This window comes from Rhizobium sp. X9, from assembly GCF_018873185.1.
GTDB classification, from domain to species: Bacteria; Pseudomonadota; Alphaproteobacteria; order Rhizobiales; family Rhizobiaceae; genus Agrobacterium; species Agrobacterium oryzihabitans.
This window is the reverse complement of sequence record NZ_CP071311.1, coordinates 905,800-962,732: the sequence shown is the minus strand read 5'-3', so window position 1 is coordinate 962,732 and position 56,933 is coordinate 905,800. Positions and strand designations below refer to the sequence as shown.

Below are 56,933 nucleotides of genomic sequence, written 5' to 3'. Positions count from 1 at the left end.
CACCAAAAACGGTGCCGACAAGAGCGTGATCGTCCATGTGCCGCTCGAAGGCCAGCCTTCACCCGATATCGGCGAAAAACTCACCCTGCATGTGGACTGGCCGCGTCGCTACAAGCTGATGCGGATGCACACGGCCTGCCATCTGCTCTCCGTCGTCTGCCAGTGGCCGATCACCGGAGCCGCCGTCGGCGAGGACGAATCGCGTGTCGATTTCGACATGTCGGAAACCATCGACAAGGACGAGGTGACGGCAAAGCTGATGGAGCTGGTGAAAGCCAACCATCCCGTCTTCCTGCAATGGATCACCGACGAGGAGCTGCAGGCCAATCCGGGCATCGTCAAATCCAAGAATGTGCGCCCACCGATGGGCCTTGGTCGGGTCAGCCTCGTCTGCATCGGCGAAAATTCCAGCATCGACAGCCAGCCCTGCGGCGGCACCCATGTTTCCGAAACGCAGGAAGTGGGCGATATTCACATTGCCAAGATAGAAAAGAAGGGCAAGGAGAACAGGCGGTTCCGCATTCGTTTCGGCGCGCCTGAAGCTGTTGCCTGAGATTGGGAGAAACATCGTGAGCACGGATAAGAGCCGTTTCGTCGTTTCGGCGGACTGGGTGGAAAAGCAGCTCGGCACGGCCGGGTTTCGTGTCGTTGATGCCTCCTGGTATCTGCCGGCGCATAAACGCAACGGCGCGGAAGAATTCGCAGCCGGCCATCTGCCCGGTGCGGTATTCTTCGATCAGGACAAGATCGCCGATCATACCACCGGCCTGCCGCATTCCCTGCCCTCGCCGGAATTCTTCGCGGAACAGGCCGGTGCGCTTGGCCTCAGCGATACGGATACGATCGTGGTTTACGATGGTCCCGGTTTCTTTTCCGCGCCGCGCGTGTGGTGGATGCTGCGGGTGATGGGCGTGCGCAAAGCCTATGTGCTGGATGGTGGTCTCGACGGCTGGAAGCGCGAAGGCCGGCCGCTTGAGACCGGCACGCCGGAGATTGCACCCGCCACCTTCACGCCTGACTTCAACGAGAAGCGCGTGACTTCCCTGTCGACCATGCGCGGCATCGTCGACAGCGGTGAAAAGCAGATCGCCGATGCCCGTGGCGCCGGCCGCTTCACCGGCGACGAGGCCGAGCCGCGTGCCGGCATGCGTTCCGGCCACATGCCCGGCGCACGCAGCCTGCCGGCCACTGCCTTTTCCGAGAACGGCCATTTCAAGGACCTCACCGCCATCCGCAAGATGGTCACCGATGCGAGCATCGACCTCAGCAAGCCGGTCGTCACCAGCTGCGGCTCGGGCGTCACCGCCGCCGTCATTACCTTGGCGCTGGAATCACTCGGCCATCGGGACAATTCGCTCTATGACGGCTCCTGGTCAGAATGGGGCGGACTGGAAGATACGCCTGTCGTCACCGGCCCCGCCGAGCCTGTCCCCCTGGTATCGCATGGCCCTTTGAAGGCGCATGTCACACAGCTTGAAATGACCGCTCCACCGAAGGTCAGCCTGCCGATTCCCGTCAATATCCAGACGGCGCTGATGCGGGTTACCGATATTCCCCTGCACTTCTACCGTTATATTTACTGGCGGGTGGGAAAACGCTGGCACTGGCAAAAACGCATGCGCATGAGCGATGCGGAACTCTCCGCCGTCCTCAAGGACCCGAAGAACAGCGTCACGGTTCTTTACATGAACGGCGCGCCTGCCGGTTTCTTCGAGCTGAACAAGGCGAACGACGAGGTGACCGAGCTTTCCTATTTCGGGCTTCTCGAAGAGGCGATCGGCGCGGGTGTCGGCAAGTGGTTCCTGTTGCAGGCGCTTTACGCCGCCTGGCAGGACAATCCCAAACGCGTGACGGTGACAACCAACACGCTTGACCATCCGCGGGCGCTGCAGCTTTACCAGATGATGGGTTTTTCGCCTGTCGGCACCTATGAGGCCTGGGTGGAACCGCTGTCCGATACCGAGCTTCTGGAAATCTCGCTGCGCAATTGAGGTTTCGGCCTATACAAACGCCTCCTCATTCCTGTGCCTGTCACAGGAATGAGAGTGGAGAGACGCTACAATCACGCCTTATCAATGATCAGGTGGGTGGCCCCCTCGCCCGATACCGTCTCCGTGCAGCGATAACCGAGCGCAGGTAGATCCAGCCCTTCGAACAGATGTTCGCCCTTTCCAAGGAAAACCGGCGCAAGCGCCAGATGCAATTCGTCGATCATGCCCCCGGCCATATATTGCCGGATGGTGGAAACGCCGCCGCCGATGCGGACATCCTTGCCGTCAGCGGCGGTGAGCGCCATGTCCAGAGCGGCCTCTATGCCCTTGGTGACGAAATGAAAAACAGTGCCGCCTTTCATGGTGAAGGATGGGCGCTCATGGTGCGTCAACACGAAAACCGGAACGTGATAGGGTGGCTCATCACCCCACCAGCCCTTCCAGTTTTCATCCGGCCAGGCGCCGCGGATAGGGCCGAACATGTTGCGCCCCAAAATCCAGGCGCCGATATTTTCGAAACTTTTCTCGGAGAATTTCTCATCCGTGCCGGTCGAACCGCCTTCCTTGCCGAACATGCGGTGAAAGGTGCGGGTCTTGAACGCCCATTGATGCAGCTCCTCGCCGTTCACGCCCAGCGGGTTCTGCAGGCTCTGGTCCGGCCCGGCACCATATCCGTCAAGTGAGATAGCGAAATTGCGAACGACGACCTTCGGCATGGCACTTTCCTCCATCATTCAGGAGGCCGGATCGCCAGCGCCGGCAATCTGCCTCAGATTTCTCTTTCCAGATTGACCGCCGTCGGAATTTGTCCGCCAGCAGCGCCCTTGTCTTCCGTGACAGTATTCAGGAGATGATCGGCGATCAGCTCCGCCTGGAATTTACCAAGCTCGTAGCAATAGGTGATCTCGCGCTTTTCTGCCGACCAGTAGACATCGGGGCGGCCGCAGGACTTTGCCGTCAGCTTGACGTCGCCCTTGAGGCCATAACCGCCGAAACTGCGGCTGATGAGATCGAGAACCTTCGATTCCTTGACCATGATGGCATAGGGTTCAAGTTCAGGGTCACGCGGCGGCACATAGCTAACGGAAAATCTGGACGGTGTCTGGCTGCGGTGGGGCGCCAGAAAATTCTCCCAGGCCGAAGCGACGCCCGGATAGGCGGCGGCGCATTTGCCGAATTCGGCATTGTCCAGCCCCATCATGGCGGCAAGATCGCCATAACCGTCCTTGTCACGGCCGACCATCAGGCAGGCCATGTTGCGGTCGCGGCTTCTGTCAGGCACCAGCGCGGAAAAGACCGGCGCTTCGTGATCGGGCAAGGTCTCCGCTTCACGCGCCAGATACCAGCTGTCGGTGGCGTTGACGAGCGCGGTATCGAGCCATTCCTCATTGGCCTGGAGGATGAGGGTTCCTGCCAGCTGATCGGCCGGGGCCTGGACACTTCCCGTTTCCGGCGCTCCGAAATCCGAAATCAGCATGCGCGAGCCCTCGTGGTAGAGCGAGAAGATCGCGTTGCCGATAACGAAATTGACCGCCTGCTGCAGCTGCTCGTCGGACAGGCCATCGAGGCCGGAGGCGACCTGCGCCTGCGCCCCGATCGGAGCCGTCAACGAAACAAAAGCCAGCGGAACGGCGGCCAGAAAACGACGGAACATAAAATCAGACCTTCCGGGAACGAGGAGCGTCACTGATTCCCGATGCTAACGAAACACGCAATGGGCTGGTTGCATCGCCTGTCAAGAATCGGGTGGATAGAGCTCTGTTTCGAGATCATAGCTGCAAAGAAGCAACGCCGAGCCGAACCTATAGGACCAAGCCATGACCGATCTCGTTTTTACAGCAATGCCGGCTAAGGAAGCTGAAGCCTTTCGTGCAGGAGCTGGCGACGCCTATGGCAACCCGCCGGAAAAAGCCGTTTCCCCCGGCGGCATGCCCTGCCGCCATTGCCTTGCCCAGATTGACGAAGGCGAAGGAATGCTGATCCTCGCCTACCGGCCCTTCCCCTCGCTCCAGCCCTATGCCGAAACGGGCCCGGTCTTTCTTCACGCGGAGGCCTGTGAGCGCTATCCGCAAACGGATGCCGTTCCCCCGATGCTTAACAGCCCGGACTATATCGTTCGCGGATATGGCGCTGACGACCGCATCGTCTACGGCACTGGCGCGGTGACCGCGACCAGTGAGATCGTGGCACGCGCCGAACATCTCCTGGAGCGCGGCGACGTCGCCTATGTACATGTGCGTTCGGCCCGCAATAATTGCTACCAGTGCCGTATTGATACAGCATAATCGCACGATTACTTACAATTTTAACAGAAGAGCTAAACGGCTTTCAAACTTTCTGCGCCATGATGCAGGTATCGAAAACAATTGATTTGAGTAGCAAAATGGCAAACAACCTTAATATGGCGACCCGCAGCGCACCGCGCAGCAAGACCAGGATTTTCGCGACCGTGCATTATTTCAGCCAGTCGACCCGGGGCCGCGTACTGGACCTGTCGGCCACCGGAATGGCGCTCGAACTGGACGGACCTTTCGCTGCCGCCAAGGGCAGCCGGGTCAAGGTGCAGAGCGAGGACCTTGGTTTCATCGAGGGTGAAGTGCAATGGCAGCACCAGAACCGCCTCGGCCTGCAACTAAGGCTTTCCAGCAACACGCTGGCGCAGCTTTCCTCCTATTTCCGCTTTTTCCATGAAGAAGTGAAGCCGACGCTCGCCCGCTGAAGACATCGGTTTCCGAAATCGGAATGCGCTGACCAAGCAAAGCGCATTCCCATGCGATGACGCGCGTGGCGCTCCCGTGACAAAAAATTTATCAAACGGTTGAAAAAGGCTCCGTCCGTCACCGCCCTGTCATTTTGATGATGGACTCCTCGGCGATTGCTTCTACCTTGTCGTTTTCCATGACAGAGCAAGCTTCATCCGAAGGAGTTCCCATGTCGTCGCTTCTCGCTCTCCACCCCATCAGCCGCCGTTCGCTTCTCAGCGGCATTGCCGCCTCGTCGGCACTGGTGATGCTGCACCCTTTTGCCGCGCGTGCTGCGGCCAATCAGGCGCATCTGCGCATCATGGAAACGACGGACATTCACGTTCACGTCTTTCCCTATGATTATTACGCCGACAAGCCGAACGACACGATGGGGCTTTCCCGCACGGCCTCGATCATAGGCACGATCCGCGCCGAAGCCGGAAACTCGATGCTGGTGGATAATGGCGACTTCCTGCAGGGCAATCCGCTCGGCGACTACATCGCCTATGAGCGGGGCATGAAGGCCGGCGACAAGCACCCCGTGATCAATGCCATGAATGTTCTCGGCTATGATTGCGGCACGCTTGGCAATCACGAATTCAATTATGGCCTCGACTATATGGCCAATACGCTGGCGGGTGCCGGTTTTCCCTATGTCTGCGCCAACCTCACCAAGGGTCAGCTGGCATCTGATCCCAAGCAGGACGAGCTGTTCTTCAAGCCTTACGTCATCCTCGAAAAACAGATCCGCGACGGCGCGGGCGTCACCAGCCCGGTCAAGGTCGGCATCATCGGCTTCGTGCCGCCGCAGATCATGATGTGGGATTCCAAGAACCTCGAGGGCAAGGCCCAGACGCGCGATATCGTCGAGGCGGCGAAAGCCTGGGTGCCGGTCATGAAGGAAGAAGGCGCCGACATCGTCATCGCCCTGTCCCATTCCGGCATCGACGGCAAGGGCCAGAGCGATCGCATGGAGAACGCCTCGCTTTATCTGGCGGGTGTCGAGGGCATCGACGCCATTTTCACCGGCCACCAGCATCTCGTCTTCCCCGGTCCGAAGACCTGGGACGGCATCGAGGGTGTGGATGCGGTGAAGGGTACGCTTCTGGGCAAGCCTGCCGTGATGGCCGGTTTCTGGGGGTCGCATATGGGCCTCATCGACCTGCTGCTCGAAAAGGACGGCAAGAGCTGGAAGATTGTCGACTTCACCTCTGAAGCCCGTCCGATTTATCACCGCGACGAAAACCGCAAGATCGTTGCAGACTTCACGGACAAGCCGGAAGTCATCGCCGCCGCCAAGGCCGATCACGAAGCGGCGCTCGCCTATGTGCGCCGGCCGGTCGGCAAGACCTCTGCCCCGCTCTATTCCTATTTCGCACTGGTGGCCGACGATCCTTCCGTCCAGATCGTCTCCAACGCCCAGACCTGGTATATCAAGGACATGCTGAAGGAAGGGCAATATAAGGACCTGCCGGTGCTTTCGGCAGCCGCACCCTTCAAGTCGGGCGGTCGCGGTGGCGCGGATTATTATACCGATGTCCCTGCTGGTGACATCGCCATCAAGAACGTCGCCGATCTTTACCTTTACCCCAACACGGTGCAGGCGGTGCTGATCAACGGCGCGCAGGTGAAAAACTGGCTGGAAATGTCTGCCGGCATGTTCAACACGGTCGAGGCTGGCGCGAAAGACGCACCGCTCTTGAACGCGGATTTTCCGTCCTATAATTTCGACGTCATCGACGGTGTCACCTACCAGATCGATATTTCCAAGCCGGCGAAGTTCGACAAGGACGGCAAGGCGGTCAATCCCGACAGCAACCGCATCGTCAACCTGCAATTTGAAGGCAAGCCGATCGATCCCGAGCAGAAATTCGTGGTGGCGACCAATAATTACCGGGCGAGCGGCGGCGGCAAATTCCCGGATATTGCCGCCGACAAGGTGATCTTCGTCGCCCCCGACACCAACCGCGACGTGATCGTGCGCTATATCATTGATCAGGGCACCATCAACCCGTCTGCGGATGCCAACTGGTCCTTCGCGCCGGTCGCCAATACCTCGGCAATCTTCGAAACCGGCCCCAAGGGCCGCCACTATGCGGCCGATATCAAGGGCGCAAAGATCGAGGATGCCGGTGAAGGCGCGGAAGGTTTCGCGAAATTCCGTCTGGTTCTCTAGGGATTGCAGCCCTCCCGGCGGGAATGCGCCGGGAGGGCAGACTTGCTTTCGACGCCTCCATCAACTCGACGTAATCCTCGGGCTTGATCCGAGTATCCATTGACTGCGGCGGTGTGTGGGGCCTCGGGTCAAGCCCGAGGATGATGTTGAGCTTGATGAAAGCCTGTCAGCTGCATCGCTGACTATTTCTCAATCACGCCCACCCACAGCGCGTAGCAGCAGCGGCAGTTCCGCCGGTGGCTTTTGCTCGATGCGTTGATAGTCGCTTCCGTCGCGGTTGCGGCGGATGAGCCGCAGGCCGACCATGTCGCGGCGTAGCATCGCGGCATCCCGAAAAAGATGCAGACCATCCAGAAAGCTGCTGAATTCGCGCTCGGAGAAACTGCGGCCGGTGGGGATTTTTGCCCAGAGATACCAGAGGCACAGTTCCTGCTGGGATCGGCGGGCGGGCCATTGCATCAACCGGCCGTCGCCATCGAAAATCCGCGCGGTCTTCAGCACCCTGCCCTCGTTGGCGGCGGGTATTGTCTCCGCTCGTGTCTGTGGTAACGGAGGACCGCTTTCTGCGGATGGCGTGCGTGACGCACGCAGATGCTGAAAATTGCGGAACCCGGCAGCGCGGCTCAGAAGATTGAGCATCTCCACATGGCTCGGCTGGCGGTCCAGCCGGCCGATCTGTTCACGAAGCGATTTGGCAAAGGTCGAGAGGTCGGCAATATCAATGGAAAGGATCGAACGTGGCATGACTTACCCTCAAGTGCCATTCCGAAAAGGTGTCGCTGACCGCCGGCTTCCGACAAGGCACGGGATAAGTGCTGTCAATCTTTCAAAATGCAGGTTTAGCTTCCCTTACGGGACGGCGATGCCTCGGTGAACTGCTGACCGTGGGTTAGGTATAGGCAGGTAGGTCGCTTGCGTCAATTGGTGTTGCCTGGGGCTTGGTGCCGAGGTTGCTGCCTTTTTCTTCTCCCCACCGGGGACAAGGTGGCCCGAAGGGTCGGATGAGGGGGCAAGCTCTCCGGATACGGCTGACGTTGCCCCCTCATCCCGCTGCCGCGGACTTCTCCCCCTCGGGGAGAAGAAACAAGCGGCACCCTCTCGATCCATGTCCAATTGTCGCGGATTCAGCTGATGTCACTCCGCGGCGACAGAAATATTCCTCTGTTTGCTTCCGGCAACTATCCTGTTGAAATCCTTCTGGTTCGGGCAGGCCGACAGACGCTGCTGGAATGCTGTGGCCAGCCACTGGCCGGCGGGGCCGGCGGGTGAATCGACCCGGCGGAGCGCAAAGAGCGGGTACTTGCCCTGCTCATAGGCCCCGAGGTCCAGCGCCTTCAGACTGCCATTGGTCAGATCGTTACGAACGATCGATGCGGGCAGACCGCCCCAGCCGAGACCACCCTTGATGAGTTGATACTTCGTGGCGATATCGCTGACCCGCCAAGTCTTGTAGGATAGCACGTTGAAATCGCGGCCCTTGGTCAGCCCCGACGCATCGGTAACGACGAGCTGGACTTCCTCGCGAACATCGCCGAGGACCAGCGGTCGTTCGATCTGCGCCAGGGGATGATCCGAAGCGACGACCGGCAGCATGAAGGAATGGCCGACCTTTTCGACGACCAGCTCGTCATCCTGGCGCAGCAGCGCCCCGCCGATGCCGATGCCGGCCTTGCGGGAGAGCACCATGTCCATCACCATGCCCAGCTCGCCGACATTGAGGCTGAGGGCGACGGTGGGGAATTCCTTGCGAAAATCCCGCAGCACTGCAACGACCGCTTCTGCCGGCACCATGGTGCTGATGGCGACGGAAAGCTCCGCCTCAAGCCCCTGCTTCAGACCCTTGGCGCGGGCGCGCATCTCCTGCAGGCCGGCGACGATGCGCCTTGCATCCTCGAGCATCGCGCGGCCCTCATCCGTCAGCCGCGGCTGGCGTACGCCGTTGCGCTCGAACAGGGTGACTTCAAGCTGTGCCTCGAGATTGGCGATGGTGTAGCTAACCACCGATTGGGCGCGGTTGAGCGCCCGCGACGCGGCGGAAAAACTGCCGGTCTCGGCGACCGTCAAAAATACCTGCAATTGGTCGAGCGTCGGGTTCGCGTCCATGTTCCATCCATTTCCTCGATAGATGGCTTCCATATTATCACAGTTTTCTTGATGGCAGCAATTCCTCATATAGGGGTCAAAGGAAGGGCATCGTGCTCTCCCGCCCTCCCAAGGCGTCCGTCAATTCATCGCATATGCAAGGAAAGACCATGTCCAACATTCTGCTCATCACCTCCAGCCCGCGTGGCGACGAATCGGTTTCCAACAAGTTTTCCAGTGAACTCGCAAACAAGCTGAAGGCCAAGTCGGCGGCGAATACCCTTGTCCACCGCGATCTCGCTGCCGACCCCATTCCGCATCTCGACACCGTCAAGACCGCAGCGATCCGCAAGCCGGCCGACCAGCGCACGGCTGAAGAAGCGGTTGCCGCCGATTATTCCGACAAGCTGGTTGCCGAGCTTCTGGCCGCCGACACGGTTGTCATCGGCACCGGCCTCATCAACTTCAACATCTATTCCGGCCTGAAGTCGTGGATCGACAACGTCGCCCGCGCCGGCCAGACCTTCCGCTACACCGAAACCGGTCCGGAAGGCCTTGCCACCGGCAAGAAGGTTTACATCGTGCTGGCTGCCGCCGGCGTTTATTCGGAAGGCCCGGCCGCTCCGCTGAACCATGCCGTGCCTTACCTCAAGACCGTTCTCGGCTTCATGGGCATGACCGATGTGGAAGTGATCTATGTCGAAGGCCTGGCATTCGGTCCGGAAGCCGTCGAGAAGGCCGTTGCAGCCGCCGGCGCCAAGGTTGCCGAACTGGCGCAGGCCGCCTGAGCCCATCTGATGCGGGCGATGCCGGCGTGTTTGCCGGTATCAGCCGACCCACATTCCATAACGGCCGTGGACCTGGTCCCGGCCGTTATTTTTTGCCGCGTAAAGCCGCGCATCCGCCTCCGATAGAAGTGCGCGGAAAAGCTGCCCGTCCTCGAAGGACGTGGCAACGCCAATGCTGACGGTCAGCGGCGAACCGTCCGGCCGCTGCATGTCCGCGAGGATCGCCATCCTCAGACTGGCGGAAAAGGCAAGTGCGGCCTCATGCGGAACCGCAGGCAAAAGCGCCACGAACTCCTCGCCTCCGAAACGGTACAAATGGCCATGCGGCTGCACCATGCGTTTCAGAACGGCGGCAAACTCCCGTAATATCTCATCGCCCGGCAAGTGCCCGAACGTATCGTTGACGGTTTTGAAGTGATCGATATCAACGATCAGCACGCTGACCGGGCGCTTTTTCTCCAGGCATTCCACGACAACGGATGGCGCATCGAGTTCCATGCGGGCACGGTCCGAGACGCCGGTCAGCATGTCACGGCCGGAGCGCGATAGAAGCTCCTCATAGCGTTCCCTGAAGGTGAGATCGTTGAACACATCGGCAACGCTGCGGCGCGTCAGGAAGCGCCCCTTCGCCGCCGTCAGCTTGAGATAAATGGCGAAAATCAGGGAATAAATGGCGACCGCCGCCATCTTCGCCTTCCAGCCATCGTAAAAGACATCGATCGGCGCGTTCAGCATATATCGCAGCGCCCCGTAAAAGCCTGCCTGATCGAGGCTTAGAATCACGACGCCGCAGATGGCGAAACGCAGGACGATATGGCGCTGTAGATAGCGCCCCAGCTTTTCATAAAACAGAATGATGGCGATGGCGTCGATATAGAGGAGACTGGTTCCCCAGACCATCAACACACCCATCTCATCCAGAAAACCGGCGCTGACCGACTGTCCGGGCACAATTGCGACCGTCTGATGAAAATGGATGATCTGCGCCATGATGACGGTCAATATGTTGCCGAGAAGCAGGCCGTAGATAGGCTGGCGCACGACCGCCGCATCCTCACGCATATAGAGCATCAGGATCATCATCAGCTTGCCGGCAAAAAGGATGGAGGAGCCGGGTGATGCCACGCCGAAGGGCAGCTCGACGTAAAAGACGGCCGCCAGGTAGGTTTCCATGAAATGCATTACGCCCAGCGCGGTGAGAAAAACACCGATGCCGAGAATATGCCGGTAATGAAGGAACGCCGTCATTACCGAGAAATAGACGATGGCCTCCGTCGCGAAGAGTGCCAGATTTGCCCATTGCATCGGCACATGCCCTATCTATTCACATCGCGCGGTTTCAGTGGCGCGCGACTCCATGCTCCCCAAGGACGATAGGGCGAAGCAACCAACGGAATCTTAATGTAAGACGCAAGAAACCGTCATCATTTTCCTGGGAAAAGCGATGCGCCGTTCTGGTCGATGATCAGTTTTGCCTTGCGGACCGTGAACTCCACCGCATCATCCAGGCTGGAGAAGACATCGGCGCGCACGAATTCGTGCACCAGCACCTCATCACCGACCTTTTTCTCGATACGGCCGGCCAGCCGGAACTGGCCGCCTTCCTTGAGCGGCGTCGCGTAGATCAGATATTCGCCGTGCGCATGCGGCTCCACCTGCGCCGTCTTCTGCGGCGCGTCGGACGGCTGGCCGGAGCCGAAGGCCGAGAGGATTTTGGAAAAAAACGATGCCATGGCTTTCACTCCCTAAAATCGATGTCGCCTTTTGAAGGGCGGATCTCATCCGCCCCTCCCTGTCGCTCTCAAACCAATCAGATGATCAGGTTCGACAGGATGTCGTTTTCGGTAATATCCTCATAACCGAGACCCGCGGCCTCGAAGCGCTCCAGAAGCCCCGCGAAGTTTTCCTGCGCGCTGGTTTCGATACCGATCAGGATCGAGCCGAAATTGCGGGCGGATTTCTTCAGATATTCAAAACGGGCGATATCGTCGTCCGGGCCGAGCAGATTGAGGAAATCGCGCAGCGCGCCGGGGCGCTGCGGCAGGCGCAGAATGAAGTATTTCTTCACGCCGGTGTAACGCATGGCGCGTTCCTTGACGTCAGGCAGGCGCTCGAAATCGAAATTGCCGCCGGAGACGACGACGATGACCGTCTTGCCTTCCAGCTTCTCGCGGCCGAGCTTTTCCAGGGCTGCAATCGCCAGCGCGCCCGCCGGCTCCAGCACCACACCTTCAAGGTTCAGCATCTCGATGATCGTCACGCAGATGGCGTTTTCGGGGATAAGCAAGACCTGCTCGGCCGGGAAATCCTTCAGCGCCTTGAAATTCAGGTCACCGATGCGGGCCACGGCGGCGCCGTCGACGAAATTGTCGACCTTGGTGAGCGTGACCGGCTCGCCGCGTTCCAGGCTCTTCTTCAGGCTCGGTGCACCCTCGGGCTCGCAGAACACGAAGTTCTCCTTGCGGACCGTGCCGGCCAGAAAGCCAGAAAGCCCTGCCGACAGACCGCCGCCGCCGACAGGCATGACGACGATGTCCGGCTTCGTGCCTTCCGGAAGCTGGTCCATGATTTCGGCTGCGACCGTTGCCTGGCCCTCGATGATGTCCTCATGATCGAAGGGCGGCACCATGTAGCCGTCATTATCTTCCACGTATTTGCGCGCAGCGGCGTAACACTGGTCGAATATGTCGCCCACCAGACGGATGCTGATGAATTCGCCGCCGAAGATGCGGGTCTTGTCGATCTTCTGCTGCGGTGTCGTTACCGGCATGAACACAACGCCGTGAACGCCGAAATGACGGCACGCGAAAGCAAAACCCTGTGCGTGGTTGCCGGCGGAAGCACAGACGAACACCTTGCCCTTGCCGGCCTTCGCCACAGCCTTGCGGAGAAAATTGAATGCGCCTCTAATCTTGTAGGAACGAACCGGGGACAGATCTTCACGCTTCAGCCAAATCGACGCGCCATACCGACGGCTGAGATGTTCATTCAACTGCAACGGCGTTTCCGGGAATATCTCCCGCACTTCCCGCCGCGCTGCCTCCACAAGCTGCTTGTCCACGATTGTCAATCCATTGAAATTCATAATGGCACCCGCTATGCCATAGGAAGGCGTCCGAGACAAAGACTCATTTCAGCGCGGCCACGAACTCCGGGTTACATTTCTTGAACAGCAACCTTCTGCGCTCGGTCATATACGTGGCGTCCATCTTCGGGCTCTATCTCGCGACGGCCATGTTCCTGCCGGCGTTGACGGATCTCTATTACGGCAATGACGACTGGATGGTGTTTGCGCTTTCGGGCTTCATGTGCGGGGGCTTTGCGCTTGCCTGTGCGCTGGCGACCCGCGGGCCGATCGCGTCCTTCAACAAACGTTTCGGCTTCCTGCTCGTCAACGTGCTCTGGCTGGTGTTTTCGCTGGTGGGGGCCGTGCCGCTCTATCTCTCCAATCTCGACCTGACGCTCGGCCAGGCAATCTTCGAGTCCATTTCAGCCATCACCACCACGGGATCGACCGCCATATCCGGCCTCGACAACGCGCCGCAGGGCATTCTTCTGTGGCGTTCGCTGCTCTGCTGGCTCGGCGGCATCGGTATCGTCGCGCTCGGCCTGTTCATTCTGCCGCTGCTGCGCGTCGGCGGCATGACCTTCTTCCGAATGGAATCCTCCGATACCGGCAACGACCGGCCCTTCGCACGGCTGGCAAGCTTCACCCGGGCTTTCGTGGCCATATACATCATCATGACTCTGGCCTGCACCGTCGCTTACGATTTTGCCGGCATGTCGCATTTCGATGCCCTGAACCACGCCATGTCGACGGTCGCGACCGGTGGTTTTTCCACCCATGACGCGTCTTTCGCCTATTTCAACAATACGGCGCTGCTGTGGATCGCCACCATCTTCCTGATCTTCGGCAGCCTGCCCTTTTCGGTGATGATCCTGCTTGCGGTGCGCCGCAGGCTGGAGACGCTGCGCGACCCGCAGATTGCCGTCTTCCTCGGTTATCTCTGCGCGATCTCGATTGCGGTCGGCGTCTACCATCATCTCAGGAACGGCGTGCCGCTGGATGACGCGCTCAGCCATTCCTTCTTCAACATGACCTCCATCCTTTCGACCGGCGGTTTTGCGAGCGACGACTACACACTCTGGGGCCCGTTCGTTGTCGTCGTCGCCTTTTTCGCGACCTTCATGGGCGGTTGCTCCGGCTCGACGGCGGGCGGTATCAAGGCCTATCGTTTCCTGATCATGTTCAATGTCGTTCGGGCCGGTTTGAAGAAGCTGATCTATCCGAACGCTGTTTATTCGGTCCGTTATGGCCAGCAGGTGGTTGACCCTGACACGATCAGGACCATCTTCCTTTTCGTCAGCTGCTTCATCGCCCTTTGGATCGTCGGCAGCCTCGCCATGAGCGCGATGGGCTACGATTTGCTGACCGCCACCTCGGCTGTCGCGACCTCGCTTGCCAATGTTGGCCCCGGCATAGGACCGATCATCGGACCGGCCGGCAATTTTTCCACGATCAGCGACCCGGCTCTCTATCTCCTGTCGGTGATGATGCTGCTCGGGCGTCTGGAAATCCTCACCGTTCTCGTGCTGCTGATGCCGATTTTCTGGCGCAGCTAAAATGCCGGCGCGCTCTTTCTGCCCGTGTGAATAAAGCGCTTGACCTTCCCACGTTGGAATAGTTCAGGCTCCTCCTGTTACGAATTCCAAACCAAGGAGAACCGCCCATGTGCACCGCCCACCAGCATCACCCCGAAACCGCTGCCGCACCCGTTGATGCCGACCTTTCTTTCCACGTTGAAGACATGACCTGCGGTCACTGCGCCGGTGTGATCAAGGGCGCGATCGAAAAGACCGTTCCCGGTGCTGCCGTGCATGCCGATCCGGCAAGCCGCACGGTTGTGGTTGGCGGCGTCTCCGACGCGGCGCGCATTGCCGAAATCATCACCGCTGCAGGCTACACGCCGGAAGCACGCGCCTGATCTGAAGAAACACCGGCGGCGTCTTATCCCAACCGCCGCCGGATCGCTTTGCCTGCCCCGCTTCACGCTGAATGTGCGTGACAGCCCTTGGACGACATAGGGCTTCGTCCCTCCTCCCTCCCCAGACGGCAAATGCCCTCTCCCTTTTCGATGAGGATGATGGCGGAGGTTTTCCGAATTTTTGAAACTTATAGTTTGACTGCCGGCACTCGTCGCTGTCACTTGCGTGGAAAACCGGCTTTGCAGAACGGTTTTGGGTAATGACAAACCTCGCTCCCACCGCGACGTCATCCTCGGGCCCGACCCGACGATCCGTGCTCTCGGCGGGGGATAGATCCTCGCCTCAGGGGCGAGGATGACACGCAAGAGGGGTTGCCTCCCCTAAACAATGAGACCCGGCTCTTGCGAGCCGGGTTCAGCCTTACAGGCAACGTTGCGTCAGCCTACTTCGTCGTCAGATCCTTCGTCATGACGAAGTAGTTGAGCGGATGCGGCTTGTAGTTTTCGAGCTTGGCAGAATAGGCATCGAAAACCGTTTCATGGATGAGGAAGACCGAAACGGCCTCGTCATAGATTTTCTTCGCCGCTTCACCATAGATGGCATAACGCTTGGCCGGTTCGGCCGCCGAATAGGCGGATTTGATCAGCTTGTCCGTATCCGCATTGCAATAATGCGAGATGTTGTAGCTGCCGCCGCAGGTATAATCGGCATTGAGGAAACCGGCTGGTTCGGCGACGTCGGTTGCGTAACCACGCGACAGCAGCGCCATGTCGAAGTTTCCGGCCAGCATATCCGGCTCGATTGCGCTGTAGTCGGCAACGCGCACATCGACCTTGATGCCGAGTTCCTGCAGCTGGGCCTGGATAATAGCCGCGACATCCTTGAGCTCCGTCTTTGCCGTATAGGCAAGAAGCGTAACCTTCAGACTGCCGGGCGCCACGCCCGCTTCCTTCAGCAGAGCCTTTGCTTTCTCCACGTCATAAGCGGGCTTGGATTCCTTTTCAGCCCAGGGCTCTCCAGCCGCGAAGGGCATCGTCGCGCCCTTGACCACGCCTTCATAGATGCTGTCGGCAATGCCGGTCGTGTCGATTGCGGACTGGATCGCCTGGCGCACTTTCAGATTGTTGAAAGGCGGCTTTGAGTTGTTCAGCAACAGTTCCGTGATACGCGGCGACGGGATCGGCGCAACCTTGACGCCATCCGTGGATTCGATGGTCTTCACCGTCCAGGGCGGAACGAGGCGTGAAATCTGTGCTTCTCCGGTTCGGGCCTGGGTGGCGCGGGTGTCGGCATCGGGCACGAAATTCACGCGGCCGCCGGCAAGCTTCGGCATGCCACCCCAATAATCGTGGTTGGCCGTTAGAACCATATGCTGGCTGGGGTCAACCTCCGTCATCGTAAACGGCCCGGTGCAGGTTCCAATCGGATTGACCTTGCCGTCCTTATAGGCGGATGGAGCGAGAATCGAGGTGGCGGGGCTCGCCATCTGCGCCGGCAGCAGAACCGAAGGCTCGATGGTGGTTATCTTCACGATATCGTCGCCGCCGGCCTCGACAGAGGCAATCAGCTTCGGCGAAAAGGCACGGGCGGGAACGGGCGCCTGCAGAAGATTGCTCAGCGCATTGACCGCAGCCTTTGCATCGAGCGGTTCGCCGTTCTGGAATTTGACGCCCTTGCGCAGCTTGAATTCCCAAACCTTGGGGCCGGTCTGCGTCCAGCTTTCGGCGAGACTTGGCTCCAGTTTCATATCGTAGCCGACGCGTATCAGGCTTTCAAAACAACCCGCCCGTGAGCCGAGATAGGCGTCGTCGGAAGCCATCTGCCAGCCCGTCTTGACACCGAAATTATCATCATAGGTAATCGTGCCGGCCTTTGCGGCCTCAGCTCCGAACGAAACCACAATGGCGCATGTCGCCAAAAGTGCGTGCTTCACCATAGAATATTCCCCTTTTATTTTTGATGACAACGCTCACAATTCATTCACACTTACGAAATTTTCATTTTTCATTTATTAGTTTTCGTATGACAAAAGCATACCCAATGGATGATTTACTAACATCCATTTGAATATTATTCATTTTATGTTTTTATACTCGGAATATAATTCCGATATTAATTCTCAAACGCACAATTCATCTGTTTTTATCAAACCAGAAGACTATAACTGCGTTGGTCCTCAGCCCCACTCGCGCCAGTGATGGCAGCGTGCGAAATGCTCCCCATCGACGGCTTCCAGAACCGGTTCCTTCTCGCCGCATATCTGCGTCGCATGCTTGCAGCGGGTGTGAAATTTGCAGCCGGCAGGAGGATTGAGAGGGCTTGGCAAATCTCCGTCCAGAAGCATTTCCGGCGCATAGAGTCCGGTCTCGTCGAGCATCGATGAAGCGATCAAGGCCTTGGTATAGGGATGTTTCGGCGCCCGGAAGAGCTCCTCGCGGTCGGCAATTTCAACGATGCGTCCGAGATACATCACCGCGATGCGATCGCAGAGATAACGCACCACGCGCAGGTCATGGGAAATCATCAGAACCGTCAAACCGTGACGGCGCTTCATGTCCATCAGCAGGTTGAGGATCTGCGTGCGCATCGAGGCATCGAGCGCCGATGTGGGTTCGTCGCACACGAGGAAGCTGGGGTTGAGAAGAAGCGCGCGCCCTATGACGACGCGTTGCAATTGCCCGCCGGAACACTGGCTTGGATAACGATCATAAAAGGAAGCATCGAGGCCGACTTCCTCCAGCATCTTGAAAACCCGCGCCACACGTTCATCCCGTGTGCCAATGCCGTGCTGGGCAAGCGGCGCTTCCATGCTCTGGCCGATGCGCATGCGCGGATCGAGAGCGGAATAAGGGTCCTGGAACACCAGCTGCACGACGCGGCGCATGCGCCGGAGCGCCTCGCCCTGCATGTGCAGAATATCGTGTTCGCCAATGCTGACCTCGCCCTTGGTCGCGTGGGTCAACCGCGTTATCAGACCGGCGACGGTGCTTTTACCGCATCCGGATTCGCCGACGAGACCCAGCACTTCGCCCTCGCCGATGGTCAGGGAAACGTCATCGACCGATTTCACCACGCGGTGACCAAGGCCGGATATCGGGTAATATTTGCAGAGGTTCTTCGCCACCACATAGGGGCGGTTCTTGCTGTCCGCTGCTGGCATGGTCTGTTTTATCGCTGTCAATTGCATCGCCCTCTCCCTCAGCAGACCGCGTGGTGGCTGGCATGGTCGTCATCGACTGCCCAGCACCGCGCCTTGCGCCCTTCGGGCAAGGTATTCAGATCCGGTTCCGATGCCATGCACCGGCTGCCCATGCCGGCCGACTTGGCAAGCGCGCAGCGAGGATGGAACCGGCAGCCGCAGGACATGTCGTGGGCCTGAGAGCTGGAACCCGGGATCGTCAGCAGCTGGCCGTCGCTGTCCGTGGTCAGAAGCGAACAGCTGATGAGCGCCTTGGTGTAGGGATGTTGCGGCGCCTTGAGGATCGCCTGGGTCGGCCCCTCCTCAACGATGCGGCCCGCATACATTACCGCGATCCGGTCTGCGAAAGCGGCAACGACAGACAGGTCGTGGGTGATGAGCAACGTCGCGAGCCGTCGCTTGCGGCGCTCGTCATCCAGCAGGCGCAATATCTGTGCCTGCACGGTGACATCGAGCGCCGTCGTCGGTTCGTCGGCGATCAGCAGTTGCGGATTGCCGGAGAGTGCCGCCGCGATCATGACGCGTTGCGCCATGCCGCCCGAAAGCTCATGGGCGAAACATTGCGCCCGCGCCGAAGGGTCGGGAATTCCGACGTCGGACAACAAGCCGACAACCCGGCTGAGCGCCGCATGCCGGCTCATCTTGCGGTGGATCCAGAGCGGCTCGGCAACCTGCGTTCTGACCCTGCTGGTCGGGTCCAGCATGGCTTGGGGTTGCTGGAACAGCATGCCGATATCGGCGCCGCGCAGCGCATCGAGCTCGGAGGATGACAAGGCCAAAATATCACGCCCGGCAAAGGAAATACGGCCGGAATTGATTTCCGCGCCCTGCGGCAAAAGCCGCATCAGCGACAGAGCCGTCATGCTCTTGCCCGACCCGGATTCGCCGACGAGAGCGACGACTTCCCCGGCATTGACAGAAAGCGTCAGGCCCGAAATAACAAACTTGCGGCCATTTGGAGCCGGCACAGAAACGTGCAGGTCCTCGATCTCCAGAAGCGGTGCGCATTCAGGGGACACGGCCGTATTGGCATGCGTCTGTCCTTCGATATTCATAAGAGTTCCCCTTATTATTATTGAATCGGAGGCATTTGCGTATTTTCATGCGGCTTCAGACGATATTACTCTCCTTCCGGTTCCTTTGCCTCAGCTATGTTTGACGATCGTCAAACCGGTCGTGGCCTGTTGGCAGGCGTCAATGACCGTTGCCCTTCTTCGTATCCATGTTCAGGCCATGGCCGATCCACGTCACGCTCAAGGCCGACAGGAAAATCGCCAGACCCGGTGCGATCACGAGAATGGGCATCCGTTCCGCATAGGCCTGCGCATCGGCCAGCATCAGCGCCCAGTCGGCAGCCGGCGGCTGCACGCCAAGGCCGAGAAACGACAAGCCACCCACCGTGATCAGCTTGTGGCCGAAGCGCAGGAAAGCGACGGCGGCGATGGGCCAGATCGTGTTGGGAATGACATGCCGGAAGATGATGAAGCGACGCGTGCAGCCCAGTACTTCGGCGGCGCGGATATATTCGCGGGAGTTGATCGAAAGCGTCAGCCCGCGTGCCAGCCGCGCAAAAGGCGTCCAGCCGACGATCGTCAGCGATGCGATCAGCGTTCCATATCCCGGGCCGAATATGGCGACGAGGAAAATGGCGATCACCACATCCGGTATGGCGATGAGCAGATCCACCACGCGCATCAGGATCTCGTCAAGCACACCACGGCTTCGTCCGCTGATAATGCCGATGAAGGTTCCGATCGCGACCGACAGAATGACGGTGATGGCGGCGATCGTGACCGTGAAACGGCCGCCTATCAGCAGACGGCTCAGGACGTCACGCCCGAGATGGTCCGTTCCCAGCCAGTAAGCGGCGCTGGGTGCATTCAGCCGCAGGCGCAGGTTCTGCTGGGCGGGATTATAGGGCGAGATCCATGGTGCTATCACGAGCAACAGGATGATGACGAGAAAAATTGCCGATCCCGCATAGAAGGTCCAGTGCCGACGGCTGATGAAATCCGTGAACCGGGAGAGTGTCGAGGGGCGCTTGGGCGTCTCGGTCATGGGCAAGGCGGCTACCGGCGCGCTCGGGAAGTGGCTAATGGTCATGGTGGCCTCGCATTGCTGGATTGATCAGGACATAAAAGCCGTCGGCCAGCGTATTGATCAGGATGGACAGGGCCACGATGCAGATGAAACCGCCCTGCAGCATCGGGATATCCCGATTGACCACGGCGTCGTAAAGAAGCCGGCCCATTCCGGGGATGGCGAATATCACCTCCACGACCACCGACCCGCCAAGCAGGCCCGCGAGCCACAATGCGAAGAAGGTGACAACCGGAAGCGAGCCGTTGCGGACGCCGTGGCGCAGAACCGTGCTATGCATGCCGAGACCGCGGCTGCGGGCCGCTGTGATGTAAGGCGCACGCAGAACCTCTGCCATGGCCGCGCGCGTCACCTGCGTGAAATAGGCCAGCGGGCGCAGGGTCAGCGTCAGGGCGGGAAGCACCAGCGAGCGCCAGCTATCCCATCCCGCCGATGGCAACCAGCCGAGATAAAGCGCAAAGACCAGGGCCGACATCGGCGCGAACCAATATTCCGGCGTCGCAACGAAGGTCTGGATCATCAGCGTTGCGAAATTGTCCAGCCGTCCGCCGGGGCGCATCGCCGCCAGCGTGCCGAGCGGCAGGGCAACGGCCACGGCAATCGCCAGCGCCGTCAGCGCCAATGTCACCGACACGCCGAGAGAGCGCAGAAGTTCGCCAGCCACGGGCTGGCTGCTGGTGAAGGAAAATCCGAGGTCGCCGCGCAGCGCATTCGACAGCCATGCGAAATATTGCACATAAAGCGGCCGGTCGAGCCCGAGGCTTACCCTGAGCGCCTCGACCGCATGCGGATCGAGCGCCGTATCACGCATGCGCGAAAACAGAATGGTGCGGGCTGGATCGCCGCCCGCCATATAGGGCAAAAGAAACGCGATGACGGAAACGATCGTCAGCATCAGGCACAGAATAAGGAAGCGCTGTAGTATCTGTATCCACATGGCCTGGTCTCCTTCACCGCAATTGGTGTTTTCACTGCAATCGGCTGTCGCCCCCTCCTGCGAGGGAACGGCGGTTTATTTCGCTAGGCGATGCTCCGTCAGTGAACCGGACGTGCCCTTCAGCATGCCGGAACGCTTGGGCACCACCGCTACCGGCGTGAAATCGGGATCTTCCGATTGCGCCAGATCCTGGATGATCGGGCAATCCGGTTCACCATTATCAGGGCAGTAGGTTGCGAGATTTCGAAGCGTGTCGGCCATGTCCCGGAGCGAATGCATCTTGGCTTCGAGGTCGACGACATGCTCCATGACGATGCGCTTGACATCGCAGGACGCGCCGCCCGGATCGCGCCACAGGGTCATGAGCTGCCGGATCTTTTCGATTGAAAATCCGAGGTCGCGGCCACGCCGGATGAAGCGCAGCGTTTCCAGATCGTTGGCCGTATAGACTCGGTAACCGGATTCCGTGCGGTTTGCCGATTTGATCAGGCCGATCGTCTCGTAATGGCGGATCATCTTTGCAGAAACACCGGATGCGGTGGCGGCTGTACCAATATTCATCGATCCTGCTCCTATCTTTCCGGGGTGAAAAACACGTCTGCATGAATGTCGGCGGTGCGGATGCCCCTTGCCAGAAGCTGCGGCACCGTCGCCTCGATCATCGCCGGCGGCCCTGCGAGATAGGCCTTCCAGCCATCGAGATCGTCGAAGTCGTCCGCTACCGCAGAACCGACATAACCGCACCGCATCTGCGCATGCTCTTCATTCGAGAGAACCGGAACGAAGCTCAGATTACGGTGCTTTGCGGCAAGTTCTTCAAAACGGTCGATCATATAGAGATCACGCTGCGCACGGGCGCCGAAATAGACATGGATCGGGCGTTCGCGACCCGTTGCCCGGCCGGTGGCAAGCGCTGCCTCGACCACAGCCTTGACCGGCGCCAACCCCGAACCGCCGGCAATGCCGAGGATCGGTCCGCAATGTTTTTCCCGCAGGTATGAAGACCCGAAGGGGCCGACGAGCGTGACAGGATCACCCGGCTTGGCGTTCGCGAAAATATGGCCGCTCGTGATGCCGCCGGGCACATGCCGGATATGGAATTCGATCAGGTCCTCATCGATGCGGCTGGCGATGGAATAGTCACGCGGCGAACAGTCCGGATAAAGCAGGCGTACATATTGGCCGGCCTTGAAGGTGAACAGTTCGCGATCGTCGAGCCTGATGCGGATGAGCTTGATATCATGTGTCGCATCCACCGCTTCCGCGACCACACCTTCGAAACGGCCGGTCGGAATATCAGCGAACTCATCCTCGCCATCGAGCCAGCCGATCGTCACGTCGCTCAGCGGCACGGCGCGGCAGGCGAGTGTCAGACCTTCCGCCTTTTCCTCTTCGGTCAATGAAAAGGGCGTGTGCTTGAGAAGGTCGATCTCACCTGCGACGAGGTGCGATTTGCAGGCGCCGCACCGGCCCATGCGACAGCCATGCGGATAGGATATTCCAGCTGCGAGGGCAGCCTGAAGGACTGTCTCGCCCTGAGCTGCCAGGATGCTGCGTCCGATACGTGGCAGATAGACTGTGTTTTGAGGCGTCATGACATCAGCCTCCTATTCGTCCGCTGCGAGTTGCGTGCCGGATGATCTGTCGACAAGCGGCGGGCGGAAGCTTTTGAGGCGCAGCGCGTTCGTCAAAACAAACACGCTGGAAAGCGCCATGGCTCCGGCAGCAAGAACAGGCGACAGCAGAACGCCGTTGACAGGATACAATATTCCGGCCGCCACGGGAACGAGCGCGGCATTGTAGGCGAAGGCCCAGAACAGATTCTGGCCGATATTGCGGATCGTGGCCTTGGAGAGCGCGATGGCATTGGCAACGCCGCGCAAATCACCCGACATCAGCACCACATCGGCGCTTTCAATGGCGACATCCGTACCCGTGCCGATGGCAAGCCCGACATCGGCTGCCGCAAGGGCCGGCGCATCGTTGATGCCATCGCCGACAAAGGCAACCTTCCGCCCGCCAGCGGCCAGCCTCTTCACAGCATCCACCTTGCCGTCGGGCAAGACTTCCGCCACCACCTCATCGATACCGAGACGGCGGGCGATGGCTTCGGCGGTGCGGCGGTTGTCGCCGGTGATCATCGTGACCTTGAGACCAAGCGCATGCAGCGCCGCTATCGCTTCCGGCGTCGTCGGCTTGACCGGATCGGCAACGGCAATGATCACTGCCAGTCTGCCATCCACGGCGGCATAGAGCGGCGACTGCCCTTCCCGGCCAAGCCGGTCGGCTTCGTCCGCGAACATCGTGACATCGTAACCGAGCTTCACCATGAACCGGTCCGCTCCGGCCTCGACCCTGCGACCGTCAACCGTTGCCGCTACGCCGAAACCAGGGGTCGCCTCAAAGCCCTCCGCATCGGCAAGCGTCAGGCCGCCATGTTTCGCCGCCTCGACAATCGCTTCGGCAATCGGATGTTCGGAACGGCTCTCAAGCGAGGCGACAAGGCGCAGCACTTCATCCGGATCGAAGCCTTCCGTCGTGGTGAAATGAACCAGCGTCGGCTTGCCGAGCGTCAGCGTGCCGGTCTTGTCGACGGCGATGACGTCGGCGTCACGCAGGGTCTGGAGCGCATCGCCGCGGCGGAACAGGACACCCATCTCGGCGGCACGGCCAGTTCCGACCATGATAGATGTCGGCGTGGCAAGGCCCATGGCGCAGGGGCAGGCAATGATGAGGACTGCGACGGCGTTGACGAGCGCAAAGGTCAAGGCGGGATCCGGCCCAAGCACGAACCAGACGATGAAGGTGGCGAGTGCTGCCAGCATCACCGCCGGCACGAACCAGTTGGTCACCTTGTCCACCAAAGCCTGAATGGGCAGCTTGTCGGCCTGTGCCTCCTCGACCATGCGGATGATCTGGGCGATCAGCGTATCGGCACCCACCTTGGTGGCGCGGAAGGTGAAGGAACCATTCCTGTTGACCGTGCCGCCGACAACTTCGGAGCCTGCCACCTTGGTCACCGGTACAGGTTCGCCGGTAATCATCGATTCATCGACATAGGAGGAGCCATCAAGCACCAGACCGTCAACGGGCACCTTCTCGCCGGGGCGGACCACGATCACATCGCCGGTCACAACATCCTGCAGCGGCACGTCAATGGTTTCACCATTGCGCAACACGCGGGCCGACTTGGCCTGCAGGCCGACGAGCCGCTTTATCGCCTCGCTGGTGCGACCCTTGGCGCGCGCTTCCAGAAAACGGCCGAGCAGGATCAGCGTGACGATGACCGCCGCGGCCTCATAGTAGACATTGGCCGTGCCTCTCGGCAGGATCTCGGGCACGAAAGTGGCAACCACCGAAAATCCCCAGGCGGCGGCGGTGCCCAGCACGACAAGCGAATTCATGTCCGGCGCCAGCCGCAGAAGCGCCGGTATGCCCTTTTTGAAGAAGCGTAAGCCCGGCCCGAACAGAACGAGCGTGGTCAGCGCAAATTGCAGATACCAGCTTTCCCGCATGCCGACGGTTTCCATCACGAAGTCATGGATGGCGGGCACCATATGCGAGCCCATTTCCAGAACGAAGACCGGCAGCGTCAGGGCGGCGGCGATAGCAAGGCTGATTTTCAGACCGCGTAGTTCAGCTTCGCGCCGGTCGGGCTCATCACCCTTGGCTTTATCAGCGGCAGTTTCGCTCGCCTTATAACCCGCCTGCTTGATCGCTTCCGCCAGGGTGGCGGCCGAGACGGCATTGCCGGCGACGCGGACAGTGGCGCGCTCCGTCGCCAGATTGACGCTCGCACCGGAAACACCGGAGACGGCCTTCAGCGCTTTTTCGACACGCCCGACACAGGAGGCGCAGGTCATGCCCTCAATATCGAGCTCGACGGTTTTCTCTTCGACGCCATATCCCGCATTCCGGACGGCATCGATAACGGCCAGTACATCAGGCGGACCGGAAAAAGAAATATCGGCGCGTTCCGTTGCCAGATTGACCGAAGCCTTGAGGACACCCGGCACCTTGGCAATCGCCTTTTCCACACGGCCAACACAAGAGGCGCATGTCATCCCATCGATGGCTATCGTATGGCTCGCCCGGAGCTGGATTTGTGACATGCTTATGACCCCTCTTTTCTTGTATTAAAAAAAGATAGGGCTTCCCATCGTGGCAAGGTCAATAGGCTCTTTTGGGTGATTTTTACGGAAAAATGCCGTCTGCTTAACCACGTTCATTTTTTAGGCTAACCCGCCTGATTCAGTGCGGTCTATGCCAAAAAATGAGCGAATCCGGCGTAAAACCCATGCGGAAAGCCCGCAGGTCGCAGAAAAACGAGAGAGAAATCTTGTAATCTGGAATGAAAATGGTGCGGACGGCGGGACTTGAACCCGCAAGACCAATGGTCGGCAGATTTTAAGTCTGCTGCGTCTACCGATTTCGCCACGTCCGCAATGCCGCGCCGCTTGCCGATCCGGCTCTGGCGCTGCAAAACTGTTTCGTCATTGTTCGGGCCTTGGACAAACAGCGTCCAGCCCCAAGCCTCCACAGTGCCTCATCTACACAGGAGGGACCGTTTCGGTCAACGGGGCCTTAGCCACACCAGGACTGATTTTTTGCCGAGGCCGGATGTGCCAGACCTTCCCGCACGAGTTGATCGGCAAAGGACACGCCCGAACGCGAAAGCCGTTTACGTTCCATGGTTTGCTCGCCCGCGGCCCCGGAAGAGGCCACATCGAAGGCGCCGGCATTCAGCATATCCCGAAGCCTGACCTTCGCAACGAAACCGCGCTGGCGCTCTTCCATGCATCGCGCCCGGTCGATCTGCGGAACCTCGATACCGGCAAGCTGCATTTTCACGCCCTTCATCCAGAAGGTGTTGCCATCAGCCACGCAGTTGTTAAGCCCCGAGCGGCCGCAAAAGGCAAAGGCGCCGGTTTTTTCTCCAAGCGAGATTTTTTCGACCGATGGACGTGTTTCCGGCAGGATAGCAGCGACCTGCGCCGGCGGCATGGCGATTGAGCGTGGCGGCACCGGCCCGCTGCCCGGCAAGACCGGCGATGCTGGCCGAATGGCCGCCACCCTCTCCGGCGCGGCGGCCTCGCGTTTCGCGGCAACGGCAACCTTGGGTGAATTTGTCGTCGTCTGCGTGGACCTCGCGGCATGCCGCTGTGGCAGAAGGCTGTCGCGATGTTCATAAGCCTGAATGCCGCCGGCAACCACGCCCAGCATCAGCACCCAGGGCCACACGCTGCCGCCGCCCGATTTCTTCGCCGTGCGGCGCCGTGCTGTCGATTTTCGGTTGCTCACGATCGGACTCCTTTTTACGGAGCCGCATTATCGGCCAAAGGAGTTTCCGAAAGGTTGGCATTTTAGAGAGTTTGCGTTTTCCGCAAATCGCGAAAACGATCTAACGCCTTGTTTTTGCGCATTCCCGGCGAAAATCCGCGGTCCACCTTTTTGGTGGAAGCGCCTCAAGACAGCTGTGGAAAACCGTCAGCGAACCTGATCGAGCAGCCGCTTGCATTCGAGGAGATCGAACAGGGCTTCCTGCAAAAGCGCCTGATCATCCTTGCCGATACCTGACTTGCCGACCGATATTTCGGCATCGCTGTTGCCGCCGCCGAAGCCGAAAAAACGGCCGCTCGGCTTTGCCTTCGGACGGCCGACGACCTCGTCCCCATCGGCATCGATGACGCGCGGTTCGGCGACTTCCTTTTCACCGCTCGCCGCCATGATGGCTTCCATGGTGGCGAGATCGCCGGAGGCGATGGCCGCCACGAAGCGGTTGCCATTGGCTTTCAGCAGCTTCTGGACACCCTTGATGGTGTAGCCATGGTCATAAAGAAGATGACGAATGCCCTTCAGGAGATCGATATCATCGGGGCGGTAATAACGGCGGCCCCCACCCCGTTTCATCGGCTTGATCTGCGGAAAGCGCGTTTCCCAGAAACGCAGCACGTGCTGCGGCAGGTTCAGCTCATCCGCCACTTCACTGATCGTCCGAAACGCGTCGGGGCTTTTGTCCAAATTTCCACTCCCATCCGGACCCGGAGCGCCTTGCATAAAGCCGGGCACTGAACAAGAACGCTTCTCAACCGCCGATCCGTGCATCACAAATCGCGAAGACCTCAAGCGATCCCCGCATCGATGCCCGAAGCGGCAAGATGCCATTTATTAAAATTGATTATGATGCGAGTCGACCGGATTTCAACGGCTTGCACGTTGAAATTCAAGTATGTTCACAGGAAGAATGGAGAAAAGGCCTGCCGGGGGGCAAAAAAGGCTTTGGGACGGCCGGCTCAGGAGCCAGCCTTCTGGCCCTTTTGTTTAGTTTTGCGGGCCGTATGCGCCTTGAGAATACGCTGTTTCAGCACGTTCGAGGCCTTGAAGGTCATGACGCGGCGCGGCGAAATCGGAACTTCCTCACCCGTTTTCGGGTTGCGGCCGATGCGCTCGTTCTTTTCCCTGATCTGGAATGTCGCGAAGGACGACAGCTTGACGACCTCACCACGGGTGATCGCGTTGCAAATTTCGTCGATGATCGTTTCGACCAGTTCGGCGGATTCGGTGCGGGACAGCCCGACTTTACGAAACACAGATTCTGCAAGATCTGCGCGTGTCACTGTCTTCCCGGCCATTTTTCCCCACAAACCGTGTCTGAATTTTTCTCTAGGAGCCGCCGAGATTATTTCCCTTGTGGCGACCGGTCAAGCGATTGTTCCAGATTCATTTGAGGCTTTCGGCAATCAGTGCAAGGGCTTAGAGCGACTGATACGGTTTTGACACAGGCTCGGGCCGCTCCAGCGCATCTGATCGGGGCATCAGCGCGAAAATTACAACCGATTTCGCGCCATCACCCCGGCAAACGCACAAATTGCGCCTTACCAACGCAGCAGCACCGCGCCCCAGGTAAAGCCGCCACCCATGGCTTCCAGCATGACCAGATCGCCCTTCTTGATACGTCCGTCACCGGCCGCAACGGCGAGCGCCAGCGGAATGGAGGCCGCCGAGGTATTGCCGTGCTGATCGACGGTGATGACGACCTTTTCCGGGTCAATGTTAAGCTTCTTCGCGGAACCGTCGATGATGCGCTTGTTCGCCTGATGCGGAACGAGCCAGTCGAGATCGTCGGACGTCGTGCCCGTCGCCTCGAAGGCCTGCTCGATGACGTCGGTGATCATGCCGACGGCATGCTTGAATACTTCCCGGCCTTCCATGCGCAGATGACCGACCGTACCTGTCGTGGAAGGTCCGCCATCGACATAGAGCTTTTCCTTGTGCGAACCATCGGATCGCAGCTGCGCAGTCAGGATGCCGCGATCGTCAGAGGTGCCCTCGCCTTCACCAGCCTCAAGCACAAGCGCGCCGGCACCATCGCCGAACAGAACGCAGGTGGTGCGGTCCTTCCAGTCGAGAATGCGCGAGAATGTTTCCGAACCGATCACCAGAACACGCTTGGCCATGCCGCCGCGAATATAAAGATCGGCGGTCGATACGGCATAAACGAAGCCGGAGCAGACGGCCTGCATGTCGAAGGCGAAACCGTGGGTCATGCCGAGGCGGTTCTGGATGTTCACCGCCGTTGCCGGAAAGGTATTGTCCGGGGTCGATGTGGCCAGAATGATGAGATCGATATCGTCAGGCGTCAGGCCGGCATTGTCGAGGGCGGCGCGGGCCGCCGCCTCGCCAAGCGACGCGGTCGTTTCACCTTCGCCGGCGATATAGCGCTGCCGGATGCCCGTGCGCTGCACGATCCACTCGTCGGAGGTCTCGACGACACCTTCGATTTCGCTGTTGGTCATGACACGCTTCGGAAGCGCTGCCCCGAAACCACGGACTATAGAACGGATCATTCCCTTATTCCTCGTCAGCCACGAGAGCTTCGGGCGCCGGGGGCGGAAGCCGTCTTGCGTGGTAAATCTTCAGATCGTTTTCAATTTTCGCCGTCAGTCCGTTATGGACCATGTCGTAGCCGACATCGACGGCGGAAGCAAAACCGATGGCATCCGTGCCGCCATGGCTTTTGATGACAATGCCGTTCAGGCCGAGAAACACGCCGCCATTGACTTTGCGCGGGTCCATTTTTTCCCTGAGCACATCAAAGGCGCTTTTCGCCAGGATATAACCGATCTTGGCAAAGAAGCTGCGGGAGATCGCCTCACGCAGAAGCGTGGTGATCTGGCGCGCGGTGCCTTCGGCGGCTTTCAGCGCGATGTTGCCGGTGAAACCTTCGGTCACCACCACATCCACCGTACCCTTGCCGATATCGTCGCCCTCGACAAAACCGCGATAGTCGATGGTGCCGAGATCGGCCTCGCGAATGAGACGCCCGGCTTCACGCACCTCTTCCTGACCCTTGACCTCCTCGACGCCGACATTGAGCAGGCCGACAGTGGGACGGTCGATATCGAACAGCGCACGCGCCATGGCGCCACCCATCAGGGCGAAATCGAGCAATTGCTGGGAATCGGCACCGATCGTCGCGCCGACATCGAGAACGATGCTTTCGCCTTTCAGCGTCGGCCAGATGCCGGCGATTGCCGGACGTTCCACCCGCGCCATGGTGCGCAAACAGAATTTGGCCATGGCCATCAGCGCGCCGGTATTGCCGGCGGAAACGACAACGTCGGCTTCACCCAGCTTCACGGCCTCGATGGCGCGCCACATGCTGGAGACGTAACGGCCTCGACGAAGCGCTTGGCTCGGCTTTTCATCCATGCCGACCGAGACTTCACAATCGTGAAAGACCGACTTTTCCCGAAGGGCGGGATATTGTGCCAGAATGGGGTCGCATTTGCTCTTCTGCCCGTAGAGCAGAAAAGTTACATCATTATGCCGTTCAAGCGCCTTGGCAGCACCGGGTATGGCAACATCAGGGCCGAAATCGCCACCCATGACGTCAATCGCTATTCTGATCACTCGTCCCTTATCCTTCTTGCCGCCACTCAAGCGGATTTCGCGCGAAAATACCTTTTCCGGCTCCTGATACAATATATTTATTTCAGCCTGTCGGGGCCATTCAGTCTTTTTTCCAGTCTTTCAGCACGGCAAAGGGCGACGGACGCTTCTCTGCTTCGGGCTCCTTGTCAGCCGTATCAGCGAATTCGGCATCCGATTTGCGCGGATAGGGATCGATCGCAAGCGCCGCGAATTCCGCCACCACGGCGCCCACATCGATGCTGTCGCCGGTGAACTGGTCGGGAATATCGGGACCATCGGGGTCGAGCACGATCTCACCCTCCTCGTTGGTGACCATGCGCGCGAGCTTCGACCCTTCGGGAACGAAGATGTGCTCCACCGCCTCGTCGATCTTGCTCGTGACTGGCTCCAGCGTCACCACGCAGGACTGGGTCACGGCCGCATGCACCTCGCCCTTGATCTTGATGCCATCCTTCTTCCAGCGGGTAACCTGCAGCTCCGCCTTCAGATAGTCGACGGACACCACATCCCAGAATTTCGCCAGCGCCTTCAGCTCCTCGGCATTGGCTTCGAGACCAATCCTGACGGGATTGGCGGAAATATGGCCTACCTTTACGGGATAGGAAAAAGGCAGGTCGTCATTTGCGGCGTGTCGCGCGTTCATCGTAAACCTCATTGTCCAGGCAGGGGCAGCGTCAGGCTTCCGGTCGCTATCGTTTCCTCGGAGCATGCGGAAAGGGCGGAAGACGTTTCCATCATCCAACCCGCCAGCCCGTCCAGCTGCGGCGCCTTATCGTCTGTCTGCGGATATATATTGCGCGCAAGCGCTGCGGCAAGGGCAACGGGGTCGGATGCATCCAGCGCCGCCGCGTAGGATTCCAGCCGCCCGTAAAACATGCCGGCAAATTTCTTCATCCGTTTCGGCACGCCCTGGTCGCCGATACCAAGCTCACGGATGGAATGATCAATATCCTGAAAAAAGGCGTCGACGATCTCCTGAGCGATCTCCTGCCCGCTGACACCTGATGATTTGGTGCGGCGGAAATAGAGAATCATGATGATCGACAACATTTCGAAACGGCCCATCACCGTGTCGGGAACACCAAGATCGAGATAAAATTCAGGCGTGCGGGCAGCAGCCGTCAAGGTCGCATATTGGCGGTCGACTATGGCGCGATTGTTGTTTTTCTTCCTGAACAGCCCGAATATCATTGTTTTTTTCCGAACGTGACCGGTGAATTCGCTTACCGCCCATCGCACTTGTTGCATGATTGTCAAAGCTGGTTTACCGAAGCATCCACGAATTGCAATGCTGTCGCGGTCACGTTCGTCTTTGCGCTGAAACAGTCGAAGAGAACCGGAGGAGTTCCAGAAGGCCGGGAAAGCATTGAATTTGGGGGGTGATCGGGATTTTCCGTCCCCGGATTGACACAATCATGTGCACAGACACTGTGCACCACGCAATGCCGGAAGGTGCCATTCATGATCGCAGTCGGGAAAACGCAGTTGAGCAAGCAGAAATCCGCAAGTCAGGGCAAAATTCTGAGCAAAACGGCCATCGCAATCGTCCTCGCGTCCGGCCTGCTTTCCGCCTGCACCAGCACGACCGATGTGTTCCACAATGGTTATGTCATGGACGACCAGGCGCTCCAGCTGATCCCCGAAGGCTCCAGCCGCGAGCAGGTTCTGCTGACCATGGGCACGCCCTCGACCACGGCGACCTTCGGCAACGAAGTTTTCTACTACATCTCGCAGAAGCGTGTGCGCCGCGCCGCCTTCATGAAGCCGACGCTGGTCGAGCAGAATATTCTCGCGATCTATTTCAACAAGGACGGCGTGATCGAGCGCAAGGCCAATTACGCGCTGCAGGACGGCAAGGTCTTTGACACGATTTCCCGCACCACCCCGACAGGCGGCAAGGATCTGACGTTCCTGCAGCAGCTGCTCTCCGGCGGCACCTCGGGCGCCAATATCGCCAAGAGCATTCTCGGTCAGGGCAACAACACCCCCTGATCGGAAGACGGAACGAAAAATTCAAAGGCCCGGGGATCGCTCCCCGGGCCTTTTTCATTTGTCGGACCTAAGCCCTCAGTGGGCAAGAACCGCAAGCAGCAGCAGCGCCACGATATTGGTGATCTTGATGGCCGGGTTGACGGCCGGACCGGCGGTGTCCTTGTAGGGATCGCCGACCGTATCGCCCGTCACCGAGGCCTTGTGGGCATCGGAACCCTTGACGTGGCGCACGCCGTCCTTGTCGATGAAACCGTCCTCGAAGCTCTTCTTGGCATTATCCCACGCGCCGCCACCGGAGGTCATGGAAATCGCCACGAACAGGCCGTTGATGATGACGCCGAGCAGCGATGCGCCAAGTGCTGCGAAGGCAGACGCCTTGGAACCGGAAATCAGCAGCACGCCGAAATAAACGACGAGCGGCGCCAGAACCGGCAGAAGCGACGGAATGACCATTTCCTTGATCGCGGCCTTGGTCAGAAGATCAACCGCCTTGCCATAGTCCGGCTTTTCCGTTCCGGCCATGATGCCCGGCTTTTCCCGGAACTGGCGGCGGACTTCTTCGACGATCGAGCTTGCCGCCTTGCCTACCGCCGTCATCGCAATGCCGCCGAAGAGGTACGGGATGAGGCCACCGAACAGCAGGCCCGCCACGACGTAAGGATTGGCAAGGCTGAAGGAAATCTCGCCAATATCCTTGAAGTAGGGATAGGTATCGCCATTGGCGGCGAAATAGGACAGGTCGTTGGAATAGGCCGCAAACAGCACCAGCGCGCCGAGACCGGCAGAACCGATGGCGTAACCCTTGGTGACGGCCTTGGTGGTGTTGCCGACGGCATCCAGCGCGTCGGTCGCCTTGCGCACGTCAGGATCGAGACCGGCCATTTCAGCGATACCACCGGCATTGTCCGTCACCGGGCCGAAGGCGTCGAGCGCCACGATCATGCCTGCCAGACCCAGCATGGCGGTGACCGCGATGCCGGTGCCGAACAGGCCGCCGAGCTGGTAGGTGCCGATGATGCCACCGACGATGACAATGGCCGGCAGCGCCGTCGATTCCAGCGAGACCGCAAGGCCCTGGATGACATTGGTGCCGTGACCGGTGACAGACGCCTGGGCGATGGAGTTGACCGGGCGCTTGTTGGTGCCGGTATAATATTCGGTGATGACGACGATCAGCGCCGTCACGACAAGGCCGACAATGCCGCACAGGAAGAGGTTGCTGCCGGTGATCTCCATTCCGGCCACCGTGCCGACCGTGCCCCAGCCGACCGTCGCATGGGTAGCGACCGCCAGACCGGCAACGGAGAAGATACCGGTGGCGATCAGGCCCTTATAGAGTGCGCCCATGATGGAATTGTTGGTGCCAAGCTTGACGAAGAAGGTGCCGGCAATCGACGTCAGGATGCAGGCGCCGCAAATCGCCAGCGGATAGACCATGGCGCTTTCCAGTATCGGCGTTCCGGCAAAAAAGATTGCCGCAAGAACCATCGTCGCGACGACAGAGACGGCATAGGTCTCGAAGAGGTCAGCGGCCATGCCGGCGCAATCGCCGACATTGTCGCCGACATTGTCGGCAATGGTTGCCGGGTTGCGCGGATCGTCTTCGGGAATTCCAGCTTCGACCTTCCCGACGAGATCGCCGCCGACATCGGCGCCCTTGGTGAAGATGCCGCCGCCGAGGCGGGCGAAGATGGAAATCAGCGATGCGCCGAAGCCAAGCGACACCAGCGCATCGATCACCTCACGCGAACCGGCCGCATGGCCCATCACCGAGGTCAGAATGAAATAATAGATTGAGACGCCGAGCAGCGCGAGACCGGCCACCAGCATGCCGGTGATCGCGCCCGACTTGAAGGCGATGTCGAGACCGGCGGAAAGGCTGTGCGAGGCGGCCTGCGCGGTGCGCAGATTGGCGCGCACGGACACATGCATGCCGACGAAACCGGCGGCGCCCGAAAGCACCGCGCCGATGAGGAAACCAATGGCCGCCATTGCCGACAGCAGATACCAGGCGAGAACGGCGACGATCAGTCCGACGATGGCGATGGTGAGATATTGACGGGTGAGATAAGCCTGTGCGCCTTCACGGATATAACCTGCTATTTCACGCATACGCTCGTTGCCCTGATCGGCATCGAGAACACTCTTGGTCGCCCATACCGCGTAAACCACGGACAGGATACCGCATAAAATCACTATGGGTATTACGGTCATGCGCACTTACCTCCCAAAAAGCCGGGTCTCACTCCCTCCCCGGCGTGGCGAAACCTTGTGCAAGGACCGGATGATCGCAAGCGCTCCGGGTCCTGTCGTGGCCATTTGTTCCCCTCCCAAGGAAGAATGACCTGCGCGGCAAGATTGCGTTGGCGAAAGGCGTGGCGTCAAGCCCACAATTTTGCCTGAAACATGAAAGGGGTAGAGTGCTGACGCAATCTCAGGCGGCGTTTTTGCGCGGGGTCAGCAGCAGCGACAGGACAAGCAGCAGGCAAAGGCCAGCCACCGGCCAGATGACGAGGTTCATTACCGACCAGCCCCAGGCCGTGAACACCTTGCCGGAAGAGAAGGATGAAAGCGCCACCGTGCCGAAAAGCACGATATCGTGGAAACCCTGCACCTTGTCCGCCTCATGCGGGCGGTAGCTGGAGGTGATGATGGCGGTCGCGCCGATAAAACCGAAATTCCAGCCGAGCCCAAGGAGAATGAGCGCCGTCCAGAAATTCCACAATTCGATACCCATATGGGCGACGACGGCGCAGGCCATCAGCACAACGAGGCCGGTCGCAACGATTTTCTCGGCTCCGAATCGGGAGATCAGCATGCCGGTGAAGAAGCTCGGGCCGAACATGGCGAGAACATGCCACTGAATGCCGAGGGTCGCGAGTTCGGAGGGGAAACCGCAACCGACGACCATGGCGAGCGGTGCGCCGGTCATCATGAAGGTCATCAATGCGTAGGAACCGATGCCGCAGACCATGCCGGTGACGAAACGGTGCGTGCGGACGATCTCCGACAGGGGCCGCACCGCGTGCGCGTGGGTAGAGGCGGCCTTTGGATCCGGTAATTTCAGGAATGCCAGAATGGCAATCGAGATGATACCAAGCGGCACCAGCGCGATAAAGACGCCGGCAAAGGTGACCGGCGCGAACACGTCCTTACCGAAAATGGCAAGCTGCGGACCAACGATGGCCGAGATGATTCCACCCGCCAGGATCCAGGAAATGGCTTTCGGCTTATAAAAGGATGGCGAGGCATCGGCGGCGGCGAAGCGGATTTTCTGCGTGAAGCCGCCGGAAATGCCGATCAGCAGCAGGCCGACGGCAAACAGCCAGAAATCCGAACGGAAAAGCGCTACGGCAGCGATACCGCCGCCAATCGAGCACATCAGCGCGCCGACCATGAAGCCTGCCTTGCGGCCGAGAAAGCGGGATGCGGCTGCCACGCAGATGGCGCCGAGCGCCACGCCGATATTGAAGCCGGTGAGAGGTGCGGTCGCCAGCGACTTGTCCGCGCCGAGCAGCTGATAGCCGGCAAGTGCGCCAACCGAAAAGCTCAGGGGCGCAGCCGATCCCATGATCGCCTGCGCGATGGTGAGGAGGAAGACGTTGCGCTTCGCCTCGTCCAGTTGAACTTCAAGTCCGGGGACGGAAACCGCGCTCATCTCTTCCTCACCTGTTTTACTTCAGCGTTTTGCCTCGCCGCGCACCTGCTTGGCAATGCGGTCAAGCACCGCATTCACGAGCTTCGGCTCATCATGCTCGAAGAAAGCACGGGCGATCTCGACATATTCCGTGACGATGACGGCGACCGGCACGTCCTTGCGCTCCAGAATCTCGAAAGTGCCGGCACGCAGAATGGCGCGCACGGTGGCATCGAGACGCGACAGCGGCCAGTCTTCCAGAAGGGCCGAGCGGACCAGCGGATCGATCTTGGTCTGATCGCGGACGACGCCGGAAACGATGGAACGGAACCAGGACGGGTCGGCTTTCAGATAGGTATCGCCGTCAACTTCCTGGCCAAGACGGTGCGCCTCATATTCGGCCACGACTTCCATAACGCCGGTTCCGCCGACATCCATCTGGTAAAGCGCCTGCACGGCCGCAAGGCGGGCCGCGCCGCGCTGGTTGGCTGGCTTTACCGAAGGCTGGCGCGGTTCACCGCCATTTTCAACATTCGACATGCGTTCAGCCACCCAGTTTTTTCTTCAGCTCGATCATCGTCAGCGCCGCACGCGCCGCGAAACCGCCCTTGTCCTTGTCGGAACGACGCACGCGTGCCCATGCCTGCTCGTCATTCTCAACGGTGAGAATGCCGTTGCCGATCGGCAGCGATTCGCTGACGGCAAGATCCATCAGCGCGCGGGAGGATTCGTTGGAAACGATGTCGAAGTGGTAGGTCTCACCGCGAATGACCATGCCAAGCGCGACGAAACCGTCATATTCCGTGCCGTCATTGTCAGCACCGTCAAGCGCCATGGCGATGGCGGCAGGGATTTCCAGCGCGCCCGGAACGGTAATGACGTCATAGGTGGCGCCTGCCTCATCGAGCGCGAATTTCGCGCCTTCGAGAAGGGCATCCGCCATATCGTCGTAAAAACGTGCTTCCACGATAAGAAGATGGGGTTTGGACATGATATTTTCCTGAAAAGCTTGATGCCGGATCATACCGGCTTTTGCGGCGGTCAAACCACGGCTGGCCATTTTTGGCAAGTAATTTCATGTGTCAGCGGCGCAAGAGGCCGCGTTTGCGGGGCATTTGGCCGGGTTTCACGCCTTCCGGCGAGGCTCCGCGACAATCAGGTTTTCTGGAAGGCGAGATGGACGCCAAGCCCCATCAGCACCGTCCCGGCCGCGCGCCGGGCAAGCACCTGAACCGCCCCGGAACGCTTCAGACGCCCGACCATGGCGCCCGCCAGAAGCACGCCGACAAGATCGGCCGAGGAAAAAATGAAATTGACGGCGATGCCGAGGATCAGCAATTGCAGCCAGACCGGAAAGGCCGCCGCAGGGTCCACGAATTGCGGCAGGAAGGCCAGAAAGAACAGCGCGGTCTTCGGATTGAGCACATCGACGATGATACTGTCGATGAAGGCGCGGCGGGCCGATTTCGGCTCGATGGTCAGATTGACGGCCTCCCCTTCGAGCTTGCTGCGCAGCATCGAGAAGCCGAGCCAGATGAGATACAGTGCACCGCACAGCTTTACCGCAAGATAAAGCCAGGGCACTGCCTGAAACAGCACCGAAAGCCCTGCCGCAGAGGCAAAAATGTGGAAATAGCAGCCGACATGGATACCAAGCACCGCCATCAGGCCCGCAAACCGTCCACGCGCCATGGTCTGCGCCGCCGCATAAAGCATGGCCGGACCGGGGATATAGGCGAACAAGGCGGTGGTTATGAAAAAGGCTGTCAGCAGTTCGAAAGACGGCATGATGTATTTCCCCTACCCCGTTTGGGCCTAAAGACGTCTTTATAACGTTTGCGCGTCAATCGGAAGCAGAGTGTCGGACAAGAATTGATCTGTCGCAATGTCGGACGACGATAAAGCCCTTCCGTCATTCCGGCCTTGAGCCGGAATCCAGTCGACGTGCGTCTGCGCGGCGGAAAAACTCTTTTCAGCCCAAGGACTTGGGCTGGTTGGATTCCGGCTCAAGGCCGGAATGACGATAGGGAGAGGTATCAGCGACAATAAACCATCGAGCCAGCACTCCAGCTCATGCCGAGGGAAACTCCGCAAGCCTTGCGGCATAACGCGCCATGGTGTCGACTTCGAAATTGACGAAATCGCCCGGCTGGCGTTCGCCCCATGTGGTGACGGAAAGCGTATGGCGGATCAAAAGAACGTCGAAATCCGTGCCCTCGACGGCGTTGACGGTCAGCGATGTGCCGTCCAGCGCGACGGAGCCCTTGGGCGCGACGAATTTCGCCAGATGGTCCGGTGCACGCAGGCGGATGCGGACCGCTTCGCCTTCCGGCTCTACCGCGAGGATTTCCGCCCGTCCGTCGACATGGCCGGAAACGATGTGGCCGCCAAGCTCATCGCCGATCTTGAGCGCCCGCTCCAGATTGACGTGGGTACCCTTTTGCCAGCCGGCAATCGTCGTCAGACGCAAAGCCTCTTCCCAGGCCTCGACCTCGAACCAGCGCTCATTGCTGCCGTCTTCCGGCAGTCTGGTCACCGTCAGGCAGATGCCGCCATGGGAGATCGATGCGCCCATATCGATGGTCTTGGGATCGAAATTGGTCGCCACCCGCAGACGGATGCCTTCTGCCAGGGCTTCCAGCTCGGACACGGTTCCAACGTCGGTGACAATTCCGGTAAACATCAAAGCGGCCTTTCATAATCGAAGCAGCGATCCGGCCCGTAGGTGGTTTCGCTGACCAAAACATAATCGCCCGGAATATCGGCACGGCGGAGCGGCGTTTCAATGCCGCCGTCACCGACCACGACCGGGCTTTCAAATAGCATGATACGGTCCACCAGCCCCGCTTCAAGGAATGATTTTGCGGCAAAAGCGCCACCTTCGACCAGAAGTTCCGACATGCCGCTTTCGGCGAGAATGTGGAGGAGGTTTTCGAGGGTTGGGGCTTCGAGGATCTGGACGCCGGCGTCGGTCAGGAGTTGGCGCTTTGACTCGGCGTTACCCCCCTCTGCCCTGCCGGGCATCTCCCCCTCAAGTGGGGAGATCGGCAAGGGGCTGTCCGATCGTTCAAATTTCGGTGCCGGTTCACCCTCTCTGGCCATCGATGCATGACCGAGCAGCGCTCCATCGATCTCCCCCCTTGAGGGGGAGATGCCCGGCAGGGCAGAGGGGGGTAACGCCGCGACCGCAACGATTACCGGCACCTCGCGCGCCGTCTTCACCAGCTTCGATGTCAGCGGCAACTCAAAATGTCGATCAAGCACGATGCGGACCGGCGAGCGATCCTCTAGACCTTCAACGCGGACCGTCAATTCCGGATCATCGGCAATCGCCGTGCCAATCCCCACAAGGATGCAATCACAACGCGCCCGGAGCTCATGCACGGCGTGGCGAGCCTGCTGCCCGGTAATCGCCACCTGCCCCTCGCCTCTCCTGCCGATCATGCCATCAGCGGAAATAGCAAGCTTCAGAATCACATGCGGGCGTTTTCTAACCTGACGTGTGAGGTAACCGGCAAGCGCTCGCTCACCTTCACGGCGCAGCAGGCCGGTTTCCACCGCAATGCCCGCATCGCGCAGGATCGTGTAACCACGCCCCGAAACACGCTCATCCGGATCGTCGACAGCAACCACGACGCGGGCAACGCCGAATTCCACCAGCGCATTGGCGCAGGGTGGCGTCTTGCCCCAGTGCGAACAGGGTTCGAGGGTTACATAGGCGGTAGCGCCGCGTGCGGCTTCGCCGGCCATCTCCAGCGCCTGCCGCTCGGCATGGGGGCGGCCGCCAATCGCTGTTACCGCCTCGGCGATGATTTTTCCGTCTTTTACGAGAACACAGCCAACCGATGGGTTGGTGAGCGTCTGGCCCTGATGGCGAAGCGAAACCTCGATTGCCCGGGCCATGAATCTTTCGTCATCGGCGCGGGTCGTCACGTCTACACTCCGGCGTCCGTATCGCGGGCGATCTTGGCGTTGATTTCGGCAATCACGTTTTCGAAATCCTCGGCATGGCTGAAATCGCGATAGACCGAGGCGTAACGCACGAAGGCCACGTCATCGAGGCTCTTCAGCGCTTCGAGAACCTGCAGGCCGATTTCTTCCGAGGGGATTTCCGTCTCGCCGGAACTTTCCAAGCGGCGGACGATGCCGGAGACGGCGCGCTCGATCCGGTCACGGTCGACCGGGCGCTTGCGCAGCGCGATCTCGAAGGATCGCACCAGCTTTTCCCGGTCGAAGGGCAGCTTGCGGCCGCTTTTCTTGATGACCATCAGCTCACGCAGTTGCACGCGCTCATAGGTCGTGAAGCGGCCGCCGCAATCGGGGCAGATGCGCCGCCGGCGGATGGAGGTGTTGTCCTCCGCCGGACGCGAGTCCTTGACCTGTGTGTCTTCGGAACCGCAAAATGGGCAGCGCATCGTTTTTCTTCCTTACATGTACGGATACATCGGGAAACGGTCGGTCAGGCCGACGACCTTTTTACGCACCGCAGCTTCAACGGCAGCGTTGCCTTCATCCGAATTGGCGACCTTCAGGCCGTCGAGAACCTCGACGATCAGCTTGCCGATTTCGCGGAATTCCGCTTCCTTGAAACCGCGCGTCGTGCCGGCCGGCGTGCCGAGACGCACACCCGAAGTGACGAAGGGCTTTTCCGGATCGAAAGGAATGCCGTTCTTGTTGCAGGTGATGTATGCGCGGCCGAGGGCTGCTTCCGCCCGCTTGCCGGTGGCGTTCTTCTTGCGAAGGTCGACCAGCATCAGGTGGTTGTCGGTGCCGCCGGAGACGACATCCAGACCGCCTTCGACCAGCGTTTCGGCAAGCGCCTTGGCGTTCTTGACGACCTGCGCGGCGTAGTCCTGGAATTCCGGCTGCAGCGCCTCACCGAAGGCAACCGCCTTGGCGGCGATGACGTGCATCAGCGGGCCGCCCTGGAGGCCGGGGAAAACGGCCGAGTTGAACTTCTTGGCCAGATCCTCGTCATTGGTGAGGATCATGCCGCCACGCGGGCCGCGCAGCGACTTGTGCGTCGTTGTCGTGGCGACATGGCAATGCGGGAACGGCGACGGATGCTGGCCACCGGCAACGAGACCGGCAATGTGGGCCATGTCGACCATCAGATAGGCGCCGACTTCATCGGCGATCTCGCGGAAGCGCTTCCAGTCCCAGATACGGGAATAGGCTGTGCCGCCGGCGAGGATCAGCTTCGGCCGGGTTTCCTTGGCCTTGCGCTCCACTTCGTCCATGTCGAGCAGGTTGTCGCCTTCACGCACGCCGTAGGAGACGACGTTGAACCACTTGCCGGACATGTTGACCGGCGAACCATGCGTCAGATGGCCTCCCGAGTTCAGGTCGAGACCCATGAAGGTATCACCCGGCTGCAGGAGCGCGAGGAACACGGCCTGGTTCATCTGCGAACCGGAATTGGGCTGAACGTTGGCGAAGTTGACGCCGAACAGCTTCTTGGCGCGCTCGATGGCGAGTTCTTCAGCAATATCGACGAACTGGCAGCCGCCGTAATAACGCTTGCCCGGATAACCTTCCGCATATTTGTTGGTCATGATCGAACCCTGCGCTTCGAGCACGGCGCGGGAAACGATGTTTTCCGAGGCGATCAGTTCGATCTCGTGGCGCTGGCGACCCAGTTCCTTCTCGATCGCGCCGAAAATATCCGGATCGACTTCGGCAAGCGGACGGGAGAAGAAAGCATCTGTGTTCGACATGGTGAAGGCTCCTGAAACAGTAATGCGATGGCGTCTTAGCGCCCTGCCCGGACAAGAGCAATACGGGCTGCGAGATTTGCCCGTCAAACTGCGACGTTGCGACAAAAAACGACAGTTGTTTTTATGAAAGCAGCGGTGAGAGGAGAAAAAGCCGCACGCGGCGGGCAGGATCAGACTTGTGAGGAAAGGCGACAAGCTTTCCTCCCGTCATGCCGGACTAGATCCGGCATCCAGCCACGGCGCGTCTGCGCCGTGAAAGGACTCTCTCGCGATCAAGGACTTGATCGCACTGGAACCTGGATCAGGTCCGGGGTGACGGCGTATGAGGGCTACGCCGCACCCGGCGAAGCGCGGCCTTCAATGAAAGCAAAGCCGGATCAGTTGCGCGGCAACAGGTCGTCGTCAACCGGGCCGGCCGGCTGCTCGATGCCGGTCGTCGTGTTGAGTGCCAGTTCGGCGTTGCCGTCCTTCTCATAGATGTCGTCGCGGAACTGCACCACGCCGTCCTTCGCCGACCATGCGGTGATGTAGACGAAATAAACGGGCACTTCCTGCGCCAGCTTGATCGGCGTGTTGACGCGGGTTGCGATGACGCGCTCCATTTCCTGACGTGACCAGCCGGGCGTGTCGCGCAGCAGCCAGCTTGTCAGGTCGCGCACGTTCTGCACGCGCACGCAGCCGGAGGATTCGAAACGCATCAGCTTGTTGAACAGGCCCTGCTGCGGCGTGTCGTGCATATATTCGTTGTTCGGATTGTGGAAGTTGATCTTCGTGGACGACATGGCGTTGATCTTGCCGGGGTCCTGACGGAACATCAGGTTCGGGGCCTTCGGCGCGAACCAGTCAACGGATGTCGGCGACACTTCCTGTCCCTTGCCATCGATGAGGCGGATGTTGTTCCGCTCCAGATAGGTCGGGTCCTTCTGCATCAGCGGCACGATGTCCTTTTCGACGATCGAGCGCGGCGCTGTCCAGTAGGGGTTGAGGATGACCTCATAAATCTTCGAGTTGATGACGTGCGTCGGGCGGCTGGCGCGGCCGACGACGGCCGTATTGCGCAGGACGACGCGCTCATTCTCAACCGCCTCGATGGCGGCGGCCGGAATGTTCACCATCAGGTGACGCTGGCCGAGATCGCCAGACATGGACTGGATGCGGACAAGGTTGGTCTGCAGCTGCGCCAGACGAATCTGGGCCGAAACATTGAGCGCTTTGGTCGTATATTCACCGCTGACACCATCGGCCGGAAGGCCGTGGCGTGCCTGGAAGCGCTTCAGGGCACCGTCGACGTAGGAATCGAAGGCGCTGGAAATGCCGGCTTCGCGCGGCAGGTCGCCGGAGACCATCAGGCGCTGGCGAAGCGCCTGCACCGAGGGATCCGAGACGCCGATCTGAAGACGCTGCTGGGTGACGGGCACGTCCGGCCAGCCGCCGTTCTGCACGATCTGCTGATATTGCATGATCGCCTGCTGCATATAGACAGGTGCTTCCCGCCCCAGAACCGGGTTGTTGGAGACGACACCCACGGCGGAACGCGACGAGTTGGCGTCGAACTGGTCATCCCAGTTGCCGCGGCGCGAAGAGCCCATGAGATCGTTAAGCGCGTTCTGCGCAAAGGCAGGCGCGGCAAGCGCTGCGGCACCAACGGAAACGGCAGAGCGCAGAAGCGCACGGCGCGATACGGAATCGGATACGGATTTCTTTGTCATTCTACCTACCAGCCACTCTCTTCGGCATTCTGAACAATGCCTAAATCAATATGATTAACAAACACGTACAACGTGTCTGCCGGCCGGTAATGCTCAACACCCATGATCCGGGCGCTATTGTCTGGCAGAACAGTCGGGACTTGCCACGACAGCAGGAGAAACCGCCGGCTCCTTCACCTTTGCGGGTCCCATATCAATATGGCCAATTCGTGTCACGAGCCTTTTCTCACGAAGCTTTGTATCCCCTGCAAAAAGGGGCGAAGGCCTGGTTTGTGAGCCGGGGTTGACACGCTGAAACGGGGAACGTTCCGAGGCGAATCCGCAAGCCGGAGGCAAAGTCATGCCCCCGGCTTAAACAGTGAAACCGTCGCGGTATTAAAGACGATAGGCGATCGAGTCGTTCCAGAAACGGTCCAGACGCTGCAGCAGCTTGTTCATTTCGGAGAACTCACCGGTGCCGATGCCGCCGACCTTTTCGATCGAGCCGACGTGGCGTTCGTAGAGACGCGCAACGGTTTCGGCGATTTCCTGGCCCTTTTCGGTCAGGCTGATGCGGACCGAGCGCCGGTCGACACGCGAACGCTGGTGGTTGATGAGACCGAGGTCGACCAGCTTCTTGACGTTGTAGGAAACGTTGGAGCCGAGGTAATAACCGCGTGAACGAAGCTCGCCGGCCGTCAGTTCGGAATTGCCGATATTGAACAGCAGGAGTGCCTGAACGGCGTTGACGTCATCGCGACCCTGACGGTCGAACTCGTCCTTGATGACATCGAGAAGGCGGCGGTGGAGACGTTCCACCAGATGCAGCGACTCCATGTAGAGCGAACGGATGGTATCTTCATGTGCATCGGCAACAACGGCCTGGGGCTTAACTTTGCTATTGATCATGACTGCCTCACTGTTTTGTTTGGCGGTGTGTTTGTTTGTCTCCCGCCTTGAGTGAGAACCTAATCAATGCGCATAAAATTCTACTTAAAAGCTACGATTAACAAATGGTTACCTGCATTTTTCCAAAGGGGCCGAACTTGTGGCGAAGCGGGAATGGTTCCCAGCAAATCATTATAAATCAATGGCTTAGCGATAAAATCAGGCCCGAAATCGGGCCGAATTGCTTTATTCTTATGGTAAATCAATTCTTGCGCGCTCTTCATTTTGGCGCTGATCCAGCCAGAAAGCGACCAGAAATAGTATATAAATGGTTGCCACCAGGCCGTGCATGACGGGTACGAGCGTGTTGGCGCCGAAGATGTGCGGCCACACCTTGTACATGGCGATCTGAGCGCCCGCCCCCATGACCCACATGACAGCCCCCCAGGAAGCGCCGAGCCAGAGACCGAGCGCCGCGACCGGGAAAATCACCGCAAGCGCGCTGCCCGCCACCCGCCAGGGCAGGTTCAGCATATCGAACCGTCCATGCCCTCCCAGCGAATATCCCGTCAGCATCGCCCAATATTGCAAGCCGAACCAGAAACAGGAAACCGCGACCAGCCTCATGAAGACCAGAAAGAGGATTTCCGTAAGCGGACGCTTCGGCAGAGGTTGAGAATCAGGTTCCATGGCCGGAAGATACGGTCTCGACGGGCGGGCGACCAGCCCATATTGAATTCGGTGGTTCGTCTTGTCAAAGCAGCAAGGCCCATTTGCGACAGGTGTGGAACCGCTGGACCTTTAACGGGCCGCGCCTTCTTTCTCTAGAAGGTCAGGGCAATGCGCACCAGCAGGCGATAGGCAAGACTGCGCGGCACCATTTGGTTGACAGTCCCGGCGATGTAGAGATCGCGGTCCGGCACATAAAACAGCATAGTCCCGAAGACGCCGGAATGCCCGATCATGGCGGGTACCCGAAAGAAAGGCGACTGCCAGCGCGGAATGCTGAACCGCATGACACCGATGCCATAGGAAAGAGGCACGAACGGCGAGAAGATCGAGCGCCATTGTGCCGTCATCCCCATGAGGCTGGTTTGGGGAAACAGCTCACCCCCGATGAAAGCGCGCAGAAACCGGATCTGGTCCCGCATGGTCGAGACGATGGCGCCTTCGGCGGCAAACGAAGCCAGGGCTTTGGGAGTATGCAGAGGCGTGTTTCGATACATAACAGCTGTGACATCGCTATAGCGATCAAGCGTCGCAGGCGTGAAGAGCCAGGTATCCTTCAGCGCCAACGGCTGAAAGATACGGTTGCGGAGCGCATTTTCATAAGAACAACCGTCCAGAATTTCGACGATTCGACCGAGCAGCATGTAGTTGGTGTCGCTGTAGAACGCCTTTCCCGGCGTGGAGGGCGCAAAGCGAGCCTTCATGGAGCGGGAAATGGACAGGAGTTCCTCGAAGTTCCAACCCCTGTCTGCCTTGAGCAGATCGGCGAGGACCGTTTCTCCATCCGGCCGCCTCTGCTCGAAATAGTCCGGAATGCCGGAGGTATGGGCCAGAAGTTCACCGATCGTGACCTGCGATCCGAAATCATGTCCACCCTGAATATTGAGACCAGCCATCATCTCGCATCCGAGCAGATCCGAGGCGCGGGCACCTAGTATGAGCTTGTGCTCCTCGCACAGCTGGACGATCAAAGCTGCCGTGAACAACTTGGTAATGCTGGCGATGAAATAAGGCCGCTGCTCGTCGCCGAGCCGCCAGGAAAATCCGGTGGACCGTTGCTCGATTGCCAGGGAAAGTCCCGCGACACCGGGCGGAAGGGCATATCCAGCCGCGATCCGCTCAAGCTTCGTCGTTTGCATCTATCACTCCTACTGGCCTGTTCCGCCAGGTTTGCACAATCGACCGTGTCAACTCCCGGTAACGCCGCATTATTCCCCAACACCATTGCAGAAAAATTGTCGCATTCGCATCGTGCGCCCTCCGTGTTATGGAGCTTTCCAGAATGGGCGGGATACGAAGGATATTTTTATATGCAGGACAAAACGCATCTGGTCGACGAGATCACCGGCCATCGTCGCATGCGCCGCAACCGCAAGGCGGACTGGACGCGGCGTCTGGTTCAGGAAAGCCGCCTGACCGTCGATGATCTCATCTGGCCGGTCTTCATCGTGCCTGGAAGCAATATCCTCGACCCCATTCCGGCGATGCCCGGCGTCAGCCGGATGAGCGTCGACAGGCTGGTCGAAGCGGCGAAGGAAGCCGCCGATCTCGGCATTCCGGCAATCGCGACCTTCCCGAATATCGAGATGGACCTGCGTGACGAAACCGGTTCGAACGCGCTAGAGGCCAACAACCTCATCAATCAAGCGACCATCGCGGTCAAAAAAGCCGTTCCGAATATCGGCATGATCACCGACGTCGCGCTTGATCCCTTCACCAGCCATGGGCATGACGGCATTCTGCGCGGCGACGAGATCGTCAATGACGAGACCGTGGAACAGGTCGTGCGGGCGGCAATCCTTCAGGCCGAAGCCGGTTCGGACATTATTTCTCCCTCGGAGATGATGGATGGCCGCATCGGCGCCATCCGTCGCGGTCTCGATGCGGCCGGGCATCAGAATGTCGGCATCATGGCCTACGCCACGAAATTCGCCTCCGGTTATTACGGCCCCTATCGCGAGGCCATTTCCACGGCCGGCCTGCTGAAGGGCGACAAGAACAGCTACTATATCAGCCCGGCAAACGGCATGGAGGCGATCCGCGACGCCGCGCTCGACGTTGAGGAAGGCGCTGACATGCTGATGGTCAAACCCGGCCTGCCCTATCTCGACATCTGCTGGCGGCTGAAGGAGAATTTCGGCCTGCCGACCTTCGCCTATCAGGTGTCCGGCGAATATACCCAGATCAAGGCCGCGGCCATGCATGGCTGGATCGACGGGGAGCGCGTGATGATGGAAACGCTTCTCTGTTTCAAGCGTGCGGGCTGCGATGGCATCCTGACCTATTTCGCCATCGAGGCCGCACGCAAACTCGCAAAGGGCTGACAGGCTACACGAAAGCTGGCGCTTATTGTATTCGGTCGTTTGCTTCCCATATTGTCTGCTGACACGGCATATGTGCCGAGCTGTCAGAACCTCTCAGGAGAAAACGACCGATGAACCTCGACCAGAACCCCACCTATATCGCACCGGATGACTGGCGCGCCTATAGCGGCGTCCTGAGCCGGCGCGTCTTCGCGTTCCTGATCGATTATGCGATCGTTCTCCTGCTGTGCATTCCGGCGGCCGTGATTGTCTTCTTTCTCGGCGTGATCACGCTGGGTCTCGGCTTCTTCCTCTATCCGGCGCTGTTCGTCATCGTTGCGGTGCTTTATTTCGGCATGACGCTCGGCGGCCCGTCGCAGGCGACCCCCGGCATGCGGGCGATGGGCATCGCTATGGCGCGCATGGACGGACGGCGAATCGATTTTCTTCTTTCGACCGTTCACATCGTGCTTTTCTGGGTCATCAACTCGGTTCTGACCCCGTTGATTCTGCTTGCGGGCCTGTTTACCGAGCGCTCGCGCCTCGTTCATGACTTCCTGCTTGGCACCGTTATCGTCAGAACGCGCTGATATTGCCGAAAGCCACGTAAACGTGGCTTTCATATCAGGCAAATGCCGTATCTCGCAGTTGACGTTTTCCGGCATTTTGCCATTCTGTGACATTATGCTTGTCGCTTGAAGCGCCGCCGCCAGCCCCGTGAAATCGCGGCGCGCTTTCATAACAGACGCAGGAGGCGATCACGGTTCGATGAACACGCAGGCGACGCCCTCTCCCCAATTCTATCTTACGGCACCAGCCACCTGCCCCTACCTGCCGAACCAAATGGAGCGGAAGGTCTTTACGCATCTGGTCGGCCCGCGTGCGTCGGAAATGAACGACCTTCTGACCCAGGGCGGTTTCAGGCGTTCACAGAACATCGCCTATCGCCCGGCTTGCGAAAACTGCCGCGCCTGCGTTTCCGTGCGCATCCTGACCGAACAGTTTCAGCCGACAAAATCGATGCGGCGCGTTCTCTCCATCAACAGGGATGTCGTCGCCACCGTCCACGCGGCCGAACCCTCCACCGAGCAGTTCTCGCTGTTTCGCCGCTATCTCGACCACCGGCACCAGTCAGGCGGCATGTCCGACATGTCAGCGCTGGATTATGCGATCATGGTCGAGGATACGCATGTGAACACCCGCATCATCGAATACCGCGTGCGCGAACCGGGCTCCGGCATCGATTCCAGCAAGCGCGGCGAACTTCTGGCCGTGGCGCTAAGCGACGTGATGAGCGACGGGCTGTCGATGGTCTATTCCTTCTTCAACCCCGATCTCGAAAAACGCTCGCTGGGCACCTTCATGATCATGGACCACATCACCCGCACCCGCGCGCTCGGCCTGCCGCACGTCTATCTCGGCTACTGGGTCGATGGTTCGGAAAAGATGGGATACAAGACGCGCTATCATCCGCAGGAGCATCTGACACCGCGCGGGTGGGAGGTTTACACGCCATCCGGCGAGGCAGGCGATAAAGTCTGACGATGCGTCCAAACCTGCCCGTTGAATGACAAAACCTCATGTGTTATAACATCGTTATAACAGGAGTTAGCGTCATGAATGTCACAATCCGCAAGATCGGTAATTCCGAAGGTATTATCATTCCTAAGGAAGTCTTGGATCGCATGGGCCTCAAGACGGGCGACACACTTGCCATCGAAGAAAAAAACGGCGGCTTTGAGCTGCGTGTTGCTGACGCGGATTTCGCACGGCAGCTCGATCACGCACGTGTCTTTATGGACAAATACAAAGTTGCCTTGAAGAAACTCGCCGAATGACGGACTTCATCTTTCTTCGAAGCGACATCGTCAAGCAATTACATGTCATGCAAATAGAGCGTTTTGGCGGCGTTCATGGCCTGCGTGATGAAGGTATACTCGAATCCGCTCTGCACCGACCGATAAACAAAGCGGGTTATGGTGCAGACGATCCGTGTGAACTTGCTGCAGCTTATCTCTTTGGACTCGCACGCAATCACGCCTTTATCGATGGCAACAAGCGGATCGCCATCGTTGCCGCCGGTGTTTTTCTGATGGAAAACGGCTACATGATCGAGACCGACGAAGCTACTCTCTATACTTTCGTTCTGAACGTCGCCGCCGGTGAAATAGACGAGGAAGGCGCATGTCTTTTCCTCAAAGACCACGCGGTCCCACTTGCCTAAACGGAAACGCCGCATATCATTTCGATACGCGGCGCTTTTTCGATATCCCATAAACGTCGGGCTGCGTTACCCGCCAAACTTCCCGCTACGCGGAAAACCCTTCGGCACAGTACGGCCGACGGTGGCGCGGTCGGCCAGCCATTCGCGCAATTCTTCGCCAACCTTGGTAAAGAGACGCCCGGCCGTGTCGGACCAGCTCAAGCCATCCGCGAGCGCGAAGCATTTCACGTCCACGACACCGCCATCCTTGTAGCGCTGCAGGCGCACGCCCTTACCGCGCGACATTTCCGGCACCTGCGACAGCGGGAAGGCGAGCAGCTTGCGGTTTTCGCCGACGACGGCGACATGGTCGCCCGTGACCTGCACGGCGAGCTTGGCCTCGTCGGGCATGGAGACATTCATGATCTGCTTGCCCTTGCGGGTATTGGCGACCATCTCGCTTTCGGCCACGATGAAGCCGTTGCCTGCGGTCGAGACGAGCAGAAGTTTACGCGACGGATCGTGGACGAAGGCCGTCAGGATGTCCTGATCGTTCTCCATGTCGACCATGATACGGATCGGCTCGCCATGGCCGCGACCGCCGGGCAGCTTGTCGGCGCCGAGCGTATAGGCCTTGCCGCCCGTCGTCAGCAGCAACAGCTTGTCGGTGGTCTGCGCCGGGAAGGCAAGTTTCGGGCCGTCGCCTTCCTTGAAGGTGAGCGACGACGTATCGGACATGTGTCCCTTCAGCGCCCTGATCCAGCCCTTCTGCGAAATGACGATGGTGACCGGTTCCTTTTCGATCATCGCCTGCTGGATGGCCTCGATATCGGCATCTGGCGCATCCGCAAACTGCGTGCGGCGACGGCCGATCTCGGTTGCCTTGGCATATTTCTTTTTGACCTCGCCGATTTCCCAGGCGACCGTCTGCCACTGCTTTTCATCGGAGGCGAGCAGCCCCTCGATTTCGGCCTTCTCGTTGCTGAGTTCGTCGAATTCCTTGCGGATTTCGAATTCTTCCAGCTTGCGCAGATTGCGCAGCCGCATGTTGAGGATGGCTTCGGCCTGATTGTCGGTGAGAGACCATTTCGCCATCATCACCTGTTTCGGCTCGTCCTCCTCGCGGATGATACGGATCACCTCGTCGAGATTGAGGTAAGCGACGAGCAGGCCGCCGAGAATCTCGAGCCTGCGGTCGATGGCCGCAAGACGATGGCGGGAACGGCGGACCAGCACGTCCTTGCGGTGCGCCAGCCATTCGCTCAGCACCTCGTTCAGCGCCATCACCTTCGGCACCTTGCCAAGCGACAGCACGTTCATGTTGAGCGGCAGGCGGCTTTCGAGGTCGGACAGGCGGAACAGGGATTCCATCAGGAGCGTCGCATCGACGGTGCGGCTCTTTGGCACCAGCACGATGCGCACGTCTTCGGCGGATTCGTCTCTGACATCCTCGAGCAGCGGCAGCTTGCGGGCAAGCAGCAGTTCGGCGATCTTTTCGATCAGGCGCGACTTCTGCACCTGGAAAGGGATTTCGGTGATGACGATCTGATAACCGCCGCGTCCGAGATCTTCCGTTTCCCATTTGGCACGCACGCGAAAACCGCCGCGACCCGTCTTATAGGCATCGAGAATATTCTCGCGGCTTTCGACAATCACACCGCCGGTCGGCAGGTCAGGGCCGGGAATGAATTCCACGAGCTTTTCCACCGATGCATCCGGATGCTTGATGAGATAAAGCGCCGCGTCGCAAAGTTCGTGCGCATTGTGCGGCGGGATCGATGTCGCCATGCCCACGGCGATGCCGGAGGCCCCGTTGGCAAGCAGATTGGGGAAGGCGCCCGGCAGAACGACGGGTTCTTCGTCTTCCTCGTTATAGGTGGCGCGGAAATCCACCGCGTCCTCGCCAATGCCCTCCAGCAGCAGCGCCGCCACATCGGTCATGCGCGCTTCGGTGTAACGATAGGCAGCGGCGCCGTCGCCATCGATGTTGCCGAAATTGCCCTGCCCGTCCACGATCGGATAACGCTGCGAGAAATCCTGCGCGAGACGCACCAGCGCATCGTAGACCGACTGGTCGCCATGCGGGTGGAATTTACCGATCACGTCGCCGACGATACGGGCGCATTTCTTGAAGGCCGAGTTGGGGCGGATGCCCATCTCGCTCATGGCGTGGATGATGCGGCGGTGAACCGGCTTCAGGCCGTCGCGCACATCCGGCAGCGCACGATGCATGATCGTGGACAGGGCGTAAGCGAGGTAGCGCTCTTCAAGCGCCGCCTTCAAATCGACCGGATGAATGTTATCGTCTCCGCCTGACGGAGGTACAAGATTTTTTCCCATGGTGCTTGACTAGCCGAAATGCCGATTCCCGGCAAGAAATTCAGGGGTCTGCCCTGTGGATGAAACCACCTCTTTCATGAGGTTTTTTATTAACCGCGTTGTAAATGCCGCAATGCCGCCGTCATACGAATCGATCTAAATCCTGTAGACCTTTGAATAATCGCGAATATAAATGTCACCATCCATATCTAGAACACGGTGCGCATCTGCACATTGAGGGAAGAAACATCATGAGACTGAAATCCACCCGGCAAGTTCTTTTCGCAAGTGCCGCGCTTCTTGTGCTTTCGGCGCCGGCTTTCGCGCTTGATGGCGGCGATGTGCTGAAGAAGATCAATGCCGCCTACGCCGCACAGGGTGGCGAAATCACAGCCGGCTCGGTCGCCGTCAACGGCTCCACCGTGACGCTGAACGGCGTGACCTTCAACTCGGTCGCCGATCCGGCCAAAAAAATCCCGGTCGGCAACATCACGCTTGAGGACGTCCAGGAAAACAACGGCGGCTACACCATCAAGAACGCGCGTTTCGACAATATCGATTACAAGCAGGAAAACGTGGAGATCAAGGCCAGCGACATCTACATGTCCGGTCTCACCATTCCTGCTGACGCCACGACCGGCACGGTCGATGCGCTGATGTTCTATGATGAGGCGCATAGCGGTCCGATTTCCGTTTCTGTCGATGGCAAGCAGGCTTTCTCGCTTGAGGAAAGCACCGCCACCATGTCCGTCAGCGACGACAAGGCATCGATCGGCTTCGAACTCGACGCATCCGGCTTCAAGGCGGATCTCAGCGAAGTCACCGATCCCGGCACGAAAGACGCCATCGAGAAACTCGAACTCAAGGCGCTTTCCGGCGACATGACCATGAGCGGCAGCTGGCAAGTGGCTTCCGGCACCGTCGATGTCGAGGAATATGCCATCGACCTCGACAATATCGGCCGTCTCAACATGTCGTTCGGCTTCTCCGGCTACACGCTCGACTTCATCAAGTCGATGCAGGAAACGGTGAAGGCGCAGGCCGCCAATCCGAACAAGGAACAGGCGGATCAGGCTGCAAGCCTTGCCATGCTTGGCCTGATGCAGCAGCTTTCCTTCGTCAATGCCGAAATCAGTTTCGAGGACGCCAGCATCACCAAGCGCGCCATCGACTACGCCGCAAGCCAGCAGGGCATGACGGGCGAGCAACTTTCCCAGACCATCAAGGGCATGGCGCCCATCATGATGGCCTCGCTCAATGTTCCGGACCTGCAGAACATGGTGTCGGCCGCGATCAACACCTATATCGACAATCCGAAGAACTTCACCATTACGGCAGAGCCGGAAAAGCCGGTTCCGTTCCCGATGATCATGGGCGCCGCGATGGGCGCGCCGAACACCCTGCCGAAAATGCTCGGCGTCACGGTGACGGCAAACGAATAGCATAATAAAAAGCCCCGGTTTCCGCCGGGGCTTTTCACTTCTGGTCAGTGGAGCGGGGCTGCCGCGCCATCCTGCTTGTCGTGCAGGGCGAAACGGTCGATCATATGGGCGCTCGCCTCGTTGACGCCGATCACCTCGACCCTCTTGCCGGATTTGCGGAATTTCAGGACCACCTTGTCCAGCGCACCAACTGCCGAAATATCCCAGAGATGGGCTTGGCTGACATCGATCGTCACGGCCTCCACCTCTTCGGCGAAATCGAAAGCGGCAATGAAGCTTTCGGTCGAAGCGAAGAATATCTGGCCATCGACACGGTAGATGCGTTGCCGGCCATCCGCCGCAAGTTCAGGGCGGACGTGGAAAAGCCTGGAAACCTTGCCCGCAAAAAACACGCCGGACAGAAGCACGCCTGCCAGCACGCCCCGTGCAAGATCATGGGTCGCCAGCACCGTGCCGACCGTTACCAGCATGACGATGCTGGAGGACGGCGGATTGCGGCGCAGATCGAGGATCGAGCGCCACGAGAAGGTACCGATGGAAACCATGATCATGACTGCCACCAGAGCAGCCATCGGAATGATGCGGACAAGGTCGTCCAGCACCAGAATGAGGAACAGCAGGAAAGCACCCGCCACGAAGGTGGAGAGCCGGCCCCTGCCGCCGGAGCGGACATTGATGACGGACTGGCCGATCATGGCGCAGCCGCCCATGCCGCCGATGAGCGCAGACGCGATGTTGCCTGTCCCCTGCCCGATGCATTCCCGGCTCTTGTTGCTGCCCGTATCCGTCATGTCGTCGACGATCTGTGCCGTCAGCAGCGATTCCAGGAGACCGACAGCGGCAAGTGCTGCGGAATAGGGAAAGATGATCTGAAGCGTTTCGAAGGTCAGCGGCACCTGCGGCAGGGCAAAGACCGGTAATGTGGAAGGCAACTCGCCGAGATCGCCGACAGTGCGGATGTCCATGCCGGAAAACACCGCCACGCAGGTCAGGACGACGATGGCGACCAGCGGCGACGGGATGATTTTCGTAACCAGCGGAAAGAGATAGATGATCGCAAGTCCTGCCGCGATCATGACATAGGTTTCGACCGGCACGCCGATAAGCTCGGGCAATTGCGCCATGAAGATCAGGATCGCCAGCGCGTTGACGAAACCGGTCATGACCGAGCGCGAGACGAAGCGCATCACCCGGCCGAGCCTGGCAAAGCCCGCCGCGATCTGCAGCACGCCCATGAGGATGGTGGCCGCAAAGAGATATTGCAGGCCGTGTTCCTTGACGAGCGTGACCATCAGCACGGCGGTGGCGGCAGTTGCCGCGGAAATCATGCCGGGACGGCCGCCGGTGAAGGCGGAAACGCAGGCGATGGCGAAGGATGCGAACAACCCCACCTTGGGATCGACGCCGGCAATGACGGAAAAGCCGATCGCTTCGGGAATGAGGGCGAGTGCCACGACGATGCCGGAAAGGACATCACCGCGAATATTGGAAAACCACTCACGTCTGTAAGTCTGAAATCTGTTCATTTTATTTTTTCGCAAAGTATGACGCACCGGCCGGAGACATCTCCGGTAGATTAGAAAAGAATGTCGGTGCTTTGCGTTGTCTGGCGGATCGGCGGCCAGAAGAGCCACCCGGGATTTCACCGGGTCCGTGGTGAGTAGCCCACCTATAGACGGCAAAAAAGCGGGCTGCAAGTTGCGCGCCCGCTTTCGATGTCTGGAAATGAAGGGTCAGGCCGCTTCGCGCTGGCGATGATCCCACATATCCGCTTCGCTCAGCCGGAACTGGTGGACCAGTTGCTTGAGACGCGCCGTCTCACCGGCCAGCATGGCGCTGGCGGCATTGTTCTCCTCGACCATGGCGGCGTTCTGCTGGGTGCCCTGATCCAGATGGTTGACGGCGGTATTGATTTCGGAAAGCCCGAGCGACTGCTCCTTCGTGGCAGCGGCGATCACTTCGATATGATCGTTGATCGTCTTCACCGAACCACCGATGCGCGACAGGGCGGCACCGGTTTCGCGCACGAACCGCGCGCCATCCTTCACCTCCATGCTGGAGTTGCGGATGAGCACCTTGATCTCGGCGGCGGCCTTTGCGGAGCGCTGCGCCAGTTCGCGCACCTCCTGCGCAACGACGGCGAAACCACGTCCCGCCTCCCCCGCACGCGCGGCTTCAACACCGGCATTCAGAGCAAGAAGGTTGGTCTGGAAGGCAATCTCGTCAATGACGCTGATGATGCTACCGATCTTGCCGGAGGATTGCTCGATCTTTTCCATGGCCATGATCGTGTCGACGACGAGATCGGCCGTGCGGCTGGCATCCTCATCGGCCGAATGGGCGACCGAGCGCGCCTCCACCGCACGATCCGCCGAAATGCGGATGTTTGCCGTCAGCTGATCAAGGGCGGCGGCGGTCTCTTCGAGCGAGGCGGCCTGCTGTTCCGTGCGGCGGGCAAGATCGGCAGCGCTCTGGCTGATTTCCTGGCTACCGCCGTCAATCGCGACGCTCGACTGCACGACGCCGGACATGGCGGCATCGAGCTGGCGGATCGTCCGGTTGAGATCGTGTCGCAGCGCCTCGAAATCCGGCGCGAAGGGCTCGTTCAGTTCGAAGGATAGATCGCCTTCGGCCAGGCGATGCAGCGCCGCCGCAAGTCCGGTCGTCGCGTGCATCAACCGCGCCTGTGCTTGTGCCTCCGCCTCGCGCTGGAACCGGGCCTTTTCATCCTCGGCGCGTTGACGGGCCACGAGCGCCTGGCGCTCCAGCTCGATCTTGGCGATGGCCGCCTGCCGGAAAATCTCCAGCGCCTGCGCCATGGCGCCAAACTCATCCCTGCGACGAAGGCCGGGAACCGCGAACTCGGTTTCGCCTTCGGCCAGACGACGCATAGCGCCAGTGATCGCGGTCGCCGGACGGGTTATCGACCGGCCGATGAAGTAGACCCCGGCAAAAAGGCTCACGACGGCGAACGCGATAAGGATGACGACGATCGAGACGGTCGTTTCCGCCGCGGTCTGGTTTTCCAGCGCGCTGGCTTCCCGCTCCTGCCGATAGGCCGTGGAAATATCCGCGACGACGGGCAGCAGCGCATTATAGGCGGAAGCGACCGTTTCCCGCGCCTTCTGTTCCTCCAGCACGGCCTGCGCATAAAAACGGAAGGAGGCGGTGTAAATCTCCAGTGCATCCATGATGCGCTGGCGCTCCACGCCCGGCCGGTATTCCAGCTTCACCAGCGCCTTGAAGGTTTCAACCTCGGCTGCATGTTTGCCCGTATAGGCTTCATCGCGCCGCAGGATGAAATCCTTCTCGTGCCGGCGCATCATCAGCATGCTGGCGCGGATTTCGGCATTGGCGACGACATCGATGAGTTTTTCGATGGAATGCACGCCATTGCGCATCGCGCCCTCAAGGCCCTCGGTGGGGGTGAGGCCCAGTTCCGCATTCTTGGCGACCAGCGCCTTCATGCGGTCGGAATAGGCAGCAGCACCCTGCGCGAGCGCTTCGAGCCGCGTCCGGGTCTGCGGTGTGGCCTCGTCTGCGAGATGGTTCAAAGACTGCCGGACCTGATCCGTCGTCTGGTCAAACCGCGCAACGGATTTCATATCGCGGGTCAGCAGAAAATCTCTCTGATGAAGACGGCTTTCATGCAAACCGTCCTCCAGCGCCGCCAGCACCCCGTCCCGCTCGATCAGCGTCTCTTCGGCGACACGATAACGCGCCTCCATCTGTCTTTGCCAGAGCAGCATGCCCGCGATGACGGCGATCCCGCACAGCGCAGCCAGTGCGAGCATGGATACGCGATGCGCAATTCTAAACGTCGAGATCAGCGAAAACATTCAACCCTCGTTTGCAGATTTCACGATGGGATGAATGATTGAGAAGGTTTAAGAACTCATCTACCGGATTTGTCAGTTTAATTAAGGTTTTATGACAAGACCGCTAGAGCTTCAGCCGCTCGCGAAAGAAGACGAGCGCTACGGCCACACCGGTCGCCACACCCACGATCACATCGACAAAACGGACAAAACCGGCAGCCTGCGGCCCCATCAAAAGCACCAGCATGGCCGAGGCGCCA

At 59.5% G+C, this 56,933-nt stretch carries 54 protein-coding genes, 1 tRNA gene and 1 other annotated feature (2 of these 56 only partly in view); of the genes, 15 read left to right on the top strand and 40 right to left on the bottom strand.

The features are described from left to right. Positions 1 to 553 carry the 3' portion of an alanyl-tRNA editing protein gene (locus tag JZY08_RS04670; protein WP_216331157.1) on the top strand. Its footprint begins 185 nt before the window's first position, so the window shows 553 of its 738 coding nt (coding positions 186-738); its start codon lies beyond the left edge, outside the window; its stop codon occupies positions 551 to 553. Between the two features lie 16 nt (positions 554 to 569). Then, positions 570 to 1,991 (top strand): 3-mercaptopyruvate sulfurtransferase, encoded by a 1,422-nt coding sequence (sseA, locus tag JZY08_RS04665; protein WP_216331155.1) that lies wholly within the window; start codon positions 570 to 572, stop codon positions 1,989 to 1,991. Between the two features lie 71 nt (positions 1,992 to 2,062). Here sseA and JZY08_RS04660 read toward each other — a convergent pair whose 3' ends face one another. Then, a complete protein-coding gene (locus JZY08_RS04660; protein WP_216331154.1) occupies positions 2,063 to 2,707 on the bottom strand; it encodes a dihydrofolate reductase family protein in 645 nt (214 codons plus the stop codon). 53 nt (positions 2,708 to 2,760) lie between these two features. Next, complete coding sequence (locus tag JZY08_RS04655) at positions 2,761 to 3,645, bottom strand: DUF4344 domain-containing metallopeptidase (protein ID WP_216331152.1); 885 nt, start codon at positions 3,643 to 3,645, stop codon at positions 2,761 to 2,763. A 163-nt stretch (positions 3,646 to 3,808) separates the two neighbouring features. Here JZY08_RS04655 and JZY08_RS04650 point away from each other — a divergent pair, with 163 nt between their 5' ends. The 3 genes from JZY08_RS04650 to JZY08_RS04640 all read left to right on the top strand — a co-directional run bounded on the left by JZY08_RS04650 (position 3,809) and on the right by JZY08_RS04640 (position 6,911). Further along, on the top strand, positions 3,809 to 4,276 hold the full coding sequence (locus JZY08_RS04650) for a DUF1203 domain-containing protein (RefSeq protein WP_216331150.1): 468 nt from the start codon (positions 3,809 to 3,811) through the stop codon (positions 4,274 to 4,276). Between the two features lie 98 nt (positions 4,277 to 4,374). Further along, positions 4,375 to 4,710, top strand: a complete 336-nt coding sequence (locus tag JZY08_RS04645; protein ID WP_035242626.1) for a PilZ domain-containing protein — start codon at positions 4,375 to 4,377, stop codon at positions 4,708 to 4,710. Between the two features lie 212 nt (positions 4,711 to 4,922). Next, positions 4,923 to 6,911: a bifunctional 2',3'-cyclic-nucleotide 2'-phosphodiesterase/3'-nucleotidase gene (locus tag JZY08_RS04640; protein ID WP_216331148.1), complete on the top strand. Its 1,989-nt coding sequence runs from the start codon at positions 4,923 to 4,925 to the stop codon at positions 6,909 to 6,911. A 189-nt stretch (positions 6,912 to 7,100) separates the two neighbouring features. Here the strand turns inward: JZY08_RS04640 and JZY08_RS04635 are convergent, their stop codons facing one another. Continuing rightward, a complete protein-coding gene (locus tag JZY08_RS04635) occupies positions 7,101 to 7,655 on the bottom strand; it encodes a DUF2087 domain-containing protein (RefSeq protein WP_216331146.1) in 555 nt (184 codons plus the stop codon). A 390-nt stretch (positions 7,656 to 8,045) separates the two neighbouring features. Further along, on the bottom strand, positions 8,046 to 9,014 hold the full coding sequence (locus tag JZY08_RS04630; RefSeq protein ID WP_216331144.1) for a LysR family transcriptional regulator: 969 nt from the start codon (positions 9,012 to 9,014) through the stop codon (positions 8,046 to 8,048). Positions 9,015 to 9,163: 149 nt separating this feature from the next. Here JZY08_RS04630 and JZY08_RS04625 point away from each other — a divergent pair, with 149 nt between their 5' ends. Beyond that, positions 9,164 to 9,781 (top strand): FMN-dependent NADH-azoreductase, encoded by a 618-nt coding sequence (locus JZY08_RS04625; protein ID WP_216331142.1) that lies wholly within the window; start codon positions 9,164 to 9,166, stop codon positions 9,779 to 9,781. Between the two features lie 39 nt (positions 9,782 to 9,820). On the opposite strand, the gene JZY08_RS04620 is transcribed toward JZY08_RS04625, so the two are convergent. From JZY08_RS04620 to ilvA, 3 genes are all read right to left on the bottom strand, one after another. Continuing rightward, a complete protein-coding gene (locus JZY08_RS04620; RefSeq protein WP_216331140.1) occupies positions 9,821 to 11,086 on the bottom strand; it encodes a diguanylate cyclase in 1,266 nt (421 codons plus the stop codon). 119 nt (positions 11,087 to 11,205) lie between these two features. Continuing rightward, positions 11,206 to 11,514: an HlyU family transcriptional regulator gene (locus JZY08_RS04615; RefSeq protein WP_035242632.1), complete on the bottom strand. Its 309-nt coding sequence runs from the start codon at positions 11,512 to 11,514 to the stop codon at positions 11,206 to 11,208. Between the two features lie 77 nt (positions 11,515 to 11,591). Beyond that, positions 11,592 to 12,866: a threonine ammonia-lyase gene (ilvA, locus tag JZY08_RS04610; RefSeq protein WP_003496636.1), complete on the bottom strand. Its 1,275-nt coding sequence runs from the start codon at positions 12,864 to 12,866 to the stop codon at positions 11,592 to 11,594. An 80-nt stretch (positions 12,867 to 12,946) separates the two neighbouring features. On the opposite strand from ilvA, the gene JZY08_RS04605 reads away from it, so the two are divergent. Both JZY08_RS04605 and JZY08_RS04600 read left to right on the top strand, forming a co-directional pair. Further along, positions 12,947 to 14,404, top strand: a complete 1,458-nt coding sequence (locus JZY08_RS04605; protein ID WP_035242634.1) for a TrkH family potassium uptake protein — start codon at positions 12,947 to 12,949, stop codon at positions 14,402 to 14,404. Between the two features lie 107 nt (positions 14,405 to 14,511). Next, a complete protein-coding gene (locus JZY08_RS04600; protein WP_003496638.1) occupies positions 14,512 to 14,766 on the top strand; it encodes a heavy-metal-associated domain-containing protein in 255 nt (84 codons plus the stop codon). 443 nt (positions 14,767 to 15,209) lie between these two features. Here the strand turns inward: JZY08_RS04600 and JZY08_RS04595 are convergent, their stop codons facing one another. The 16 genes from JZY08_RS04595 to JZY08_RS04520 all read right to left on the bottom strand — a co-directional run bounded on the left by JZY08_RS04595 (position 15,210) and on the right by JZY08_RS04520 (position 31,128). Further along, positions 15,210 to 16,703: an ABC transporter substrate-binding protein gene (locus JZY08_RS04595; RefSeq protein WP_216331139.1), complete on the bottom strand. Its 1,494-nt coding sequence runs from the start codon at positions 16,701 to 16,703 to the stop codon at positions 15,210 to 15,212. A 240-nt stretch (positions 16,704 to 16,943) separates the two neighbouring features. Beyond that, a complete protein-coding gene (locus JZY08_RS04590; protein WP_003496640.1) occupies positions 16,944 to 17,954 on the bottom strand; it encodes an ABC transporter ATP-binding protein in 1,011 nt (336 codons plus the stop codon). An 11-nt stretch (positions 17,955 to 17,965) separates the two neighbouring features. After that, complete coding sequence (locus JZY08_RS04585; protein WP_003496641.1) at positions 17,966 to 19,021, bottom strand: ABC transporter ATP-binding protein; 1,056 nt, start codon at positions 19,019 to 19,021, stop codon at positions 17,966 to 17,968. Between the two features lie 139 nt (positions 19,022 to 19,160). After that, complete coding sequence (locus JZY08_RS04580) at positions 19,161 to 20,069, bottom strand: ABC transporter permease (protein ID WP_035242636.1); 909 nt, start codon at positions 20,067 to 20,069, stop codon at positions 19,161 to 19,163. Beyond that, a complete protein-coding gene (locus JZY08_RS04575) occupies positions 20,059 to 21,003 on the bottom strand; it encodes an ABC transporter permease (protein ID WP_035242638.1) in 945 nt (314 codons plus the stop codon). The genes JZY08_RS04580 and JZY08_RS04575 overlap by 11 nt, the downstream gene beginning before the upstream one ends. A 75-nt stretch (positions 21,004 to 21,078) precedes the next feature. Beyond that, positions 21,079 to 21,564: a Cu(I)-responsive transcriptional regulator gene (cueR, locus tag JZY08_RS04570; protein ID WP_035242640.1), complete on the bottom strand. Its 486-nt coding sequence runs from the start codon at positions 21,562 to 21,564 to the stop codon at positions 21,079 to 21,081. A gap of 11 nt (positions 21,565 to 21,575) precedes the next feature. Continuing rightward, a complete protein-coding gene (locus tag JZY08_RS04565) occupies positions 21,576 to 22,598 on the bottom strand; it encodes a 2Fe-2S iron-sulfur cluster-binding protein (protein ID WP_137037436.1) in 1,023 nt (340 codons plus the stop codon). Positions 22,599 to 22,610: 12 nt separating this feature from the next. Further along, complete coding sequence (locus JZY08_RS04560) at positions 22,611 to 25,115, bottom strand: heavy metal translocating P-type ATPase (RefSeq protein ID WP_216331137.1); 2,505 nt, start codon at positions 25,113 to 25,115, stop codon at positions 22,611 to 22,613. A 246-nt stretch (positions 25,116 to 25,361) separates the two neighbouring features. Next, positions 25,362 to 25,447 (bottom strand) — tRNA-Leu (locus JZY08_RS04555). Positions 25,448 to 25,587: 140 nt separating this feature from the next. Continuing rightward, positions 25,588 to 26,304, bottom strand: coding sequence for a nuclease (locus JZY08_RS04550; RefSeq protein ID WP_216331135.1), 717 nt, complete (start codon positions 26,302 to 26,304; stop codon positions 25,588 to 25,590). A gap of 186 nt (positions 26,305 to 26,490) precedes the next feature. Then, complete coding sequence (locus JZY08_RS04545; protein ID WP_216331133.1) at positions 26,491 to 27,024, bottom strand: MerR family transcriptional regulator; 534 nt, start codon at positions 27,022 to 27,024, stop codon at positions 26,491 to 26,493. Between the two features lie 272 nt (positions 27,025 to 27,296). Continuing rightward, positions 27,297 to 27,635 carry an integration host factor subunit alpha gene (locus JZY08_RS04540; RefSeq protein ID WP_216331131.1) on the bottom strand — a complete coding sequence of 113 codons (339 nt, stop codon included), beginning with the start codon at positions 27,633 to 27,635 and terminating at the stop codon, positions 27,297 to 27,299. 243 nt (positions 27,636 to 27,878) lie between these two features. Next, positions 27,879 to 28,850 (bottom strand): beta-ketoacyl-ACP synthase III, encoded by a 972-nt coding sequence (locus tag JZY08_RS04535; RefSeq protein WP_035217797.1) that lies wholly within the window; start codon positions 28,848 to 28,850, stop codon positions 27,879 to 27,881. Between the two features lie 4 nt (positions 28,851 to 28,854). Beyond that, positions 28,855 to 29,916, bottom strand: a complete 1,062-nt coding sequence (gene plsX / locus JZY08_RS04530; RefSeq protein ID WP_035218905.1) for a phosphate acyltransferase PlsX — start codon at positions 29,914 to 29,916, stop codon at positions 28,855 to 28,857. A 100-nt stretch (positions 29,917 to 30,016) separates the two neighbouring features. After that, complete coding sequence (locus JZY08_RS04525) at positions 30,017 to 30,580, bottom strand: DUF177 domain-containing protein (protein ID WP_035217799.1); 564 nt, start codon at positions 30,578 to 30,580, stop codon at positions 30,017 to 30,019. An 8-nt stretch (positions 30,581 to 30,588) separates the two neighbouring features. Beyond that, positions 30,589 to 31,128, bottom strand: coding sequence for a ubiquinol-cytochrome C chaperone family protein (locus JZY08_RS04520; RefSeq protein WP_035217802.1), 540 nt, complete (start codon positions 31,126 to 31,128; stop codon positions 30,589 to 30,591). Positions 31,129 to 31,398: 270 nt separating this feature from the next. On the opposite strand from JZY08_RS04520, the gene JZY08_RS04515 reads away from it, so the two are divergent. Continuing rightward, positions 31,399 to 31,929, top strand: coding sequence for an outer membrane protein assembly factor BamE (locus tag JZY08_RS04515; RefSeq protein WP_035217805.1), 531 nt, complete (start codon positions 31,399 to 31,401; stop codon positions 31,927 to 31,929). 75 nt (positions 31,930 to 32,004) lie between these two features. Here the strand turns inward: JZY08_RS04515 and JZY08_RS04510 are convergent, their stop codons facing one another. The 13 genes from JZY08_RS04510 to JZY08_RS04450 all read right to left on the bottom strand — a co-directional run bounded on the left by JZY08_RS04510 (position 32,005) and on the right by JZY08_RS04450 (position 45,727). After that, a complete protein-coding gene (locus tag JZY08_RS04510; RefSeq protein ID WP_216331130.1) occupies positions 32,005 to 34,143 on the bottom strand; it encodes a sodium-translocating pyrophosphatase in 2,139 nt (712 codons plus the stop codon). Positions 34,144 to 34,363: 220 nt separating this feature from the next. Continuing rightward, a complete protein-coding gene (locus JZY08_RS04505; protein ID WP_216331128.1) occupies positions 34,364 to 35,587 on the bottom strand; it encodes an MFS transporter in 1,224 nt (407 codons plus the stop codon). A gap of 21 nt (positions 35,588 to 35,608) precedes the next feature. Continuing rightward, entirely contained in the window at positions 35,609 to 36,106 is a 498-nt protein-coding gene (gene nusB / locus JZY08_RS04500) for a transcription antitermination factor NusB (protein WP_004441180.1), read from the bottom strand. A gap of 4 nt (positions 36,107 to 36,110) precedes the next feature. Next, positions 36,111 to 36,557 (bottom strand): 6,7-dimethyl-8-ribityllumazine synthase, encoded by a 447-nt coding sequence (locus JZY08_RS04495; protein ID WP_020809943.1) that lies wholly within the window; start codon positions 36,555 to 36,557, stop codon positions 36,111 to 36,113. 164 nt (positions 36,558 to 36,721) lie between these two features. Further along, positions 36,722 to 37,354, bottom strand: a complete 633-nt coding sequence (locus JZY08_RS04490) for a LysE family translocator (protein WP_080817239.1) — start codon at positions 37,352 to 37,354, stop codon at positions 36,722 to 36,724. Positions 37,355 to 37,637: 283 nt separating this feature from the next. Next, positions 37,638 to 38,249, bottom strand: coding sequence for a riboflavin synthase (locus tag JZY08_RS04485; protein WP_216331126.1), 612 nt, complete (start codon positions 38,247 to 38,249; stop codon positions 37,638 to 37,640). Continuing rightward, complete coding sequence (gene ribD, locus JZY08_RS04480) at positions 38,249 to 39,499, bottom strand: bifunctional diaminohydroxyphosphoribosylaminopyrimidine deaminase/5-amino-6-(5-phosphoribosylamino)uracil reductase RibD (protein ID WP_216331125.1); 1,251 nt, start codon at positions 39,497 to 39,499, stop codon at positions 38,249 to 38,251. The genes JZY08_RS04485 and ribD overlap by 1 nt, the downstream gene beginning before the upstream one ends. Positions 39,500 to 39,501: 2 nt before the next feature. Next, on the bottom strand, positions 39,502 to 39,981 hold the full coding sequence (nrdR, locus tag JZY08_RS04475; protein WP_003496675.1) for a transcriptional regulator NrdR: 480 nt from the start codon (positions 39,979 to 39,981) through the stop codon (positions 39,502 to 39,504). Positions 39,982 to 39,993: 12 nt separating this feature from the next. Next, positions 39,994 to 41,283 carry a serine hydroxymethyltransferase gene (glyA, locus tag JZY08_RS04470; protein ID WP_216331124.1) on the bottom strand — a complete coding sequence of 430 codons (1,290 nt, stop codon included), beginning with the start codon at positions 41,281 to 41,283 and terminating at the stop codon, positions 39,994 to 39,996. 377 nt (positions 41,284 to 41,660) lie between these two features. Continuing rightward, a complete protein-coding gene (locus tag JZY08_RS04465) occupies positions 41,661 to 42,992 on the bottom strand; it encodes a murein L,D-transpeptidase (protein ID WP_003496679.1) in 1,332 nt (443 codons plus the stop codon). Between the two features lie 375 nt (positions 42,993 to 43,367). After that, entirely contained in the window at positions 43,368 to 43,877 is a 510-nt protein-coding gene (locus JZY08_RS04460; RefSeq protein WP_026363448.1) for a MarR family winged helix-turn-helix transcriptional regulator, read from the bottom strand. A 234-nt stretch (positions 43,878 to 44,111) separates the two neighbouring features. Next, positions 44,112 to 44,549, bottom strand: a complete 438-nt coding sequence (locus JZY08_RS04455; RefSeq protein WP_003496683.1) for a DUF6163 family protein — start codon at positions 44,547 to 44,549, stop codon at positions 44,112 to 44,114. A 134-nt stretch (positions 44,550 to 44,683) separates the two neighbouring features. Continuing rightward, positions 44,684 to 45,727, bottom strand: a complete 1,044-nt coding sequence (locus tag JZY08_RS04450; protein WP_216331123.1) for a serine hydrolase — start codon at positions 45,725 to 45,727, stop codon at positions 44,684 to 44,686. A gap of 171 nt (positions 45,728 to 45,898) precedes the next feature. On the opposite strand from JZY08_RS04450, the gene hemB reads away from it, so the two are divergent. The 5 genes from hemB (at position 45,899) to JZY08_RS04425 (ending at position 49,115) form a co-directional block, all read left to right on the top strand. Continuing rightward, positions 45,899 to 46,912 (top strand): porphobilinogen synthase, encoded by a 1,014-nt coding sequence (hemB, locus tag JZY08_RS04445; RefSeq protein ID WP_137037429.1) that lies wholly within the window; start codon positions 45,899 to 45,901, stop codon positions 46,910 to 46,912. 110 nt (positions 46,913 to 47,022) lie between these two features. Continuing rightward, positions 47,023 to 47,481, top strand: a complete 459-nt coding sequence (locus tag JZY08_RS04440) for an RDD family protein (protein WP_082184101.1) — start codon at positions 47,023 to 47,025, stop codon at positions 47,479 to 47,481. A gap of 178 nt (positions 47,482 to 47,659) precedes the next feature. Then, the gene (locus JZY08_RS04435) at positions 47,660 to 48,433 is read left to right on the top strand and encodes an arginyltransferase (RefSeq protein ID WP_216331122.1); all 774 of its coding nucleotides are present in this window, start codon (positions 47,660 to 47,662) and stop codon (positions 48,431 to 48,433) included. Between the two features lie 74 nt (positions 48,434 to 48,507). Then, a complete protein-coding gene (locus tag JZY08_RS04430) occupies positions 48,508 to 48,729 on the top strand; it encodes an AbrB/MazE/SpoVT family DNA-binding domain-containing protein (RefSeq protein ID WP_216331121.1) in 222 nt (73 codons plus the stop codon). After that, positions 48,726 to 49,115 (top strand): type II toxin-antitoxin system death-on-curing family toxin, encoded by a 390-nt coding sequence (locus JZY08_RS04425; RefSeq protein WP_216331120.1) that lies wholly within the window; start codon positions 48,726 to 48,728, stop codon positions 49,113 to 49,115. The genes JZY08_RS04430 and JZY08_RS04425 overlap by 4 nt, the downstream gene beginning before the upstream one ends. 66 nt (positions 49,116 to 49,181) lie before the next feature. On the opposite strand, the gene parC is transcribed toward JZY08_RS04425, so the two are convergent. Continuing rightward, entirely contained in the window at positions 49,182 to 51,434 is a 2,253-nt protein-coding gene (parC, locus tag JZY08_RS04420) for a DNA topoisomerase IV subunit A (RefSeq protein WP_216331119.1), read from the bottom strand. Between the two features lie 230 nt (positions 51,435 to 51,664). Between parC and JZY08_RS04415 the strand changes: the two genes are divergently transcribed. Further along, positions 51,665 to 52,855 (top strand): hypothetical protein, encoded by a 1,191-nt coding sequence (locus JZY08_RS04415; protein ID WP_082184096.1) that lies wholly within the window; start codon positions 51,665 to 51,667, stop codon positions 52,853 to 52,855. 44 nt (positions 52,856 to 52,899) lie between these two features. Here the strand turns inward: JZY08_RS04415 and JZY08_RS04410 are convergent, their stop codons facing one another. From JZY08_RS04410 to JZY08_RS04400, 3 genes are all read right to left on the bottom strand, one after another. After that, positions 52,900 to 54,381 (bottom strand): SulP family inorganic anion transporter, encoded by a 1,482-nt coding sequence (locus JZY08_RS04410; protein ID WP_082184095.1) that lies wholly within the window; start codon positions 54,379 to 54,381, stop codon positions 52,900 to 52,902. A gap of 74 nt (positions 54,382 to 54,455) precedes the next feature. Continuing rightward, positions 54,456 to 54,511, bottom strand: a sequence feature (sul1 is cis-regulatory element that is thought to sense ions involved in sulfur or methionine metabolism; They are found in Alphaproteobacteria). A gap of 77 nt (positions 54,512 to 54,588) precedes the next feature. Continuing rightward, the gene (locus tag JZY08_RS04405) at positions 54,589 to 56,694 is read right to left on the bottom strand and encodes a methyl-accepting chemotaxis protein (protein ID WP_216331118.1); all 2,106 of its coding nucleotides are present in this window, start codon (positions 56,692 to 56,694) and stop codon (positions 54,589 to 54,591) included. Between the two features lie 103 nt (positions 56,695 to 56,797). Further along, on the bottom strand, positions 56,798 to 56,933 hold the final stretch of the coding sequence (locus JZY08_RS04400) for an aromatic acid exporter family protein (protein ID WP_003496707.1). The gene runs 341 nt beyond the window's last position; only the last 136 of its 477 coding nucleotides appear in the window; its start codon lies off the right edge, out of view — the gene reads right to left on this strand; the stop codon is at positions 56,798 to 56,800.

Excerpts from the sequence above, each read along its gene's own strand:
- JZY08_RS04660 (WP_216331154.1), bottom strand. The coding sequence starts at position 2,707 with ATGCCGAAGGTCGTCGTTCGCAATTTCGCTATCTCACTTGACGGATAT.
- JZY08_RS04655 (WP_216331152.1), bottom strand. The coding sequence starts at position 3,645 with ATGTTCCGTCGTTTTCTGGCCGCCGTTCCGCTGGCTTTTGTTTCGTTG.
- JZY08_RS04650 (WP_216331150.1), top strand. The coding sequence starts at position 3,809 with ATGACCGATCTCGTTTTTACAGCAATGCCGGCTAAGGAAGCTGAAGCC.
- JZY08_RS04645 (WP_035242626.1), top strand. The coding sequence starts at position 4,375 with ATGGCAAACAACCTTAATATGGCGACCCGCAGCGCACCGCGCAGCAAG.
- JZY08_RS04640 (WP_216331148.1), top strand. The coding sequence starts at position 4,923 with ATGTCGTCGCTTCTCGCTCTCCACCCCATCAGCCGCCGTTCGCTTCTC.
- JZY08_RS04635 (WP_216331146.1), bottom strand. The coding sequence starts at position 7,655 with ATGCCACGTTCGATCCTTTCCATTGATATTGCCGACCTCTCGACCTTT.
- JZY08_RS04630 (WP_216331144.1), bottom strand. The coding sequence starts at position 9,014 with ATGGACGCGAACCCGACGCTCGACCAATTGCAGGTATTTTTGACGGTC.
- JZY08_RS04625 (WP_216331142.1), top strand. The coding sequence starts at position 9,164 with ATGTCCAACATTCTGCTCATCACCTCCAGCCCGCGTGGCGACGAATCG.
- JZY08_RS04620 (WP_216331140.1), bottom strand. The coding sequence starts at position 11,086 with ATGCAATGGGCAAATCTGGCACTCTTCGCGACGGAGGCCATCGTCTAT.
- JZY08_RS04615 (WP_035242632.1), bottom strand. The coding sequence starts at position 11,514 with ATGGCATCGTTTTTTTCCAAAATCCTCTCGGCCTTCGGCTCCGGCCAG.
- ilvA (WP_003496636.1), bottom strand. The coding sequence starts at position 12,866 with ATGAATTTCAATGGATTGACAATCGTGGACAAGCAGCTTGTGGAGGCA.
- JZY08_RS04600 (WP_003496638.1), top strand. The coding sequence starts at position 14,512 with ATGTGCACCGCCCACCAGCATCACCCCGAAACCGCTGCCGCACCCGTT.
- JZY08_RS04595 (WP_216331139.1), bottom strand. The coding sequence starts at position 16,703 with ATGGTGAAGCACGCACTTTTGGCGACATGCGCCATTGTGGTTTCGTTC.
- JZY08_RS04590 (WP_003496640.1), bottom strand. The coding sequence starts at position 17,954 with ATGCAATTGACAGCGATAAAACAGACCATGCCAGCAGCGGACAGCAAG.
- JZY08_RS04585 (WP_003496641.1), bottom strand. The coding sequence starts at position 19,021 with ATGAATATCGAAGGACAGACGCATGCCAATACGGCCGTGTCCCCTGAA.
- JZY08_RS04580 (WP_035242636.1), bottom strand. The coding sequence starts at position 20,069 with ATGACCATTAGCCACTTCCCGAGCGCGCCGGTAGCCGCCTTGCCCATG.
- JZY08_RS04575 (WP_035242638.1), bottom strand. The coding sequence starts at position 21,003 with ATGTGGATACAGATACTACAGCGCTTCCTTATTCTGTGCCTGATGCTG.
- cueR (WP_035242640.1), bottom strand. The coding sequence starts at position 21,564 with ATGAATATTGGTACAGCCGCCACCGCATCCGGTGTTTCTGCAAAGATG.
- JZY08_RS04565 (WP_137037436.1), bottom strand. The coding sequence starts at position 22,598 with ATGACGCCTCAAAACACAGTCTATCTGCCACGTATCGGACGCAGCATC.
- JZY08_RS04560 (WP_216331137.1), bottom strand. The coding sequence starts at position 25,115 with ATGTCACAAATCCAGCTCCGGGCGAGCCATACGATAGCCATCGATGGG.
- JZY08_RS04540 (WP_216331131.1), bottom strand. The coding sequence starts at position 27,635 with ATGGCCGGGAAGACAGTGACACGCGCAGATCTTGCAGAATCTGTGTTT.
- JZY08_RS04535 (WP_035217797.1), bottom strand. The coding sequence starts at position 28,850 with ATGATCCGTTCTATAGTCCGTGGTTTCGGGGCAGCGCTTCCGAAGCGT.
- JZY08_RS04525 (WP_035217799.1), bottom strand. The coding sequence starts at position 30,580 with ATGAACGCGCGACACGCCGCAAATGACGACCTGCCTTTTTCCTATCCC.
- JZY08_RS04520 (WP_035217802.1), bottom strand. The coding sequence starts at position 31,128 with ATGATATTCGGGCTGTTCAGGAAGAAAAACAACAATCGCGCCATAGTC.
- JZY08_RS04515 (WP_035217805.1), top strand. The coding sequence starts at position 31,399 with ATGATCGCAGTCGGGAAAACGCAGTTGAGCAAGCAGAAATCCGCAAGT.
- JZY08_RS04510 (WP_216331130.1), bottom strand. The coding sequence starts at position 34,143 with ATGACCGTAATACCCATAGTGATTTTATGCGGTATCCTGTCCGTGGTT.
- JZY08_RS04505 (WP_216331128.1), bottom strand. The coding sequence starts at position 35,587 with ATGAGCGCGGTTTCCGTCCCCGGACTTGAAGTTCAACTGGACGAGGCG.
- nusB (WP_004441180.1), bottom strand. The coding sequence starts at position 36,106 with ATGTCGAATGTTGAAAATGGCGGTGAACCGCGCCAGCCTTCGGTAAAG.
- JZY08_RS04495 (WP_020809943.1), bottom strand. The coding sequence starts at position 36,557 with ATGTCCAAACCCCATCTTCTTATCGTGGAAGCACGTTTTTACGACGAT.
- JZY08_RS04490 (WP_080817239.1), bottom strand. The coding sequence starts at position 37,354 with ATGCCGTCTTTCGAACTGCTGACAGCCTTTTTCATAACCACCGCCTTG.
- JZY08_RS04485 (WP_216331126.1), bottom strand. The coding sequence starts at position 38,249 with ATGTTTACCGGAATTGTCACCGACGTTGGAACCGTGTCCGAGCTGGAA.
- nrdR (WP_003496675.1), bottom strand. The coding sequence starts at position 39,981 with ATGCGCTGCCCATTTTGCGGTTCCGAAGACACACAGGTCAAGGACTCG.
- glyA (WP_216331124.1), bottom strand. The coding sequence starts at position 41,283 with ATGTCGAACACAGATGCTTTCTTCTCCCGTCCGCTTGCCGAAGTCGAT.
- JZY08_RS04465 (WP_003496679.1), bottom strand. The coding sequence starts at position 42,992 with ATGACAAAGAAATCCGTATCCGATTCCGTATCGCGCCGTGCGCTTCTG.
- JZY08_RS04455 (WP_003496683.1), bottom strand. The coding sequence starts at position 44,549 with ATGGAACCTGATTCTCAACCTCTGCCGAAGCGTCCGCTTACGGAAATC.
- JZY08_RS04450 (WP_216331123.1), bottom strand. The coding sequence starts at position 45,727 with ATGCAAACGACGAAGCTTGAGCGGATCGCGGCTGGATATGCCCTTCCG.
- hemB (WP_137037429.1), top strand. The coding sequence starts at position 45,899 with ATGCAGGACAAAACGCATCTGGTCGACGAGATCACCGGCCATCGTCGC.
- JZY08_RS04440 (WP_082184101.1), top strand. The coding sequence starts at position 47,023 with ATGAACCTCGACCAGAACCCCACCTATATCGCACCGGATGACTGGCGC.
- JZY08_RS04435 (WP_216331122.1), top strand. The coding sequence starts at position 47,660 with ATGAACACGCAGGCGACGCCCTCTCCCCAATTCTATCTTACGGCACCA.
- JZY08_RS04430 (WP_216331121.1), top strand. The coding sequence starts at position 48,508 with ATGAATGTCACAATCCGCAAGATCGGTAATTCCGAAGGTATTATCATT.
- JZY08_RS04425 (WP_216331120.1), top strand. The coding sequence starts at position 48,726 with ATGACGGACTTCATCTTTCTTCGAAGCGACATCGTCAAGCAATTACAT.
- parC (WP_216331119.1), bottom strand. The coding sequence starts at position 51,434 with ATGGGAAAAAATCTTGTACCTCCGTCAGGCGGAGACGATAACATTCAT.
- JZY08_RS04415 (WP_082184096.1), top strand. The coding sequence starts at position 51,665 with ATGAGACTGAAATCCACCCGGCAAGTTCTTTTCGCAAGTGCCGCGCTT.
- JZY08_RS04410 (WP_082184095.1), bottom strand. The coding sequence starts at position 54,381 with ATGAACAGATTTCAGACTTACAGACGTGAGTGGTTTTCCAATATTCGC.
- JZY08_RS04405 (WP_216331118.1), bottom strand. The coding sequence starts at position 56,694 with ATGTTTTCGCTGATCTCGACGTTTAGAATTGCGCATCGCGTATCCATG.